Source organism: Megasphaera sp. An286 (assembly GCF_002163455.1).
In the GTDB taxonomy this organism is placed as follows: domain Bacteria; phylum Bacillota; class Negativicutes; order Veillonellales; family Megasphaeraceae; genus Megasphaera; species Megasphaera stantonii.
This window is the reverse complement of record NZ_NFIY01000021.1, coordinates 1-42871: the sequence shown is the minus strand read 5'-3', so window position 1 is coordinate 42871 and position 42871 is coordinate 1. Positions and strand designations below refer to the sequence as shown.

Annotated in this window: 39 protein-coding genes; 7 read left to right on the top strand and 32 right to left on the bottom strand. The window is 55.7% G+C overall.

What is annotated here, in order from left to right; translation table 11 throughout:
- Nucleotides 1–73 precede the first annotated feature (73 nt).
- The 5 genes from B5F80_RS09505 to B5F80_RS09485 all read right to left on the bottom strand — a co-directional run bounded on the left by B5F80_RS09505 (nucleotide 74) and on the right by B5F80_RS09485 (nucleotide 6438).
- Nucleotides 74–2419, bottom strand: a complete 2346-nt coding sequence (locus B5F80_RS09505; RefSeq protein ID WP_143747177.1) for a DNA methyltransferase — start codon at nucleotides 2417–2419, stop codon at nucleotides 74–76.
- Between the two features lie 146 nt (nucleotides 2420–2565).
- Nucleotides 2566–3501 (bottom strand): peptidoglycan-binding protein, encoded by a 936-nt coding sequence (locus B5F80_RS09500; RefSeq protein ID WP_239386348.1) that lies wholly within the window; start codon nucleotides 3499–3501, stop codon nucleotides 2566–2568.
- Between the two features lie 285 nt (nucleotides 3502–3786).
- On the bottom strand, nucleotides 3787–4797 hold the full coding sequence (locus tag B5F80_RS09495) for a GGGtGRT protein (protein WP_087478588.1): 1011 nt from the start codon (nucleotides 4795–4797) through the stop codon (nucleotides 3787–3789).
- 12 nt (nucleotides 4798–4809) lie between these two features.
- Nucleotides 4810–5502: a hypothetical protein gene (locus B5F80_RS09490; protein ID WP_087478587.1), complete on the bottom strand. Its 693-nt coding sequence runs from the start codon at nucleotides 5500–5502 to the stop codon at nucleotides 4810–4812.
- Between the two features lie 60 nt (nucleotides 5503–5562).
- On the bottom strand, nucleotides 5563–6438 hold the full coding sequence (locus tag B5F80_RS09485; protein WP_087478586.1) for a LysR family transcriptional regulator: 876 nt from the start codon (nucleotides 6436–6438) through the stop codon (nucleotides 5563–5565).
- A gap of 344 nt (nucleotides 6439–6782) precedes the next feature.
- Between B5F80_RS09485 and B5F80_RS09480 the strand changes: the two genes are divergently transcribed.
- The 4 genes from B5F80_RS09480 (at nucleotide 6783) to B5F80_RS09465 (ending at nucleotide 10727) form a co-directional block, all read left to right on the top strand.
- Complete coding sequence (locus tag B5F80_RS09480; protein WP_087478585.1) at nucleotides 6783–7262, top strand: hypothetical protein; 480 nt, start codon at nucleotides 6783–6785, stop codon at nucleotides 7260–7262.
- A 140-nt stretch (nucleotides 7263–7402) separates the two neighbouring features.
- A complete protein-coding gene (locus tag B5F80_RS09475; RefSeq protein WP_087478584.1) occupies nucleotides 7403–8200 on the top strand; it encodes a hypothetical protein in 798 nt (265 codons plus the stop codon).
- Between the two features lie 9 nt (nucleotides 8201–8209).
- Nucleotides 8210–9316, top strand: coding sequence for an ATP-binding protein (locus tag B5F80_RS09470; protein ID WP_087478583.1), 1107 nt, complete (start codon nucleotides 8210–8212; stop codon nucleotides 9314–9316).
- A 4-nt stretch (nucleotides 9317–9320) separates the two neighbouring features.
- Nucleotides 9321–10727 carry a VWA-like domain-containing protein gene (locus B5F80_RS09465; RefSeq protein WP_087478582.1) on the top strand — a complete coding sequence of 469 codons (1407 nt, stop codon included), beginning with the start codon at nucleotides 9321–9323 and terminating at the stop codon, nucleotides 10725–10727.
- Nucleotides 10728–10800: 73 nt separating this feature from the next.
- Here B5F80_RS09465 and pdxA read toward each other — a convergent pair whose 3' ends face one another.
- The 5 genes from pdxA to B5F80_RS09440 all read right to left on the bottom strand — a co-directional run bounded on the left by pdxA (nucleotide 10801) and on the right by B5F80_RS09440 (nucleotide 16799).
- The gene (pdxA, locus tag B5F80_RS09460; RefSeq protein ID WP_087478581.1) at nucleotides 10801–11784 is read right to left on the bottom strand and encodes a 4-hydroxythreonine-4-phosphate dehydrogenase PdxA; all 984 of its coding nucleotides are present in this window, start codon (nucleotides 11782–11784) and stop codon (nucleotides 10801–10803) included.
- Nucleotides 11785–12123: 339 nt separating this feature from the next.
- Nucleotides 12124–13332, bottom strand: a complete 1209-nt coding sequence (locus B5F80_RS09455; RefSeq protein WP_087478580.1) for a four-carbon acid sugar kinase family protein — start codon at nucleotides 13330–13332, stop codon at nucleotides 12124–12126.
- Between the two features lie 12 nt (nucleotides 13333–13344).
- The gene (locus B5F80_RS09450; protein WP_087478579.1) at nucleotides 13345–14112 is read right to left on the bottom strand and encodes a DeoR/GlpR family DNA-binding transcription regulator; all 768 of its coding nucleotides are present in this window, start codon (nucleotides 14110–14112) and stop codon (nucleotides 13345–13347) included.
- A 170-nt stretch (nucleotides 14113–14282) separates the two neighbouring features.
- Nucleotides 14283–15689, bottom strand: coding sequence for a Na+/H+ antiporter NhaC family protein (locus B5F80_RS09445; RefSeq protein WP_087478593.1), 1407 nt, complete (start codon nucleotides 15687–15689; stop codon nucleotides 14283–14285).
- 177 nt (nucleotides 15690–15866) lie between these two features.
- On the bottom strand, nucleotides 15867–16799 hold the full coding sequence (locus tag B5F80_RS09440; RefSeq protein WP_087478578.1) for a LysR family transcriptional regulator: 933 nt from the start codon (nucleotides 16797–16799) through the stop codon (nucleotides 15867–15869).
- Nucleotides 16800–16972: 173 nt separating this feature from the next.
- Between B5F80_RS09440 and megL the strand changes: the two genes are divergently transcribed.
- Nucleotides 16973–18175, top strand: coding sequence for a methionine gamma-lyase (megL, locus tag B5F80_RS09435; RefSeq protein WP_087478577.1), 1203 nt, complete (start codon nucleotides 16973–16975; stop codon nucleotides 18173–18175).
- A 62-nt stretch (nucleotides 18176–18237) separates the two neighbouring features.
- Here megL and B5F80_RS09430 read toward each other — a convergent pair whose 3' ends face one another.
- The 11 genes from B5F80_RS09430 to B5F80_RS09380 form a co-directional block, all read right to left on the bottom strand.
- A complete protein-coding gene (locus B5F80_RS09430; RefSeq protein ID WP_087478576.1) occupies nucleotides 18238–19221 on the bottom strand; it encodes an MBL fold metallo-hydrolase in 984 nt (327 codons plus the stop codon).
- 85 nt (nucleotides 19222–19306) lie between these two features.
- Nucleotides 19307–19570, bottom strand: a complete 264-nt coding sequence (locus B5F80_RS09425) for a TIGR04076 family protein (RefSeq protein ID WP_087478575.1) — start codon at nucleotides 19568–19570, stop codon at nucleotides 19307–19309.
- Nucleotides 19567–20346 carry a TatD family hydrolase gene (locus B5F80_RS09420; RefSeq protein WP_087478574.1) on the bottom strand — a complete coding sequence of 260 codons (780 nt, stop codon included), beginning with the start codon at nucleotides 20344–20346 and terminating at the stop codon, nucleotides 19567–19569. The genes B5F80_RS09425 and B5F80_RS09420 overlap by 4 nt, the downstream gene beginning before the upstream one ends.
- The gene (gene metG, locus B5F80_RS09415; protein WP_087478573.1) at nucleotides 20346–22283 is read right to left on the bottom strand and encodes a methionine--tRNA ligase; all 1938 of its coding nucleotides are present in this window, start codon (nucleotides 22281–22283) and stop codon (nucleotides 20346–20348) included. The genes B5F80_RS09420 and metG overlap by 1 nt, the downstream gene beginning before the upstream one ends.
- 36 nt (nucleotides 22284–22319) lie before the next feature.
- Entirely contained in the window at nucleotides 22320–23165 is an 846-nt protein-coding gene (rsmI, locus tag B5F80_RS09410) for a 16S rRNA (cytidine(1402)-2'-O)-methyltransferase (RefSeq protein WP_087478572.1), read from the bottom strand.
- A gap of 15 nt (nucleotides 23166–23180) precedes the next feature.
- Nucleotides 23181–23915 (bottom strand): methyltransferase domain-containing protein, encoded by a 735-nt coding sequence (locus tag B5F80_RS09405; RefSeq protein WP_087478571.1) that lies wholly within the window; start codon nucleotides 23913–23915, stop codon nucleotides 23181–23183.
- Nucleotides 23908–24747: a stage 0 sporulation family protein gene (locus B5F80_RS09400; RefSeq protein ID WP_087478570.1), complete on the bottom strand. Its 840-nt coding sequence runs from the start codon at nucleotides 24745–24747 to the stop codon at nucleotides 23908–23910. Before B5F80_RS09400 ends, B5F80_RS09405 begins: the two co-directional genes overlap by 8 nt.
- Nucleotides 24748–25737: an AAA family ATPase gene (locus tag B5F80_RS09395; protein ID WP_087478569.1), complete on the bottom strand. Its 990-nt coding sequence runs from the start codon at nucleotides 25735–25737 to the stop codon at nucleotides 24748–24750. It lies immediately after the preceding gene.
- 103 nt (nucleotides 25738–25840) lie between these two features.
- Nucleotides 25841–26515, bottom strand: a complete 675-nt coding sequence (locus B5F80_RS09390) for a thymidylate kinase (protein WP_087478568.1) — start codon at nucleotides 26513–26515, stop codon at nucleotides 25841–25843.
- A 5-nt stretch (nucleotides 26516–26520) separates the two neighbouring features.
- Nucleotides 26521–27987, bottom strand: a complete 1467-nt coding sequence (locus B5F80_RS09385; RefSeq protein WP_087478567.1) for an aminotransferase class I/II-fold pyridoxal phosphate-dependent enzyme — start codon at nucleotides 27985–27987, stop codon at nucleotides 26521–26523.
- Between the two features lie 10 nt (nucleotides 27988–27997).
- The gene (locus B5F80_RS09380) at nucleotides 27998–28453 is read right to left on the bottom strand and encodes an NUDIX hydrolase (RefSeq protein ID WP_087478566.1); all 456 of its coding nucleotides are present in this window, start codon (nucleotides 28451–28453) and stop codon (nucleotides 27998–28000) included.
- A gap of 171 nt (nucleotides 28454–28624) precedes the next feature.
- Between B5F80_RS09380 and B5F80_RS09375 the strand changes: the two genes are divergently transcribed.
- Nucleotides 28625–29455 (top strand): pyridoxamine kinase, encoded by an 831-nt coding sequence (locus tag B5F80_RS09375; protein ID WP_087478565.1) that lies wholly within the window; start codon nucleotides 28625–28627, stop codon nucleotides 29453–29455.
- 577 nt (nucleotides 29456–30032) lie between these two features.
- On the opposite strand, the gene B5F80_RS11290 is transcribed toward B5F80_RS09375, so the two are convergent.
- The 5 genes from B5F80_RS11290 to B5F80_RS09355 form a co-directional block, all read right to left on the bottom strand.
- A complete protein-coding gene (locus B5F80_RS11290; protein WP_158099977.1) occupies nucleotides 30033–30203 on the bottom strand; it encodes a hypothetical protein in 171 nt (56 codons plus the stop codon).
- Nucleotides 30204–30661: 458 nt separating this feature from the next.
- On the bottom strand, nucleotides 30662–31969 hold the full coding sequence (locus B5F80_RS09370; protein WP_087478564.1) for an L-serine ammonia-lyase, iron-sulfur-dependent, subunit alpha: 1308 nt from the start codon (nucleotides 31967–31969) through the stop codon (nucleotides 30662–30664).
- Nucleotides 31970–31987: 18 nt separating this feature from the next.
- Nucleotides 31988–33286, bottom strand: coding sequence for an amino acid permease (locus B5F80_RS09365; RefSeq protein ID WP_239386347.1), 1299 nt, complete (start codon nucleotides 33284–33286; stop codon nucleotides 31988–31990).
- A gap of 111 nt (nucleotides 33287–33397) precedes the next feature.
- On the bottom strand, nucleotides 33398–34072 hold the full coding sequence (locus B5F80_RS09360; RefSeq protein WP_087478563.1) for a helix-turn-helix transcriptional regulator: 675 nt from the start codon (nucleotides 34070–34072) through the stop codon (nucleotides 33398–33400).
- Between the two features lie 317 nt (nucleotides 34073–34389).
- Nucleotides 34390–36003, bottom strand: coding sequence for a gamma-glutamyltransferase family protein (locus B5F80_RS09355; RefSeq protein WP_204246385.1), 1614 nt, complete (start codon nucleotides 36001–36003; stop codon nucleotides 34390–34392).
- Between the two features lie 240 nt (nucleotides 36004–36243).
- Between B5F80_RS09355 and B5F80_RS09350 the strand changes: the two genes are divergently transcribed.
- Nucleotides 36244–37188, top strand: a complete 945-nt coding sequence (locus tag B5F80_RS09350; RefSeq protein WP_239386346.1) for a diacylglycerol kinase family protein — start codon at nucleotides 36244–36246, stop codon at nucleotides 37186–37188.
- Between the two features lie 459 nt (nucleotides 37189–37647).
- On the opposite strand, the gene B5F80_RS09345 is transcribed toward B5F80_RS09350, so the two are convergent.
- The 6 genes from B5F80_RS09345 to B5F80_RS11435 all read right to left on the bottom strand — a co-directional run.
- Nucleotides 37648–37983 carry a hypothetical protein gene (locus B5F80_RS09345; RefSeq protein WP_087478561.1) on the bottom strand — a complete coding sequence of 112 codons (336 nt, stop codon included), beginning with the start codon at nucleotides 37981–37983 and terminating at the stop codon, nucleotides 37648–37650.
- Nucleotides 37984–38062: 79 nt separating this feature from the next.
- Nucleotides 38063–38872, bottom strand: a complete 810-nt coding sequence (locus B5F80_RS09340) for an Rpn family recombination-promoting nuclease/putative transposase (protein WP_204246384.1) — start codon at nucleotides 38870–38872, stop codon at nucleotides 38063–38065.
- 182 nt (nucleotides 38873–39054) lie between these two features.
- Nucleotides 39055–39651, bottom strand: coding sequence for a sigma-70 family RNA polymerase sigma factor (locus B5F80_RS09335; RefSeq protein ID WP_095629050.1), 597 nt, complete (start codon nucleotides 39649–39651; stop codon nucleotides 39055–39057).
- A gap of 87 nt (nucleotides 39652–39738) precedes the next feature.
- The gene (locus B5F80_RS09330; protein WP_087478558.1) at nucleotides 39739–39966 is read right to left on the bottom strand and encodes a DUF2922 domain-containing protein; all 228 of its coding nucleotides are present in this window, start codon (nucleotides 39964–39966) and stop codon (nucleotides 39739–39741) included.
- A 35-nt stretch (nucleotides 39967–40001) separates the two neighbouring features.
- The gene (locus tag B5F80_RS09325) at nucleotides 40002–40217 is read right to left on the bottom strand and encodes a DUF1659 domain-containing protein (protein WP_087478557.1); all 216 of its coding nucleotides are present in this window, start codon (nucleotides 40215–40217) and stop codon (nucleotides 40002–40004) included.
- Between the two features lie 360 nt (nucleotides 40218–40577).
- Nucleotides 40578–42871, bottom strand: a 2294-nt coding sequence (locus B5F80_RS11435; RefSeq protein WP_343224287.1) for a YadA-like family protein, incomplete at its 5' end; no start/stop codon positions are given.

Sequence of the window (42871 nt, the reverse complement as noted above, 5' to 3'; positions counted from 1 at the left end):
GGGCTACCATACGCCGTCAGAGCTATTTGATGCATTCCTCGATGAAGTTTATGCTAGTGAGTGTGTTTCCTGATTATGGTTGTTCAAATTCAACTTGCAATTTACCCCTCCTATTTTGAGAAGAATGCCGCGGTATAAGTAAATAGGTTGTGTTAGGCTGTCTTATTTCTCCAAATAAAAAAGGGGTATCTGCTAATTTTTGAGTACTAATGCGGGAACTCTTAGACCTGATTTCTCTTACTTTATGAAGAATTTCCATGACGTAAGGCATTTTTCGTAACTCTGATGGATTCACATTCTCAAGCCATAAGCAATATCTCTTCTTGTTATTTATAAACTCATGTGCACCTAAAAATGGCCTGATGTATTGTTGAGCGAGTGGTTCTTTAGAGATAAAGTTTTTATATTCATTTTCATCAAAGAAAAAATTACCTCCATCATTTGCCATACTACCAAATACCATAGTTGGAACATTAGACAAAGGCTTTTTACGAGAATAAATAAAAACAGACGGAGCATCGACAAGATATCCATTAATATTATCTACAACTCGTAATTGAGCGCCTTCATAAATAATTCTTTCTTTTATATTAGGAGCTCGACTAAAGCCAATGATAATGCAATGAACATGTGCCTTTTGATTTGATTCGCTATCCCAAATAAAAGTACGATGTGCAAAATCAATATGAATACCTTCCGAAAATAAAGGTGCCCATAATGTAGCCACAGCGTCTCCTTGGGAAACAGAATTTGTAGAAACTAAAGCAGCACGAATTGCTGTATGCTTCATCATATCTGCCGCCTTTTTATACCAACAAGCAACGTAATCTAAATTTCCTATATTCTTCCACTCCTCAAATATCATAAACACATCAGATTTCTGAGCATTATTCATAATACGCGCTCCTACAAAAGGCGGATTCCCCATAATATAATTCAGTTTTTCTGGCGCAATGACATCTCCCCAATTCATACGCAGGGCGTTGCCTTCGACGATGTAGGCGTTCGTCGTTAAGGGCAGGAAGTCCAGCTCCATATGGACGATTAATTCCGTTTCCTTCATCATCTGGCTTTCGGCAATCCATAATGCCGTTTTGGCGACGGTCACAGCAAAGTCGTTGATTTCAATGCCGTAAAACTGGCTAATCTGTACCTTGATAGGGTTATCCAACCCTCCTAAGACCTGGCTGCCGTCGTTGAGTAAGCTAATAACTTCGTTTTCCAGCTTTCGCAAGGACATGTACGTCTCCGTCAGGAAGTTCCCTGAACCGCAAGCCGGGTCTAAAAAATTCAGCGACGCCAATTTATCCTGAAATTGCCGCAACTTTTTATTCCGTTCTTTTTTACGCTTCTCCCCAGCAATTTTCTGGAATTCATCTCGCAGCTCGTCTAAAAATAACGGATCGATGACCTTATGGATATTTTCGATACTCGTATAGTGCATACCGCCGCTGCGCCGCGTGTCTGGATTCAGCGTGCTTTCAAAGACCGCCCCGAAAATCGTCGGGCTAATATGGCTCCAATCAAACTGCTCGCTGCAATCTCGCAAGATAATGTCTATAATTTCGTCATCAAATTTCGGAATCGTCACGTCTTCTTTGGCAAATAAGCCGCCGTTGACATACGGAAACGCCGCCAACTCGTCGTCCATATAGGGGTCGCGGTCTTCGGGCTTCGTATCGAGGACACAGAACAAATCCAACAATGCTCGGCGGCAATTCTGCCTGTTGCGCGCCAAATAATCGTGAAACATACCGTGCGCGCCAAAGATACCCGCGTCTTCGGCGTACAAGCAAAAGACTATGCGGACGCAAAGAATATTTAAGTCTTTCAGCGTTTCTTCATCGTTTGGGTCGATATATTTTTGCAGCAGTACATCGTATAATTTGCCGACGAGATTGCCAGCCTGTACGGAAATCTCGACTTCTTTTTGTATGTACTTGTCGTCTTCTTTTACCAAGAAGCCCAGGCGATAGTACTCGTCAGGCAAGTTTTCCAGCAAAATTTCTGCCGGTTCGCCTTGAGGATTTTCCATGTCGTATACTAAAAAGGAAGAAAAGTTGCACGTCACGATATAGCGAGGCCGCTGCGAATACGGTAGCTCCGCCGCATAGCGCTTCGCCTGTTGTAACGGCGATAAAATGGAGCCGTCGGACTGCCGAATGCCTTTACGCAGATCCTTTCCTAAACTTTTCTGTTCAATCATCACATGAGTCGTCGGAATATATGCGTCGATAAAGCTTGTATGGTCTAATTTTACTTGTTCTTCAAAAGAAATATATTTTTCCGGCTCAGCAATACCAAAAATATCTCTCAGCAACGCCAACCAAAACGTCTGGCTCTCGCCTTTTTCATATCCTCTTCCAGTCCAATCTTTCACAAACTGTTTCGCCCCTGCTCTTTGTTCTGCATCTGTCATTATGTACACCACCTGTGCCATTGGATATTTAGATATATTTATTGTATCATACGGTGTCAGCCCTTTCGAATACATGTATCAACACAAAAAACTCCTGCCTGCATCAGATCGTATTCTGATACAAGCAGGAGTTTTTATGAGGTGATTTATCCGTTGATGACCCGTTTGGCTCCTACGTAGCGGGACGCCCAGTAGCGGCTGTTGAGGTCGGCTACGCTGACGCCGTCGTTGGAGGCGTTGATAAACTGGCTGTCGCCGATGTAGATGCCTACGTGGGAAATGCCCGGTTCATACGTCGAGAAGAATACCAGGTCGCCGGGCTGGAGGTTGGACATAGATACGTCGCTGCCGACGCTGTACTGTTCGTCGGCGCAGCGGGGCAGGCTGATGCCTACGGCCGAATAGACGTAGCGCGTAAAGCCTGAGCAGTCGAAGCCCGACGGCGTAGAACCGCCGAAGACGTAGGGCACGCCCTTATACTGGTTGGCGATACCCAGGAGCTGCTTGGCGAGGCGGGAGTTGGCCGTGCCCGTCGCGCTGCCGTAGCCGCCGTTTCCGAAGCGGCGCAGGGGGCCGCCGGGCAGCGCTTCCCCTGTCAGGGCGTAGAATGTCGCCTTGCCGACGACGCCGTCTACGTCGAGGCCGTTGTCAGCCTGGAATTTGCGGACGGCCTGTTCCGTGCCAACGCCGAAGACGCCGTCTACGTCGAGGTTATAGCCCTTATTGGCCAAGGCCTGCTGGACGACGCTGATGGCGTTGTCCGCCGTGACTAAGGGGAACATGACGTTCTTCTTGCCCTGGCTGCTGATGGCCTTTTTTTCGATAAAATGGCTGCTCACGTTTTCCGGCATAGCCGCTCCCATGAGCGCTTCGTAGGTCTGAGCGCCGACGATGCCGTCTACGTCCAGGCCGTGCCGTTCCTGAAAGGCCTTGACGGCTTCCTTCGTCCCCGTGCCGTAATCGCCGTCGACGGCGATGTCGCTGCCGTTGCGGACTAAGGCGTTTTGAATCGCCACGATCTGATCGCCCCGGTCACCGGGATGAAACGTCGCGCCGACAACCGATACAGAAGTCATCATCATGAAACATATCATAGCTGCAATTTTTTTTCTCGTCTTCATCGAATACCCCATTTCACTACTACGTCATTACCGTTTACATCTTGTCTTATTAGCAGGTTATATATGATTTCACAAGAAACAAGCTATCCGCAACAGACCGAAACGCATCTTGCCGGATAGCCTTTTGTCGCTTTATATATTTTTGTCGGGATATATTATATCACAATACTACAGGAGCGTCAAAAAACGCAGCTTCCCGATTGGGAAACTGCGTTTTGCACTTTGCGAATATGAGGCAATGCCGAATTAGAATTTGCCTTCCTTGGCTGCGCCTTCTACGGCTACGGCGACAGCGACGGACGCGCCGACCATGGGGTTGTTGCCCATGCCGAGGAAGCCCATCATTTCTACGTGAGCCGGTACGGAAGACGAGCCGGCAAACTGGGCGTCGGAGTGCATGCGGCCCATCGTGTCGGTCATGCCGTACGAAGCCGGGCCGGCAGCCATGTTGTCCGGATGGAGCGTGCGGCCCGTGCCGCCGCCGGAAGCGACGGAGAAGTACTTCTTGCCCATTTCGACGCATTCCTTTTTATACGTGCCGGCAACGGGATGCTGGAAGCGGGTCGGGTTCGTCGAGTTGCCCGTAATGGATACGTCGACGCCTTCGTGATGCATGATGGCAACGCCTTCGCGGACGTCGTCGGCGCCGAAGCAGCGGACGTTGGCCCGTTCGCCCTTGGAGTAGGGGATTTCGCGGACGATGTGGAGTTCGCCTGTTCCGTAGTCAAACTGGGTCTGTACGTACGTAAAGCCGTTGATGCGGGAAATGATCTGGGCAGCGTCCTTGCCGAGGCCGTTCAGGATAACCCGCAGGGGCACCTTGCGGGCCTTGTTGGCGTTGCGGACGATGCCGATAGCGCCTTCAGCGGCGGCGAAGGATTCGTGGCCGGCGAGGAAGCAGAAGCACTGCGTTTCGTCCTGGAGCAGCATAGCCGCCAGGTTGCCGTGGCCGAGGCCTACCTTGCGGTCGTCGGCGACGGAGCCGGGAATGCAGAAGGCCTGCAGGCCTTCGCCGATGGCTTTCGCCGCTTCTACGGCCGTGCGGGCGTTCTTCTTGATAGCGATGGCCGCGCCTACCGTATAGGCCCAGCCGGCGTTTTCAAAGGCGATGGGCTGAACGGTCTTTACGATCTGGTACGGGTCGATGCCTGCGGCGGCGCAGATGTCGCGGCATTCTTCTACGCTGCCGATGCCGTATTCTTTCAGCACGCCGAGGATTTTATCTATTCTTCTGTCGTAGCTTTCAAACAATTCCATGATGAGCCCTCCTTATTCTTTTCTCGGATCGATGTACGAAGCTGCTTCGTCAAAGCGGCCGTAATGGCCTTTGGCGTCTTCCATGGCCTTTGCCGGTTCTACGCCTTTTTTGATAGCGTCCATCATCTTGCCGAGGTGGATGAATTCATAGCCGATGACCTGGTTTTCTTCATCGAGAGCCATGCGGGTGACATAGCCTTCGGTCATTTCCAGATAGCGCGTGCCCTTGGCTTTCGTGCCGAGCATCGTGCCGACCTGGCTGCGCAGGCCCTTGCCCAGGTCTTCCAGGCTGGCGCCGATGGGAAGGCCGCCTTCGGAGAAGGCCGTCTGCGTGCGGCCGTATACGATCTGCAGGAAGAGCTGGCGCATGGCTACGTTGATGGCGTCGCATACCAAGTCCGTATTCAGCGCTTCGAGGAGCGTTTTGCCCGGCAGGATTTCCGAAGCCATCGCTGCCGAATGGGTCATGCCGGAGCAGCCGAGGGTTTCTACGAGGGCTTCTTCGATGATGCCGTCCTTTACGTTCAGCGTCAGCTTGCAGGCGCCCTGCTGGGGAGCGCACCAGCCTACGCCGTGAGTCAGACCGCTGATATCCTTAATTTCTTTGACCTGCACCCATTTGCCTTCTTCAGGAATCGGTGCCGGGCCGTGATACGCGCCCTTTTTTACGGGACACATATTCTTTACTTCTGTCGAATATAACATGATATTTCACCCTTTCAGAAAACATAGAAACTACTACATCATGAATCAGCGACGCGTCCCTCAGCCTTTGAGCTGATTGTACATCTGGCGGAACATCGCGCTGTACATACTGCCTTTACGCCACAAAAACGTCACGGCGTGGGTAACGGAAAAATCGCGGATGGCGATTTCTTTGAGCCGTCCGTCGTTTACTTCCTGCCGCACGGACTTTTCATATAAAAAGGCGACGCCGCAGTTGCGGCACGTCAGTCCCTTGACGGCCTGGGGGCTCCCTACTTCATGACGAAGGGGGAAATCGGAAATCGTCAGGCTGTGCTCGGCCAGGCTCCGTTCCAGGAGCTCCCGGGTGCCGGCGCTTTTTTCCCTGACGATGAGCCGATAGCGCATCAAGTCGGCCAAAGACATTTCCGACGGCGCGTCGTAATCGGGCCCGCATACGGCGATGAGCGGCTCGTTGGAAAACAGCAGCGTTTCGTACTGGTCCTGGTCGAAGAACCCTTCGACGATGGCAAAATCAATAATCCCCTCGTCGACGGCTTTCAGCAGCTTGTCCGTATCGGCAATCTTCATCCGGATGTTCACGTCGGCGTGCTCGTGGAGAAAATCGGCCAGGCGGTCGATAATCTCGAATTCGCCGATCGTGTGGGTCGCCCCAAAGGCGACGGATTTATTGTTTTGCTGCAGGTCCTGCAGGCGCTGCTTGAGCATGACGTTGTCATGGCTGATCGTCGTCGCCGCGTTGAGCAGAATTTGACCGGCCTGGGTCAGTTCCAGCCGCTTGCCCGTGTAGTCGAACAATTTAGTCTGGTACTCTTTTTCCAAATGCCGGATATGCTGCGATACGGCAGGCTGCGTAATCTGCAGTTCGGCGGCAGCCTTCGTATAATTCATGTGGCGGCAAACGCATAAAAATGTATGGATACGAAAATCTAACATATGAACCAATCCTTTCCCGTATACTACAATATGGTCATCAAGAACTCCATTCAACATTACGGATTTACGTTTTCCATAGGAGTATTTTATGATATTTTCCTTGATTCCGCAAGTGGAATACGGCTGAAAACGCCTTAGTTATCGGGACTGATGCGTTCCCACGCAGACGTTTACAATACCTTGCCATTATATCTATTCTTTATATATTTTTCAATATATTTCTTCCATTTTCCCGCCGGGCGCTGCCATGCCCCGACCGTTTCCGACGTTGCGTTTCTTCTGGAGTATGGTACAATATGTACAATTCTCTTATACTATACGCTCTGAAGAAAGGATGAAGCCCTATGAAAAAACTTCTCTCCCTCTTATCCCTGTCGTTCCTGCTCCTAGCTGGTTCCGCTGCGTCCCAGGCTATGGATTCGGACACGCTGCTCCAGTCGCCCGACCGCTACCGCGTCGTCAGCGCCCAGAATGACAGCGTCGTCTACGTCGATATCAACACCATTCAGGCCATTCAGACTATGGATTACCCTAACAGCCTCGAAAACCTGTCCTGCACCCTCTACGTCGAAACGTATGCCGACCCCTTAGACGCCGAAGCCTATCAATCGGGCCGGCTGATTCGCCAGATCAACGAATACAAGGCGTCGTTCCACGCCAATAAGCGGGAGCAGTCCTATTCCTTCGACAGCACCCTGACCGGCGTATACGCGCCGGACGGCCAATCTTTTTACGTCAATACATCGGCCGATCCCCTCCGCCTCCGCGACGTCATGGGAACGTTCATCAACATCCATCGCGCAGCGGCGCTGATACGGAAATAAGCCGCCCTTGACAACAGGCCCAACGCATTTTTCAAAATGTAGTTGCAGGCCTGTTTTTTTTTGTTTAATATAATCATGTATGGGCCTTACCATACGCCTATTGTATTGTTTTATAGTATATGAAGAAAAGGAAGCGTTCTATGGAAACTGAAAAATACATGAAGATGATACGGAACAACCCCTACGTCATCGCTCGCATAGAAAACCCGACCGACGCTATGAAGCTCCTCGCCGTCCAGACCAACGGCCTGGCCCTCCAGTACATCGACAATCCGACGAGGGAGATGGAAGAAGCGGCCATCGCCAATACGGCGCGGGCTATCCAGTTCATCGACAATCCGCCGGAAGACCTGCTGCTCCATGCCGTGCAGAGCGGCTGGAACAACCTGGCCTACGTGAACAACCCGTCGCCGGCCCTCATTCAGGCGGCTCTCTCCCAGTCGGGCTGGGCCATCCGCTACATCCCCAACCCCAGCGAAGAGCTGCAGCTGCAGGCTGTGCGCAAGAATTACGACGCCGTAAAATACATCAAGAACCCCAGCGCGGCCGTACAGGAAGCGGCCGTCGCCGAAAACTATGAGGCCCTGCGCTATATCGAGTCCCCGGCCCCGTCGGCAGTCTTCGCCGCCGTCCAGAAGGCCGAGCAGGCCGTCCTGCTCCTTTCCCATCCGACGAAGGAGCAAATGCTGTCCTTCTTCGCCCTCAACCCGATGGTCATGAAATACGTGCCCAAGGACTGCATCATCAGCCGGGACGAGCTCAAGGAGGTGCTGCGGCGCGTCCTGTCTCAGGACGACGTATCAGAGCCGTACGTCCGCGCCTTTATCAACTGCAGCGCCCTGGACATGAGCCCCGTCGACAAGGTCCTGTTCGTCGACCAATGGGGCAGCGCCAAGGCAAAAAAAATCACCGTAGATGAAAAATTAACCATAAAATAGGAGACTATCATGAATTTTATCGACACCTTACGAAGCGTAGAATTAGTCCTGGCCGCCGGCGAAGTACCCCTTCTCGTCGGCGAGACCGGCATCGGCAAGACCTCCCTGGCTCACCAGCTGGCGGAAAAACACGGCTGGACCCTCATCAATATCGACGGCAACCTCCTGAAGGAGGGGGAAATCGGCGGCCTGCCGACGATTGAAACCTACACGCGACGCGACGACGCGGGACAGACCGTCGAAGAAAAGACGACGGTCTACGCCGTCCATCATAAGCTGCGGGCCATTGACGAGGTCATCGCCGGCGGCGGCACCGTACTGCTGTTTATCGACGAAATCAACCGCTGCGAGCACGCCGTGCAGCAGGAATTGATGAACCTCATCCTCAACAGGGAAATCAACGGCTACGTCCTGTCGAAGGACGTGCGCATCGTCGCCGCCATGAACCCGGCAGACTCATACGACTACGAAGCCGTCGCCATGGATGCCGCCCAGGAAAACCGCTTCGTCTGGCTGTATATGGAAGCGGACTACCTGCAGTGGCTGGACTGGGCCGCCGACGCCGGCATCGACCCGAAGGTCATGGAATTTATTTCCACCTTCCCGGAATACCTGGATAAGCACAACGACGGCGACATCAACGCCACGCCGCGCAGCTACGAGCGCATTTCCGACCTGTACAAGCTCTACACGCAGCAGGGCGACGTGCCGAAGGCCGTATTCTTCAACGTCATCCGCGGCAACGTAGGCAAGCTCATTGCCGAAGAATTCGTAAACTTCATCGAATCGGACGCCCAGCCCCTCATCAGCTACGACGACGTGTTCTCCGGCCCGGCCCTGAACCCATCCCTGGCAGAGCGCGTCGCCGGCGAAAGCCACACGCGCCTGTACCTGGCGGCCAAGAATATCCTCCGCCGCCTGGACGATGTCATAGACGACGGCCGGGCCGACGAAGCCGTCGACCGCCTCATGGAATATCTGTCCCTCTATCCCGTCGATCTCCTCATCGGCATCATGAAGGACATCAAGGCGACGAACGAGCGGGTCTACGCCTACGCTATCGAAAACGCCAATTTTGTAGACGCCTACTTCAAGGCGTACCGCCCTATCAGGTGATCCTATGGAACACAATCTGACCGTCGAAGCCATCCTGCTATACCAAAAGGCCTCCCTCGTCGCCGACGACCTGCGGAAGCAGCAAAACCAGGGAAACAGGCCTCCCGTCCCAACAGCCTTCGCCAGGGAATTTTTCACCTTCATCGACAGGCTGAACCTGCGCCTCATGGAGGACAAGGACAATTTCTTCGGCTACTTCCTGTTTCAAATGGGCAAGGAAATCCGCTTCAGCATCGCCGACGCCACCAGCGTCACCTTTAAAGGCACGCGGTATATCCTCTATTTTAACCCCCTCATCTTCCTCGCCCTGTCGCCGGAGCAGATGGAAACGTCCATCAAGCACCAGATCCTGCACGTCGTCTCCATGCACCTCGTCCGGGCCAAAGAGCTGAAGGGCAGCTACAGCAAGCAGGCCATCAACCTGGCCATGGACGTCGTCGTCAATACCTACCTGGACCATTTGCCGCCCTTTGCCACGACTATCGACTGGGTCAACATCAACTTCGACCTCTTGCTGACGCCGTTCGAGTCCTTCGAATACTACGTGGAAAAAATACAGACGGCCCTGGACCTGCGGACGGATAAAAAGGACGCCCCCGAAGAAGGGAGCCGCCGCGACGAAACCATCGCAGTGTCCTACAGCCCCGACCAAACCCACGACACCTGGGACGAATCGGACGACATAGACGAACAAACCCTGCGGAAGTTTACGGCCAAATACATCGACTCCGCCCACAAGGGCCAGCTCTCCAACTACTTGGAAAGCATGATTTCCGCCCTGAAAGCCGAAGACGAAGACCTGCCCTGGCACTGGTACCTGAAAAAGCTGGTCGGCTCCATCGCCAGCGGCAAGAAAAAAACGACGGCCCGGCGAAACCGCCGCCAGCCGGAGCGGCTGGACCTGCCCGGCCACCTGCGGGCCCACGTGGCCAGGCTCATCGTCGCCGTCGACATCAGCGGCAGCATCAGCGACAGCGAGTTCAAGCAGGCCATGCAGGAAGTCTTCCACATCGTCCGCAACTATAAGCACGACATCACCCTCATCGAATGCGACGACGAAATCCGCCGCGTCTATCAGGTCCGCGAGCTGGCGGACATCAAAAACCGCCTCGACGTCCGCGGCGGCACGTCCTACTCGCCGGTCTTCCAGTACGCCAACGAGGCCAAGGACACCGACCTCCTCATCTACTTCACCGACGGCAAAGGCGAAGCCAAGCTCGCCGAACCGCCGCGAGGCTATAAAGTCCTGTGGGTCCTCTCCGGCCGCGGCGAAACCCTGTCCGTACAGAAACCTTACGGCCTCGTAAAAAAACTAAAAGCCATCAAAGCAGAATACGACCCGGCCCTGGACTTCGACAACGTAGAACGGGGCGGCTTCTCCATGAACAATCAGGAGAGCATGCATTTGTAACAAAAAAACAGGCAGCTTTTTATATTACTAATTAGCTGCCTGTTTTTTATTATCATGGAATACTAAAAAATAATTAGGTATTGGCAAAGTTTTTTCCTAAATCCAAGGCGTACAGCATGCTTTCTTCGTTGGCGATTCCCTTTCCGGCAATATCGAAGGCCGTGCCGTGGTCGACGGACGTGCGGATGATCGGCAGGCCCAGGGTGACGTTGACGCCCGAATCAAAGGCCATCATCTTCATGGGGATATGTCCCTGGTCATGGTACATGGCCACGACGATGTCGTACACGCCCTTATGGGCCTTCAAGAATACCGTGTCCGGCGATACGGGGCCGTCTACGCAAAGGCCTTCCTGCTTCGCCGCTTCAATGGCCGGCGTGATTTCTTCAATTTCTTCCCGGCCGAAGATACCTGCTTCCCCGCTGTGCGGATTGAGCCCGGCGACGGCAATTCGCGGCGACGGTTTTCCCAGCCGCTTCATGGCGTCGTCGGCTAAATGGATGCATTCGAGGACGCGGGCCTTCGTCGCCCTGTCGCAGGCTTCCCGCAGGGAACAGTGCGTCGAAACGTGGACGACGGACATCGTTTCGCACCAGAGCATCATCGTATACGTCTGAGTGCCGGTCAGCGTCGCGAATATTTCCGTGTGGCCGTCGAAGTTATGGCCGCCCTTGTGAAGGGCTTCCTTATTGAGCGGCGCCGTCGTGACGACGCTGATATCGCCTTTCATGGCGTCGTCGATAGCCCGGGCGATATACTGATACGCGCCGTCGCCGGCGGCGGCGGAAACCTGGCCGATTTCAAAATCCTTTCCCACTTCCAGCTCTGCGACGGAAATGACGTTGATGCAGCCCGGTTTAAAATCTCCCACATTGTCGATGCGCGCCAAGGGCGTCTTCATCTTCAGCGCGTCATGATAGTATTTCAACACGCCGTAGCTGCCGTAAATCACCGTAGATTGCTGATATTCATGATGATATTCCAGAGCTTTTAACGATATTTCAGGGCCGATACCGGCAGGATCGCCCATCGTAATGCCGACAAATCTTGCTGCCAAGACAGCTCCTCCTTCCACAAAGCAACAGATATGTAAGTTTTATGTTGTTTTGTTTTGTTTATTTTTGTTGCTTTTATTATAAATTTCAACGCCCTATAAGTCAATACAAAAGTCATATCGACAACATGCTTTTTTATCATGTGCCGCAACGGCCGATACGCCGCAACATTTCAGCCTGTGCGGCTATTTTAGTTCATGATTCTGAACTGCTGAATACGTCTGCATTATGATATTTTAACATGACCAAAACACAAACAAACATATTCAAACAAAAAGGCTGCGAAATGAAGATTCTTTCTCCATTCCGCAGCTTTTTCGTTCATTTAGGCTTTATGTTCTTTACAGCATTCGCAAGCGCTGCATGCAGGCCCATATGTCCGCCTTGCTGCCGAAGGCCCCGGCTTTCGTGACGACAGCCATGCCGTCCCATGGGCCGCCGCAAAGGCGTCCCTGCACAAATCCCGGCAGGATTTCCTGCTGAATCTGTGAGCCTGCGCACTGCAGGGCCTGAATGACAGCGATCGCCGTATCTCCGCCGGTCAGGAACAGTCCCGCCGCATCGGCCTCCTGCAATAGCTGCGGGACGGCCTCGCTCAGGGTGCGCTTCGTACATTCAGCCAAGGCATCTGTCGACAAGCCGATCCGCTTTCCATAAGCGACGAAGTCTTCATAGTCCTGCCGGCAGGCCGCCGCCGTAACGACGACATCCGTACCGCTCTTCAGGAGCGCCGCCGCCTGAGCAAGCTCTTCCCGTATGCTGCCGGTCTGATGGGCCTTCGCCATGTCGATGCGAACGACAGGCATGCCCTGGGCCCGGCAATAGGCGATTTGCTCCATCGTCTTGCCGCTGATGCTGCCGACGACGGCGACGGCCGGTTTCGGCGGATACAGGACGTTCAGCAGGGCTTCCGCCAAGCCGGCGGAACCAATCCACAGAATCCGGCGTCCTGAATCTACGGCCTGCCGGGCGATATACGTCAAATGGTCCGGCGACACGGCGTCAAACGTATAGGCTCCTGCGCCAATGCCCACGGCCTGTTGCTCTAAATCGGACACGGCATAATGACGAACCGGTCCCGTACAGGGCTCCAGCAGCTCGGCAATATTATCGCACTGCAGCGGATTGCGCGGGTCCTTTGCGATTTCCGTATCCAGCAGCGCCGTTCCCTGCACATACAGCCGCTGTCCCTGTACCCATCGTCCCTGGGCCGGATAGGACGGCGCGAAAAGAATCGTTTCCGGCGCATAGGCGTCTATAGCCGCCCGGATTTCTTCCCGTATATGGCCGCGCAAGGTAGAATCCACCTTTTTGTACAAATAGCGGCAGCCGCCGGAGGCCATGACGGCCTTTACGGCGCTAAAGACCTTGTCGTACGCTTCCTGGGGCGATACGACACGGCTCTCCGTATCGACGACGATGCTGTCTTCGCTGCCGGCAACCTGCGCCGCATCCAATACCACCTGCACGGGAATCCCCTTCTTGCAGATCTGGACGCCCGTGTCGTTCGCGCCGGTAAAATCGTCGGCAATTACAACAAATTCATGCATGCTATCCCTCCGTTACACGTGTATAAACGTCACGTTATGCTCTTGAAACAGCTTTTCTTCCTCCGGCTCCAGGACGTAATCGCTGATGACCACATCCATGGCCCAGATGTCAAAAATATAATGCAGCTTGTGCTTTTTGAACTTGGAATGATCCGCCGCCAGCACGGTCTTGTCGGCGGCTTCCACGCAGGCCCGCTTCAAATCAATTTTCTGGGCGTTGGCCGTCATAACCCGCCAATCAGGCGTCACAGCCTGGGTCCCCAGGAAGTTCAAGTCGAAATGCATCTGCCGGACCATGTTCGTAGCCAAGGCGCCGCAGGTCGACCCCGATTCTTCATCGACGTAGCCGCCCAGCATAATCACGTCCAGCCCCGCCGCCGGCATCAATACCTGGGCGATGGCCAAGTCGTTCGTGACGACGGTCAGCCCGTCCCAGCGCTTCTTGGCGATCAATTCGGCCAGTTCGTAATTCGTCGTCCCGGCGTCCAAGTAAATGCTCATGGACGACTCGATGAGCGGCAGGGCCGCTTCTGCAATCTGCCGCTTTTCTTGTATCCGCACCAGCTTGCGGTTGTGATACGTCGCTTCCTTGACCAGCGATTCCGTCAGCACGGCTCCGCCGTGGCTCTTTTCCACCAATCCGTTATCTTCCAGCAGCTGCAAGTCCCTTCGTATGGTCATCGTCGTGACGCCGAGCTGCTGCGCCAGCTCGTTTACTGCCACGGCCTTGTTCTTATACAGTTCGTCCAAAATGAACTGCCGTCGTTCTACAGGCAGCATAGGTACTCCTCCTTTAAGGCATATATCATAGATTTCTAAATTTTATGTTTTTATTTGTTCTTTTATGTTACTCATTATAGCAAAGTATTCTTTTTTCGGTCAACTAGTTCACACAGAAAAAACCTGCCCCCGGCAATACGAGGGCAGGTCTGCACGAACGTCCTATGAAATTACAGAGCCGACTTGCTCTGCGGCTTCCCCGTTTCAAAGTTCCATGGGTCTTTCTTGATAAAGCCGTCAGAAAAGGGAATGAAAACCGAAACGATAGCTGAAATGGCTAAGAGGTAAATGAACCAGGCGTAGGGAATGACTTCCAGCGGCGAAACTCGGCCGGCGGCGAAGCTGGTCACGATGAGCATCTGGGCGCCGTAGGGAATGAGGCCCTGGAAGATGGAGGAAAAGGTGCTGAGCAACGCGGCGCTGCGGCGCGGGTCGACGCGGAAGGTATAGCAGATTCCCTTGGCGACTTCGCCGTTGATGATGATGGCCACGGTATTGTTGGCCAGGGCGATGTCCGTAATGGACACGAGGGCCGAAATCCCCAGCTCGGCCGAATTCTTCCCGTGGATAAAGCGCTGCACCCGGTCCAGCAGGAAGGCGATGCCGCCGGCACGGCTGACCATTTCCGCCAGGCCTCCGGTGAATAAGGACAGGAGAAAAATGTCGCTCATGCTGAGGAAGCCCTTATAAATGGCCTGGGCAAAGGACAAGGGGGCCAGCGCGCCGTACCACAGGCCGATGGCCCCGGCCAGGAAAATACCGCCTACGAGGACAACGAACACGTTCACGCCCATAACGGCCGTCACCAATACGGCAATATACGGCAAGACCTTGATCCAGTCGAATTCGTAAGGCCCCGACGTCGCACCGGCTCCCGATTCGCCAAAGGCGATGAGCAAGATGACCGTAATGACTGCCGGCGCCAAGGTCAGCCAGAAATTCAGCTTGAATTTGTCCTTCATTTCGCAGCCCTGGGTCCGCGTCGACGCGATGGTCGTGTCGGAAATGATAGATAAGTTGTCGCCCAGCATGATGCCGCCGATGACGCAGCCCATGATAAAGGGCAGGGAAATGCCCGCCTTGTCGGCGACGGCAATGGCGATGGGCCCGACGGCGGCGGCGCTGCCGCAGGACGTGCCCGTAGCCGTGGCGATGAAGCCGGAAATGAGGAAAATCCCTGCAGCCAGGTATTCTGCCGGAATATAGGTCAACCCCAGGTTGACCGTCGAGTCCAGACAGCCGCTGGCATTGCACACGGCGGCAAAGCCCCCGGCCAGCAGGTAGATAATGCACATGATGAGGATGTTCGAATCGCCGCAGCCCCGGACGAAGGTCTCAAACTTCTCGTCAAAGCTCCCCGTCAGCAAGACGAAGGCGGCCATGACGCCGATAATCGCCGCCAGCGGCGCCGGGAACTGATAAAAGGCCATGTCCGCCCCTTGATACTCCAAGATGACGCCGCATCCTAAATACACGATGACAAAAATAGCAAATGGAATCAGGGCCTTTCTGCTCGGCTCGACGGCGGACTGGCGAAGCAGCTTTTTCCCCGTTTTGATTTCTTCCTTAATATCCATGTATTCGCTCCTTCCTGTATAAAAATAATCAAACTCTTCACGCAAGATATACATACGTCCGCGGCATATGTATTTTTCCTTCATGATACCATGAACGGCGGCAAACAAAAAATATATATCCGTAACAGTATTCCATAGATATTTTATATGGATAGGAAATTCATCCCAGGATATATCCTATGTCCTGACATGGGCTACCTGGCACAGCGATTCCCGCAGGAGGCGGATGTATTCTTCCATTTCCGCGCTGAGAGACATGTTCTTGAGCTGTATCCAGCCGATCGTCATGCCGCCGAATTCCCCTTTGAGGGGAATAGCCGTAATGTCGTCGCTGGCAACGGAAGGAATCAGGCAGCCCGTGCCCAGATTGTAGGCGTCCGTATGGGACAAGATGCTGAACATCGTCGAGCGGTCCGTCACGTAGACGACCTTTTGGGAGCAGATTTCCGGTATGACGAATTCTTCGGAAAACTGATAGGGATCGCCTCCCTGCTCATACCGCACATAGGGATAGCGGGCCAGCTTCTGCACGGTCAGCGATTTCTGCCCCGCCAGGGGATGACGCTTGCTGAGATAGACGTAGGGCGGGAATTTATAAAAGGGGATAAACTCCAAGTTGTTTTTCTCAAACAGCCGGTGCATATACGAGGCGATGAGGTCGGACACATATAAAATCCCGATCTGGCTGTCCTGCACGAGGACGTCCTGTACGACCTGCAGCGTCTTGACCTCCCGAATGCGCGCGACGTAGCCCGCCGCGCCGGCCTTCCGCTGCATGAACCGTATCAGCGCGTCGACGGGGAACATGTAGTGCTGCGACGATACGGACAGATAGATATCCTTTTCCTTAGGCTGGCCCTGAGAGAAATACTCGTAGATGTCGTCGGACGCGTCCAGAACCCGATGGGCAAACTGGAGAAATTTCATGCCGTCTTCCGTAAACGACGCGCCGTGACGGCCGCGCTTTAAAATCGTAATGTGAAATTCGTCCTCTACGTCCTTAATGGCCTTGCTCAGGCTCGGCTGGGCAATAAACAGCCGATGTGCCGCCTCCGTAATGGACCCGCACTTATACACCTCTACGATGTACCTAAGCTGCTGCAGCGTCATATTTTGTCGCCTCCTCGTTGTTCCATAGTTTTTATCTATGGTTTATTGGCATTACCCGATATTATTCAAGTCAAAGTATAGCTGATATACTTTGAGATAGCAAGAGGGCCCGATAAGCCCTCGCCATTCGGATTTATATACATGCCGATAGTATGACAAGGAGGCTGGTACTTATGAAACGAGAGGAATTGATGAATTTAGGATTTGCCACGCGGGCCATTCACGGCGGAGCCGCGCCCAATACGTTCGGAGCCTTATCCGCCCCGATCTATCAGACGTCGACCTTCGTGTTCGACTCGGCCGCCCAGGGCGGCAGCCGCTTCGCCCTGCAGGAGGACGGCTACATTTACAGCCGCCTGGGAAATCCGACCTGCGCCGTCGCCGAAGAAAAAATCGCCCTGCTGGAAGGCACGGAGGCCTGCGTGTCTGCCGGTTCGGGCATGGGCGCTATTTCCTCGGCCCTGTGGACCCTTCTGGAGCAGGGCGGCCACCTCGTAGCCAGCGAAACGCTGTACGGCTGCACCTTCGCCCTCATGAACCACGGCCTGACCCGCTACGGCGTCGACGTGACCTTCGTCGACATGACCGATCTGGACGCCGTGCAGAAGGCCCTGCGCCCTGACACGAAGGCCGTCTACCTGGAAACGCCGGCCAATCCGACGCTGAAGATCATGGACATTGAAAGCATCAGCGCCATGGCCCACCAGATCGAGGGCTGCCAGGTCGTCGTCGACAACACCTTCTGCACGCCCTACATCCAGCGGCCCGTCGAATTGGGCGCCGATATCGTCGTCCACTCGGCGACGAAGTACCTGAACGGCCACGGCGACGTCATCGCCGGCTTCGTCTGCGGCCGCAAGGACTACATCGACCAGGTCCGCCTCTTCGGCATCAAGGACATGACGGGCTCCGTCCTGAGCCCCTTCGACGCCTTCCTCATCGCCCGCGGCCTGAAAACGCTGGAAATCCGCATGGAACGGCACTGCGCCAACGCCATGAAGGTAGCCGCATTCCTGGAAGGCCACCCGGCCGTAGCCTCAGTCAGCTATCCCGGCCTCAAGAGCTTCCCCCAGTACGACCTGGCTAAGAAGCAGATGGCCCTGCCCGGCGGCATGATTTCCTTCGAGCTCAAGGGCGGCAAGGCCGAAGGAGCCGTCGTCATGGACAACGTGAAGCTCTGCAAGCTGGCCGTATCCTTAGGCGACGCCGAAACCCTCATCGAGCACGCCGCATCCATGACTCATTCGACCTACACGCCGGACGAATTAAAAATGGCCGGCATCAGCGAAGGGCTGGTCCGCCTGTCCGTAGGGCTAGAAAACGCAGAAGACATCATCGCCGACCTGGAACAAGCTTTGAACTTGATTGCAAAATAAGTGTCCCCTCTTCATAAAAAGACTCGTACGCTTCCGTGCAGTACGAGTCTTTTTGCATTCCCTTATACGGGATAATAGCGGAACAATCCGCCCTGCTCTTCCCGGCGCAGCTGACCGTGATGGAGCAGGTATTCGATGTGGGCCAGGGTCTCGCCCATGGCGAACCATTTCTGCGTCGGCGGGAATTCATGCCACTTCTTGCCGCGCATGGACCAGGTCATATGGGGAGCGATGTCGTAGGCCGTCGAGCCCGGCTGGGCGGCGGCGATGGACAGGACTTCGTTCAGGCGGCGGCGGTGATGTTCCTTGATTTCGTCGATGCGCCCGACGATGGACGTATTCCCCTTGCGGTGTCCCGGCAGGGCCAGCTTGACCGGCAGGCTCCGCACCTTTTCCAGGCTTTCCAGATAATGATCCAGGGAATCGCTCATGTTGGGCCACACCTGGATGTTCGGCGTAATGTCGAAGAGGATGTGGTCGCTGGTGAAGAAGATTTCCTGCTCCGGCAGGTAGAGGCAGCAGATGCCCTTCGTGTGTCCCGGCGTGTGAATGATGTGAAAGTCGATGTCGGCCAGGCGCACGACGTCGCCGTCGGCTACGGCATGGATGGGAAAATCGATGCGCGGCGAGTAGCGGCGGGCCTGATTAGTGAACTGGCTCTTGATGTCCTCCGGCGGCATGCCTTCCTTCATGTACGTGTCTTCGATGAACTGCCAGGCTTGTCCGGCGTGTTCGTCGCACAAATAGGTATAGTCTATTTCATTCATGTATACGGGGCAGCCGGCGGCGGTAAACAAGCCGACGAGGCCGCTGTGGTCGCCGTGGAGGTGGGTCAGAAACAAGTCCGTCCGGCTCAGGTCGACGTCCAGCTCGCGCAGGCCGCCGCACAAGGCCGCCTGGCATTCGGGCCGGTTGAACCCCGTGTCGATGACCAGGTGGCGCGTCGGCCCCTTGACGACGTACGAGTTGAGGTATTTCAGGGGGTTGTCCGGCAAATCTACGTGAATCTGGTAGATGTCGGGGTTGTGGTACAGCTGTTGGATCATGCCGATTCGCTCCTTTGCAGCAAATAATATCACAGGATATAGCAAGCAGCAGGCTGCCCCGCGGGACCGGCCTGCTGCTTCGTTGTTATTCCGTTACGATTTCCGCTTTGAATACGTTGATGACGTCGGCGTCGGGGCAGCAGAAGACAGCCGTGCCCTCGGGCTGTCCCGGAATGGCGCCGCCATAGCGCAGGATATCGACGTAGGGAAAGGCGACGTGCATCGCCATGGGGCAGAGCTTGCCCCGCTCCGTGTCGTAATCAAAGGTATCGCCGATGCGGTGGCCCCGATGGCATCCGCAGGGGCCCTTCTTATCGATGAGCGTCAGCTTGATCTTCGGCCGCGTCATCCTTCGTCACCGGTGATGCCGAAGATGCGCTTGCCGTTTTCCAGGGTAATCTGCCGCACTTCTTCCGTCGTCATGCCCCGCAGGCGGGCGATTTCGTCGGCTACGTACTGGACGTAGGCCGGTTCGTTCCGCTTGCCCCGGTACGGCGGCGGCGTAAGGTACGGGCAGTCCGTTTCGATGAGGATGCGGTCGATGGGCAGTTCGGCGGCGATGCGCTTGAGCTTCGTCGACTTCGGGAAGACCATAGTACCTGTAAAGCCGATGTAATAGCCCATCTTGATGAGCTCCTCGGCCATTTCGAGGCTCCCCGAATAGCAGTGGAAGACGCCTCGCGTCCCCTTGCCGTATTTGCGCAGGAGGTCCATCGTGTCGCCGTGGGCTTCCCGGTCATGAATATCCAGGGGCATGTCGAATTCGAGGGCCATCTTGATCTGCTCGATGAATACTTCCTGCTGGATTTCATGGGACGGCTCGGGCCAGTAATAATCGAGGCCGACTTCGCCGATGGCTACGACTTTCGGCTCCGTCCGGAGCCACTGGCGAATCTGCTCGAAGCCTTCGGGCGTCGCCGACGCCGCGTCTTCGGGATGAATGCCGACGGCGGCGTAGACCTCCTTGTACTGATGGCTCAGGGCGACGGCCGCTGCAGACGACGGCACGTCCGTACCGGGACACATCATGTATTTCATGCCGGCGTCCAGGGCCCGCTGAATCATGTCTTCCCGGTCTTTGTTATACGAGCCCGACGTAATGTGGCAGTGCGTATCGAACAGCATCAGCGCACCCGGCTTCCCGGCGCCATGCCGTCGGCAAAGACGACCTGCAGGTTGCCGTTGCCGTCGGAGGCTGCCAAAATCATGCCCTTCGATTCGACGCCGCACAGCTTCACGGGCTTCAAGTTCGTCACGACGACGACGCTCTTGCCGACGAGGTCCTGCGGTTCGTAGTATTGGGAAATGCCGCTGACGACTTGGCGCGTTTCCGTGCCGAGGTCGATCTGCAGCTTCAGGAGTTTTTTCGCCTTGGGAATCTTGTCGCAGGCGACGACCTTGCCGACGCGCAGATCCACAGCGCCGAAATCGTCGATGGAGATTTCCGGCTTCGTCGGTTCCTGCGCTGCCGGGCAGGCCTGGGCCGCTTTCTTGGCCGCTTCGTCTTCGGCGATTTCTTCCTTCAAGTCGTACCGCGGGAAGAGGGCATTGCCCTTGCAGACCTTCGTACCGGCCGGATAGCCGCCCCAGGTCTGGCCGTCGGAAAGGAGAGCCTTGTCGAAATCGGACAAGCCGAGCTGTTTCCACATGTCGGCGGCGCTGACGGGGATGAAGGGGCTGACGAGGAGGGCGATGACCCGCAGCGATTCGAGGAGGTTGTACAAGACGGTCTGGAGGCGTTCGGCCTTGGCTTCGTCTTTGGCCAGGACCCACGGCGTCGTTTCGTCGATGTATTTATTGCTGCGGCGGATGAGGCCCCAGACGTCGTTGATGGCGTCGTTGATCTTCATGTCGTCCATGAGGGCTTCAAACTGCTTGGCCGTTTCGACGGCGCAGGCTGCCAGTTCGTCGTCGACAGGTTCCTTCACCGTCGGGCCGGCGGCGACGCCGCCTTCGTATTTTTCGACCATGGCCAGGGTGCGCTGCAGGAGGTTGCCCAGGTCGTTGGCCAGGTCGGAGTTGATGCGGTTGATGAACGACGGCAGGGAGAAGTTGCCGTCCTGACCGAGGCGCACTTCCTTGAGCAGGTAGTAGCGCAGGGCGTCGGCTCCGTACCGTTCGATGAGGGGGATGGGGTCGACGACGTTGCCCAGGGACTTGCTCATCTTCGTGCCGTCGACGATGAGCCAGCCGTGGCCGAAGACCTTCTTCGGCAGGGGCAGGCCGCAGCTCATGAGCATGATCGGCCAGATGATCGTATGGAAGCGGACGATTTCCTTGCCGACGAGGTGCAGGTTGGCCGGCCAGAATTTTTCAAATTTTTCCGGGTCGTCGATGTAGCCCGCCGCCGTCAGGTAGTTTGCCAGGGCGTCGAACCAGACGTATACGACGTGCTTCGGGTCCCAGGGCACCTTGATGCCCCAGTCGAAGGACGTGCGGGATACGCACAGGTCTTCGAGGCCGCTCTTGACGAAGGCGATCATTTCGTTGCGCCGCGATTCGGGCTGGATGAAATCGGGATTTTCTTCGATGAATTTCAGCCAGCGGTCGGCGTATTTATTCATTTTCAGGAAGTAGGCTTCTTCCTTGACCAATTCGAGGGGACGGCCGCAGTCCGGGCAGATGTGCTGTCCTTCAGGCAGCTTGTTTTCCGGCCAGAAGGATTCGCAGGGCGTGCAGTACCAGCCGGCGTATTCACCCTTGTAGATGTCGCCGTTGTCGTAGGAAATCTGCATGAGCTTCTGTACGACCTTTTCGTGCCGTTCTTCCGTCGTGCGGATGAAGTCGTCGTTGGAAATGTTGAGCTTTTTCCAGAGCTGCTGGAAGAGGGCGACGATTTCGTCGACGTATTCGATAGGTTTGACGCCTTTGGCTTCGGCGGCACGCTGGATTTTCTGGCCGTGTTCGTCCGAGCCGGTCAGGAAAAAGACGTCGTCGCCGCGGAGGCGGTGGAAACGGGCCAGCGAGTCGGCGATGGTCGTGCAGTACGTATGCCCGATGTGCAGCTTGGCGCTGGGGTAGTAGATGGGAGTCGTAATGTAATAGGTCTTCTTTTCAGCCATGAGTTCTTTTCCTCCTATGCCGGCAAATGAGCCGGCTTATGATAACGTGAGCGCAGCCTGATAGACGCTGCGTTTCGGCGCGCCGCAGCGCTTGGCTACGATGCGGACAGCTTCTTTTTTATCGACGCCCTGATCCATGAGCTTCCGGACCTGGGCGGCGTAATCGCCGTCGCCGGCAGGCGTATCTTCCGAATCGGTCGCCCCGGCGACGAGAATGACAAATTCTCCGCGCGCCCCCTGTTCGGCCAGCTCCTGCGTCACCTGGCTCAGGGGGCCGCGCATATATTGTTCGTACCGTTTAGTCAGTTCCCGGCAGATGACGGCCTGCCGGTCTCCCAGGACGTCGATGAGCTCCCGGAGCACCGTCTGGATGCGATGGGGCGCTTCGTAAAAGATGAGCGTCCCGCCGTAGCTCTTCACGCGCTCCAGCACGGGCCGGCGATGCTTCTGCGTCTTGGGCAGAAAGCCGATAAAGGTAAACTGCGTCGTGTCCATGCCCGACGCGATGAGGCCCGTCAGGCCGGCGTTGGCCCCGGGCAAGGGCACGATGGGGATATCGGCCTCGATAGCCAGCCGCACGAGGTCGCTGCCGGGGTCGCAGATGGCCGGCATGCCGGCGTCGCTGACCAGGGCCACCATCTGCCCCTGGCGGAGCAGGTCGATGAGCTGGGGCCCTTTTTCGGCCTTGTTATGCTCATGATAGCTCGTCAGGGGCGTATCGATACCGTAGGCCGCCAGAAGCTGCTTCGTATGGCGCGTGTCTTCGGCGGCGACGACGTCGGCCTCGCGCAGGCAGCGGACGACGCGGTACGTAATATCTTCCAAATTTCCTATGGGCGTCGCGCACAAATAGAGCGTTCCCTTTTGAAAAACTTCAGCCATCGTATCTCCTTTCCCCTATTCCTTTCCGTACATATCCAATACGGCCCGGCTGTACGAGCCGTCTGCTTCGTGGACGATGAGGGGCGGCCATATTTCTAAGCCGGCGCTGCCGCCGCGGACGCCTTCGACGAGAAAGAGCTTGGCCTTTTTATCGGGCCGTCCGTGAATCATCTGCAGCGTCTTGGGCTCTACGCCGTGGCGGCGCATGGATTCCAGTATGTCCGTCAGCCGTTCCGTAATGTGGACCATGCGGAACCGCCCCCGGTATTTCAAGGCGTATTTGACGGCTTCCATCACGTCGTCCAAGGTAGCCGTCTCTTCGTGGCGGGCCCGGCGTATGCCGTCGGTCTCGCTGTAGGCGCCGCGGCTCTTTTCCCGGTACGGCGGGTTGGCGTAGACGACGCTGTAATGGCCGCTGGGCGACCATTCCTTAATGCGGCGGTAGTCGCCTTCGACGATGCGTATCCTGTCGTCCCGCCCGTTGAGGGCCGCGTTGCGGCGGGCGATGTCGGCCATGACCGGATTGAGCTCTACGCCCGTCACGTCCGTCGCCCCGCGGGCCGTCAGGATGAGGGGAATGGCCGCCGTCCCCGTCCCCAGGTCGAGAGCCGGGCCGCGCAGGACCGGGCCGAAATGGGCCAGGAGCACCGTATCGATGGAAAAGCAGAATTGGTCATCCCGCTGGATGAGCTTCATGCCGTCCAATACGAGGTCGTCGAGGCGCTCGTGGGGCCGCAGGATATCAGTCATGTTCCACTTCCGCCACGTCGGACCAGGACACGTTGATGGTATGGCCGTTTTCCAGCTGTACCTTGACGGTGTGGTCCTTCATGTGGACCCGCAGGACCGTGCCCGTCCCTTCGTCGGTAATGACCTTGCGGCCTACGGCCGGCGGCTTCTGCTGCTCCGCCTTCTGCTGGCAGCTTGCGCATTTCAGCTCGCCCGACGTGTACAGGGAGTTTTCATAGCGCAGGCAGCACATGAGGCGGCCGCAGATACCGGAAATCTTCGTCGGGTTCAGGCTCATGCCCTGGCTCTTGGCCATGCGGATCGACACGGGCTTGAAATCGCCCAGGAAGGTGGCGCAGCACAGGGGCCGGCCGCAGCAGCCGATGCCGCCGACCATCTTCGCTTCGTCGCGCAGGCCTATCTGGCGCAGCTCGATACGGGTGCGGAACACGGCGGCCAAATCGCGGACCAGCTCGCGGAAATCGATGCGCCCGTCGGCCGTAAAAAAGAATATGATCTTGCCCATGTCGAAGGTGTAGTCCACGTCGATGAGCTTCATGGGCAGCTTATGCTTGGCAATTTTTTCCTGGCAGATGCCGAAGGCTTTCTTTTCCCGCTCTTTGTTGCGTTCTACCTGGCGCAGGTCCTTGGCCGTGGCCTTCCGGATGATCGGCTTCAAGGGCTGCACCACCTCGGCCGAGTCGACGCTGCGCGGGGCGATGACGACGGAGCCGTATTCCATGCCCCGGGCCGTCTCGACGATAACGCCGTCTTCCAAATCCAGGGGGATGCCCGTCGGATCGAAATAATATATCTTACCAGCAGGTTTAAATCGTATACCTACTACTATCAACTAAATACCTCCTTTGGCCTGTATGCACTGTATACAGACGTAATCCCATACAAGGCGCGTATTGACGTGGCGGCCTGCCGCTTCCATGCCTTCGTCGAAGGCCCGGAGCATGGCGAATATGGCCTCGTCTGTCCAATAAGTCATGAGCTTCATCATGTCGCCGGTGTGCCGTTTCAGCCGCAGCAATGACGGCTCGGCGCCGCTGCGCAGCACGGCCATATCCCGCAGGAACATGCCGGCCCAACGCAGCGTTTCTATCGTTTCCGTTTCGGTCATATCGGCGCAGACGGACAGCCACTTGGCGTAGGGGCAGCGGTGCGTCGCCGCGATGCGGAGAAATTCCAGGGCCCGCGCCGCCTCCTGGCCCCCGCCGCCGTCCAGATGGGCCAGGACGGACTGGACGATGCCGCCGCCCCAGGCCACGGCCTGCTCGTAATCGGCAGGCCGGCCGCCGCGCAGGCGAAGGAGCCCCTCCGTCAGCTCCGCGTCGCCGACGGGCTCGAAGGCGATCTCAGCGCAGCGGGACACGATCGTCGGCAGCAGCAGAGACGGCTGGTCCGTCACGAGGATGAAGCAGACGCCCTGCGGCGGTTCTTCCAATATTTTCAGCATGCGGTTGGCAAACTCGGCATTCATCGTCTCTACGTGGTCGATGATGCAGACCCGCATGCGGCCGGCCCGTCCCTGCAGTATCAGCCGGCTCTGGAGCTGGCGGAACTGGTCCACCTTCAGCATCGCCCCCTGCGGCGCTACGTAATAGGCCTCGTCTCCGTCGGCCGCGAAGGGCCCGTCGCCTTTCATGTCCTGACCGGCAAAGACGCGGCGGCCGGCCAGGGCCGACGCGACGGCAAAGGCCATCATCGTCTTGCCGACGCCGGACGGTCCGGCAAAAATCATGGCGTGAGGCAGGCGTTCCTTTTCCATCAGGCGGATCAGCCGCTCCTTGATGGCGCCGTGGCCGATAATATCCCGAAAATACTGCTCGTACATGGCCTGCCTCCTGTCGCCGGAAAAATCATCTTAACTAATTTATTATAAAAAAAAATGGCGGTAAAGTCTAGGTTCACCGCCAAATTCAGCCGTTTCCGGCCCCCTATTTCCACAAGGCCCGGACGGCCTCGTACACGTCGTCGCAAATCGCCTCAGGCGTGCGCATCGCCAGGCCGTCGGCGCAGGCAATGCGCTGCCAGCCGTACCGCTTCGCCAGCACGTCGTAGGCGTCGTGGCACTTCCGCAGGAAGCCTTCGTTTTTCTCGTGGATGTCGCCCGTGCGTCCGCCGGTCTTTCCCGTCCGGCCGGCCATGAGCCGCTCCGTCACCGCCAGGGGCACGTCCAGGAGAACGACCATGTCCGGCTCGGGCAGGCCCAGCTTGCCGAACTCGAAATCCCACAGCCAGTCCAGGTAGGCCTCCTGCGCCGCCGCGTCGTCTATTTTAATCATCTGATACAGCATGTTGCTCGTCGTATACCGGTCGGCGACGACGATGCCGCCGTCCTGCAGAAACGATTTCCACTGCGTCTGGTACGACGCGAAGCGGTCGACGGCGTAAAAGGCCGACGCCGCGTAGGGGTTGACCCCGTCGGCGTCGCCGCCGAAGTCGCCGCGCAGGTACATCTTGACCAGCGCGCTGGAATCACTGTCGTAATCGGGAAAGCTGACGGACCGCACCGGCCGGCCTTCCGCCGCCAGCCGCTCGACGAGCATAGCCGTCTGCGTCGCCTTGCCGCTGCCGTCGCCGCCTTCGATGATAATCAATTTTCCTCTCATATCTATTATCCTTCTTTGATCACGCGAATCGTGCCGAGGATCCCGTCGGCCGGGCCGTTGGGACTATAGCCTCGCGCTAATTTTTCCTTTATATATATCATGACGTCGGCCGTAATCTCTTCTCCCAGCCCGACGGCGGGAATGCCCGGCGGATAGAAGGTCACCGTCTCGGCGGCGACGCGTCCCAAAGACTCGGCAAAGGGCACGGCCTCCGTCTCGGCATTCCAGGCCTCCTGGGGCGGCACGACGACGCGGGGGACCGGCAGGGGCAGCTCCGCCATCCGATGACTGGTTCCTGCCGTCCGTCCCGCTTGTCCTTCGGCGACGCGGCGGCACGCCCGGCACAGCGTCCGGGCCGACTCTTCGTCGTCGCCCATCGTGATAAGGGCCAGCACGTGATTCCCTGCCGTCAGCTCCGCCTCGACGCCCTCCTGCCGCAACAGTTTTTCAGCCTGCCTGCCGTCCATCCCCAGGCCGGAGAAATCGATAGTCACCTTCGTCTCGTCGAAGGCCCCGACGGCGTCGTAGGCCGTGATTTCCGTCCCAAAGGAATACAGGCCGTCTATGCCGTTGAGTTCCGAGCGCACCTGGCGGGCCAGCCCGACGGCCTGCCCGACGAGTTCCGTCCCATGAAAGGCCAGCTGCCGGCGGGCGCTGTCCAGGGAGGCCAAAAACCAGTAATGGGGGCTCGTGGACTGGACGAGGGCCATGGCCGCAGCGACCTTATCCGTCAGGGGAAAACCGCGGCGGCAGTGGAGCATCGACGTCTGCGTCAGAGACCCTGTCAGCTTATGGGTACTCTGGGCCGTGCAGTCGGCGCCGCAGGACAGGGCATCCTTCGGCAAGTCGCCGCAAAAGGGCAGGTGAGCCCCGTGGGCCTCGTCGACGAGGACGACCATCCCCTGCTCATGGGCATAGCGGGCCATGTCCTCCAAATTTCCGGCGATGCCGTCGTACGTCGGGTAGGTGAACAAGACGGCCTTGGCCTGCGGGCAGGCGGCAATGGCGGCCTGTAAGCTTTCCAGGTCAGGCCCCAGAGAAATCTGCTCTTTTTCGGCAAAGCGGCTTTCCATGTACACCGGTATGGCGCCGCTCAGGATGAGGCCGCCCATGACCGACCGGTGGGCCTCCCGCGGAATGATGATATAATCGCCGCGTCGGCAGACAGCCAGTATCATGGCTTCGATGCAGGCCGTCGTGCCGTTGACGGAAAAGAAGGTCCGTCCCGCGCCGTATAGGTCCGCCGCCAGCTCCATGGCCTCCTTCAGCGGCCCTTCGGGCTGGAACAAATCGTCCAGCGCGTACATCAGCCCCAAATCGCGGCGCAGGGCGTCGCCGAACAGGCCGCGCTGATACGCTGAGCTGCTCCGCCCGCCCTTGTGCCCCGGCGTGTGAAAGGGCGTCATGCCCAGCCGGCAGTAGGCTTCCAGCGCCTCGACAAAGGGAGCCCGTTCCTGTCTCTTTCTATCCATTTGCATCTCCTCAATCAATCGCTAAAAAATCGCGCAGCAGCTCGTAGCTCCGCTCGTAAGCAAAGCCCTTCATCTGCCGCAGGGACCGCCGCAGGGAGCCGTGAATCCGGTAGGTGTGAAACTCTTCCGGCGACACCCAGCGATAGGCCAGATGCTCGTCCGACAAGACGACATCGCCGCTGTCTGCCAGGGCCGAAAAGATGACGCCGTTTAAAAACTGGCCGTCTCGCTTCTGGTAGCTCCAAATGCCGACAGGCGCTTCGAGATCCACAGTCAGTCCCGTTTCCTCCTGCACCTCCCGGCGCAGGCCGGCTTCGAAATCCTCCGTAAAATGCAGGCCGCCGCCGGGAAATTCCCAGTGGTGGAGCCCTTCGGCGTCGTTTTTCTGCAGCAGCAGCAACCGCCCTTCAAAAAATACCATGGCTTTTACGCTCAGTCCCATAATTACCCGTTCCTCTTGGGCCATCCTAATTCCTCCATCTCCATGCCAACAGATTTTCTGTTATTATACCATAGGACAGACGCCGCGAGTAGATTGGCCGCGAAGAATACAGAATCGCCGCCATCTGTCTCATTTACTCCTGCCATATAATGCGGTAAAATGGGTATACAGTTTACGCGAGGAGGCGCGATATTTATGGCAACCAAACGAGTACTTGCAATTCACGACATGTGTTCCTTCGGCCGCTGTTCCCTGACTGCCGCCATTCCCGTCATTTCCGCCATGGGAATCCAGGTATGTCCCTTTCCGACGGCCATGTTCAGCAATAACCTTACCTACGGAAACTACACCTTTTCCGATTTTACGCCCCATATGAACGGCTTTATGGATAAATGGCAGGAGCTGGGCCTTTCCTACGACGCCATCTACAGCGGCTTTCTGGCCGACGCCGGCCAAATCGCCATCGTAACCGACGCCATCCGCCGCTTCGCCAGCGAAGATACGCTGATCGTCGTCGACCCGGCCATGGCCGACAACGGCGTCCTGTACCCCGTCTTTACGCCGGATATCATCACGGAAATGAAAAAGCTCGTCAGCCGCGCGACCATCGTCACGCCGAACTACACGGAAGCCTGCCTGCTGCTGGGCACGCCCTTTGACAAAACGGTTCCCAATACCCAGCGCATCCGGGAAGTATGCAGCGGACTGGCCGAGCTGGGCCCGCAGAAAATCGTCGTCACCAGCGTGCCCGCTCCGAACGAAGAAATCAAAGTCGCCAGCTACGACGCGGCTACGGCCACCTTCGACGAAAGCACAACGCCCCGCATCCCCTTCAGCACCTGCGGCACCGGCGACCTCTTCGCCAGCGTCCTGACCGGCGCGACGATGAACGGCGCGTCGCTCCACGAAGCCGTGCTGCAGGCCATGGATTTCGTCAGCTGCGCCATCGAGTACACCTACCGCTCCGGCTCGGACTACCGCGAAGGCGTCCAGTTCGAACCCTGCCTGTCCCGCCTGATACGATAAGGTCGTCCCTGTTTAAGACCGTTATCAGGATATGCATAGCCGGGCGGCGAAATTCCTTGACGAGGATTTCCATAGCCGATATAATAAAGATGAAATAAAAATGAGGCATTACACCGACAAACGGTTATAGCCCCTAATAGTAACAGTAGAAATATACCGCCAACGTTTAGCGACTACGGGCGGTTATTTCTTTTGTAAGAGAACCAACAAGTGAATAGCAACAATAGATAAGCTCCTTCTCCGCTTTGCAGCATGGCGGGGAGGGAGCTTATCTGGTTTATGCCGCAGGTATGCCGATTTTATATACGCATAGGGGGTATTTTGCAAATATGCAGGGGGTATATGGAAAACGCCGCCATTTCATGTTGAAGGGCAACTACCAACGCAGAAAAGGGGCGTCGGCCCTGCGAAGGAAAGGAGGAGGCACGATGACGAAGTTCGCCCCTGTATAGCAGCGGCAATACACAAAACGAGCAGCGAATTGCACAAAAGCACCGGGCTCAGATACATATACATACCTGAACCCGATGCTTTTGCGTTGTTAGTATCCTAAGAGATGGTTCCCTGTCACACGGAGTTAGTTCTTATCGTTCGTGCCTTCCGTATCTTTATTCTTCAACTGTTCGAGTTCTGCCTTCAGCATTTCGATTTCCTGCTTCATCGCATCCATCTGCTGCTTCGTTTCGGTATCCTTAACAGCCGGGGCTTCCGAGACGCCTTCACCGACGCGGAAGGTGAGGCCGACCACCGTTGAAAGTCAAGTCGCCAGTCACGTTCAAATCGCCTGTTACCGTCGTTCCGTCTGCTCCGACAGATACGCTGTTATCTCCATGGCTAAGCGACGCCGCCGTATCATCGACGTTCAGGCCGCTGTTTCCGCCCCTCCCTTACCACAGCATAGGATTCCATAATTCAGATGAATCCACACACGGCTATTGCCCAGCCCCGCCTTTTTCCCTTTCCCTAATTTTGCACTTCAAGTTCTACGCCCAAAATAGAACCGACCTTTCGCTGTACTTGCTCTTATCATGTCATATATATACACGCTGAAGTTACGGTAAACCGCCTCGCGGCAGGTTTTAGGTACGATAGTCCCATTTCGCAGCCGAAAGTTGCACAACAAAAAAACACGAGCGGGAAATATCCCGAGCTCGTGTTTTTTGTTATGTATTATGAAGGGTGTAAGGTATCAGGTATTCTGCAAGATTAGCAGCCTTTGTTTTTGTGGAGCATGATGTTGAGGATTTCGTCGTCCGTTACTTTCATGCCGTGGCAGGCCAGGCAGCCTACGTTGCGGACGCATTCGTCTACATCGTGCGCTACGAGGCCGTCGTCGCCGCCGACGCGGATGTTGTCGAGAGCCAGCATGACAGAACGGTATGCCGACGATACGGCCGTGACGACCTTCATGGAGCAGCTGTTGGCCGCGCCGTCGCAGACCATGCCGATGGCGTCGCCGGTCATGCTGCAGATGGCGTTGCTGATGGTCTGTTCAGCGTGTTCTCTGTCGAGGAGCCAGGCCATACCCGACGCCGAGCCCATCGATGCCGTCAGGGTCGCGCACAGGGCGGACAGCTTCGGCAGGAAGGAATGGGTGTAAATGGCCATCATGTGGGACAAGACCATAGCGCGGAGGCGGTCTTCGTCGTTGGCTTTCACGTAGTCCGCTACGACGACGACAGGTTCCGTCGCCGAAATGCCCTGGTTGCCCGAGCCGGAGTTGGTCATGGCCGGCAGGGGAGCGCCGCCCATGCGGGCGTCCGATGCAGCGACCGTGCGGATGACGACTTCGTTCATCAGGTCTTTGCCGACGAGGCCTTTTTCCTGCTTGCGCTGGAGGGCGCAGCCGATTGCCAGGCCGTATTTGCCCGTCAGGCCTTCTTTAGAGAGGGCGTCGTTCAAGGCTTCGGCTTGCTTCATGAAATCGACCTGTTCCAGGGGAACGTTTTCGGCGAATTCGATGATTTCTTTCACGGACAAGCCGTTGAGGAAGGCGTTCTTTTCTTCCAGGCTGTTGTCTTCTTCTTGTTCTACGTTGAAAATGACTTCGCCGTCTTTTTCAATGCGGATGACGTTGGTGTGGGAATCGGCAATGCAGGCTTTGACGCTGTGTTCCTTGCCTTTTACCAGGGCTTCAGAGTAGAGGACGTTGGGAACTTCACGGGCGATGCCGACCGTGACGAGGCCCGTGTCTACCATCTGCTTGCCGGCTTCGATGATGTCGGCAGGAATGCCGTTGAGAACCTGCAGGTCCTTAGAGGGGTCGCCGCCCAAGGCGCCGACAGCTGCGGCAATATACAAGCCGGGACGGCCTGTACCGGGCACCATGACGCCCATACCGTTTTTCATAAGGTTCGCCGATACGCGGGCTTCGATGGACTGAACCGGTTCGCCCAGTTCACGGGCAGCCGTAGCCGCAGCGAAGGCCAGCGATACAGGTTCCGTACATCCCGTTGCCGGAACGACGTCCGTCTTCATGATTTCAATCATTCTCTCCCATTTTGCGTTTGTCATACTATCATACGCTCCTTTTTACGAAAATGCCAAGAACGGAGAAATAACTAACAAGATGCCGGTGAAGATGATGATCTTCAGACTGAGATCCTTAAACTGATGCAGCATCGGCACTTTGTAAACTAAGTAAGCCGGAATCAGGCAGCCGACGAGGCCGAAGATGGGGCTGCAGATAGACGTAAAGCTGAGGACCGGCGCGTTGAGCACGATAGCGCCCCAGGATACGAGAACGGCGAAGATGAGGATGCCGAATTTCAGAGCGCCCTTATTGATGCGTTCTTCCGGCATCATGCGGCGCAGGCAGTTGAGGGCGATGCCGTGGCAGGCTTCGCGGAAGCCGAGGAATACGCTGAAGTATGCCGTCATAACGGCGAAGATGTTCAGAACCAGGCTCATGATGCGGACGGAGTTGCCTTCAAAGCCCTGTGCGGCCATAGCCAGGGAGGAAATATTCTTGGAGTACGCTTCAACGGCCTGGTCGTGACCCATGGCGAGGTTGAAGGAAATGGCATAAAAGAATACGACGACGAAGAGGATGCCGAAGGCGATGTTCATCGCGCGGATCGCCTTGTAGCGGGCGACTTCGATGGACTTGTTGTGGGCCCGGTAGGAAATAACCATGGGGCTCAGACTCTGGATGAACAGGATAGACGTAAGCGTAAAGGGCAGCATGATGATCGTCTGCTTGATGAGGTATTCAAAGTCGGGGAAGGAGCCGAAGTTGGCCAAATCCCAGTGCTGTACCATGATGACGCCCAGGATGGCGATAACGCCGATTTTCGTCAGAACCATGCCCGTAGACAGCTTGAAGAGCAGCTTTTCACCGCGGGAAGCCAAGGCTACGAGGATGCAGATAATGGCTAAGCCATAGAAGGGGTTATCTGAAAGGACCGTGTCCGTCACGCCGAAGGTATGGAGGAAGGACGCGCTGTCGTTGGTAATGGCCGTAGAATATACGAATACCCAGATAACCAGCATGATGAAATACAATACGCCGAGGAAGAAGCCCCAGTTCTTGCCGAGGTAGCCGGCGATGATGCTGGGATAGTCTTCCGCTTTTTCCGCGGCAGCCAAGGTATTAATAAATAATTTCTGGAACAAATACATAGCCGGATAGCCGATGACCGAAGATAACAAATAAATCCAAATCCCGGCGATACCTACCTGTACGGGGAGAAATACGATACCGGCGCCGATAGCCATGCCGATACTCATAATGACCCAGCCCCAGTCGGTGCCGTCAAACTTAATCGCTTCTTTCCATTCCGCTTCCGTCATGCCAGCTTTCTGGGCGTGAGTCAACTTTGTGGTTGCCATGTTAAAAATCCATCTCCTTTACAAAATATATGACAAAAATATAATGAATACCGGCTTCGTCCCCTATTCCAAATCCGATACATTACCCAATCTTCAAATCAGCTCGTCCGCTTATTCTTCCCTGCGGATGCGCTGCAAATACCGATATACGGTCGGCTCCGATACTTCCAGCCTCTCGGCCAGGGCCGAAATCCCGCCCTTGAGCAGGAACAGGCCGTCCTCATTCAAATCATGGCTGACCTGAATGCGTTCTTTCATAGACAGGCGCTTCGGCTCTACGGGATATTCCGCCAGCCGCTTGTCGATCATGCTCTCGATGGCATCGCCGGCGTTTTTATACAAATTCTCGACGGCGTCGGCAGGCACGGCGTCTTCGTGGCTTGCCGGAAGGAATTCTTCCAGCTTCAGGCCCTTGAGGATTTCCTTATCGATGATCTCCCGGGCCGTGATGTAAGGCTGCACGTCGTAGTTGAGGCACAGCACGCCGATGATCGAGCCTTCGTCGCCTCGGATAAAATAAGAAGACGAGCGAAACAGATGACCCGTACTCCCTTTGCCGTGGTAATTGACGACATACTGCGTCTGTTCCTTATTGCCTTGACGAAGGAGCTTCAGCACCATGTCGGTCAGCGAGCCGCCGATACTGCGTCCGCTTAGATGTCCATTCGCAATAGCCACGATAGAATGTTCCGGATCGCTTACATCATGTAATACTACTTCACAATGTTCCCCTAAGGCTTTTCCCAAAAATTCTACTAATGGTATATAGGTCTCTAATTTTCTCATGTCGTCCCCTCCTTTCTTATTTCGATAAGATTTTATCATCGCAATAAAATTTTTGCAATGTCTTTTGCAAAAAATATTCGCCATATACTAAAATCGCAATTACAGGCCATAAGTAATGCATTTCTAGTATATTTTGTCCTTTCAGGACATGACAAAAAGACTGACAGCGTACGCAGGCGCCGCACGCTGTCAGTCTTGTCAAAGGGATAATAGGCCTAATTTTTTATTGTCATGCAAAAAATTTATTTGTGAAAAACAGTACAATCATTCTCTGGTACTCGTCGGAAATGCCGGGACAGGCTCGCTGGCTCCGTCCCTTACCAGGCGGCGACGACGCCGTCAGCCCGGGGTTCTGTCGCTCCCATGAGGACGCCTTCGTCATTTCTCCAGATGATCTGGCCCCGTCCGTACGAAATGATGTTGGGATTGACGACGACGTCGTGTCCCCTGGCCCGCAGGCCTTCTACGATTTCAGACGGAACGGCCGGCTCTACTTCGATGCGCTTGCCGCCGACCCACTGCCAGCGCGGCGCGTCGAGGGCCGCCTGGGGGTTGAGGTGGTAATCGATGGTGTTCATGAGGACCTGCATCTGTCCCTGCGGCTGCATGAAGCCGCCCATGACGCCAAAGGGGCCTACGGGCTGCCCGTCCTTGGTCAGGAAGCCGGGGATAATCGTATGGTACGATTTCTTGCGCGGGCCGACGCAGTTGTCGCTGCTGCGGTCCATGCTGAAATTGCTGCCCCGGTCGCTCAGGGCGATGCCCCGTCCCGGAATGACGATGCCCGAGCCGAAGCCGTCGAAGTTGCTCTGGATATACGAGACCATATTGCCTTCCGCGTCGGCGGCGCACAGGTAGACCGTGCCGCCGTTATTGGCGTCTGTCGGCGTCGGCAGCACCGCTTCTTCGCCGATGAGGCTGCGGCGCATGTCGGCGTATTCGTCAGACAGCCAGTAGGACACGTCGGTCTTCATGAACCGTGGGTCGGCAATGTACTGGCGGCCGTCCGTAAAGGCCAGCTTCATGGCTTCAATCTGCCGGTGGAAGGACTCGACTGTATCCCGCTCGACGAAATCGAAGCCCTTGGCGATGTTCATGGCCATCAGCACGACTAGGCCGTGGCCGTTAGGCGGAATCTCCCACACGTCGTAGCCCCGGTAGTTCGTATGGATGGGCTCGACCCACTGGGGCTTGTATTCCGCCAGATCGTCCCTGCGGATATAGCCGCCGGTCCTGCGCGACCAGGCGTCGATAGCCTCAGCCAGCTCGCCGTCGTACAGGGCCCGGCAGCGTGTGTCGCGGAGCAGGCGCAGCGACGCGGCGTGGTCGGGAAGATGCAGGATTTCCCCGGCCCGGGCCGGCCGTCCCTCTGGGAAAAAGGTAGAAAACAGGCCGGAAAAGGCCTCTTCCTCCCGATAGGGCGCAAAGCTTTCCCAGCTTTCAGCCAGCATGGCGGCCAAATTCGGCATGACGGCATAGCCGTGTTCAGCGTAATAGATTGCCGGCTCAAAGAGAGCTTCAAAGGGCAGCTTGCCGAACTGCTCGTGGATTTCCGCCCAGGCCGCCGGCGCGCCCGGCACCATGACCGGCGCCCAGCCCCGGTGCGGCACGGCGTCTAAGCCTTTATCATGCAGGCTGTCCCACGTCAGCCCCTGGGGCGACCAGCCGCTGCCGTTCAGGCCGTGGAGCCTGCCCTTCGTCCAGATGAGGGCGAAGGCGTCGCTGCCCAGGCCGTTGCTCGTCGGCTCTAGGACGACTAAGCTGATAGCCGTCGCCAAGGCGGCGTCCACGGCGTTGCCGCCCTGCTTGAGCATATCGAGGCCCGCCTGGGCGGCCAGGGTCTGGGACGTGCACACCATGCCGCGGCGGCCGTATACGACCTCCCGGCGCGACGCATAGGGATATTGAGACGCGTCAAATTGCATGTTCATAGTCATTCCTCCCCTGCTATGTTTGTTTATTTTGCTATATTTTATTTTACTATATTATGTATTATGTTCGACAACAGCAGGTCAACTCCTTTTCCGTCGCCGTGATGAGTCTGCTGTAAAAATTTTTTTACAAATCCCCCCTTCCCGTCTTCACTTGCGAATCGTTTCTGGCTATAATAATAGTACATTATTACAGCCTACAGCTACGGCGTATTTTAACAGCATGGAGGGATATGTACTTTGGAACGGTGTATGCTGATTATCAACCCGACAGCCGGCCGGGAACGGGCCAAATATCATAAGGACGCACTGAAAGCGCAGCTGGAGACTATGTTTGATTTCGTAGAGCTGAGACAGACGGAAAAAGCCGGCGATGCCACGGCCTGGGCGAAGGAAGCGTCCCTGGCCGGATTTCACGCCGTATTTTCCATGGGCGGCGACGGCACGCTGAATGAAACCATCAACGGCCTGGCACAGGCCAACCGCCCGATCAATTTCGGATTTATCCCCCTGGGGACAGTCAACGATTTGGCCAGGGCCCTGCGCATTCCCCTGCACCCTGAAGCAGCCATTGCCATGCTGAAGCACTGCCGGACGACGAAGGTCGACATCGCCCGGGCCAACGACTGCTACTTCGTCAACACCATTGCCGCCGGCATCATGCCCGAAGCCGTAGGACACGTCTCTATTGAACAGAAGACCCGTCTCGGGCCGCTGGCCTATTTCCTCACGGGCATCAAGGCCCTGCAGAACCACCAGACGTCGCTGTTTAAAATCGAAACGGACGATGGCAAAATGATTTACCGCTCGCCCCTGCTCGTCGCCATGCTGACCAGCTCCGTCGGCAGTTTCCGCAACATCGCCCCCCAGGCCCGCGTAGACGACGGCAAAATCTGGCTGGCCGTATTCAAGGATTTTACCTATTTGGACCTGCTCAAGCTCGTGCCGGAATTTCTCGCCGGCGCGCCCCTGAGCAGCGAATACATGACCCTCATGACGACGACCCGGGCCAAGATCTCCATCGTAGACGACCATCCCCTGTCGACCAATATGGACGGCGACGAAGGGCCGGCCTTCCCCCTCGATTTGGAAGTGCTGCCGTCGTTTTTGACGGTCTACGTACCGGACACGCCGGACGCAGCCCGTCCTCACGCATTTCCCCTCAACATACCGGGCATCCCATAAGACTTATACAAAACCAATGAAAGTAAAAAAACAGACCGAAAGACGACCCATGTTCCTCGTCCTTCGGTCTGTTTCGTATGTTCTGCGCCGGGGCATGGCGTATGCTCTGAGAAAAGAATCACGCAGCCCTTCGCCGTCACCTTCCCACGGATGCCAGCCGCACGTGTCCTCAGCATCCGGCACAATAGTCCCGATGAAATATCGCCCCATTCCCGAGCCATTGAGACGGCTCTCAATTGCTGCGTCGCCTCGCCGTCTACGTACCGCAAAACACCTGCATAGCCTTCGCGCTGTCGCTTTTACAAAAGGCCTGCACAAACGCCCCTTCCGCCGCTTTTCCATCGACGTACCGCAGGAACGCCTGCACGTCTGGGATCCAGCATCTCCTGTCGTCTTTGCAAAAAGCGAGATCCCATCTCATGAAATAAGGCACCCGCTTCCGCAAATGCCTTACTCAGATTACAACAAATGATTCTTTTTTCCTAATTCCATGATATATTCTACCGAGGTTTGCACACATTCTGCAATACTCTCTACGGAAAATCCCTTCCGCAGCATCGCTAGTATCATTTTTAACCGTTCTTCTTGCCGCCCTTCTTCTCGCCCCTCTTCTCGGCCTTCTTCTCGGCCGAATTGTCTTTGTCTCTTTAACTCCATCGCCAAGGTCATATATTCTCGCCTCGTTTCTTTATGCTGCTTGATAGCTTTCACTTCCGTATCCAAGGCCTGCACAAAGGCCCCTTCGGCCGCTTTTCCATCAACGTACCACAGGAACGCCCGTATATCCGGGTCCAAGGCCTCGCTGTCTCCCTTGCAAAAACGAGGCCCTGCCTCACAACATAAGGCGTCCACTCCCGCAGATGCCTTATTCAGATTACAATAAGTGATTCTTTTTTCCTAGCTCTGTAACATATTCCACAGAAACACGTACATATTTTGCTATGATTTCTTTAGCAACACCGTCTTTCAGCATGTTCAAAATAATCGACGACCGCTCTTCTTCTCGGCCTTCTTTAAACTTCGCCAGCTCGCGCCGTTTAATTTCCATTGCGTACGTCATATATTCTCGCCTCGTTTCCTTGTGTTCCTTTACCCTCATGACTTCGTCTTCTACGGCTTTCATAAACTTCCCCTCCGCCGCCTTTCCGTCTACGTATCTCAAAAACGCCCGCACATCCGGGTCCAGCGTCTCGCTGTCTCCCTTGCTGTTCAGGAATATCTTCGTCGCCTCGTCGTTCAGCTCCAAGCCGTCTTCTTCTACGCAGCGGTTCCGAAAGGTATACATGGGCCGGCCTTTGGCAAAGGCGTCGAAGGTACAAATGAATATAATATAGGATGGCTTTAAGTTATCATATACGTCGCCTTTATTCAAGAGCTCCATGTCGATTATTCCCTGATAATACCGCGTCCGCTTGGCCAGGCCGTTGTTCGCTTCGTTTTCGCACTGCATTTCGATGTCGTAGACCCGCCCCGTTTCGTCTTTGACGTACACGTCGAGGCGCACGCTCTTGCTGTCCCAGCGGACGTCGATGCTCTTTTCCGTATCGGGATAGGTGATCTCGACGATCTTGATTTGCAGTATTTTCTCAATTAAATGCTGGCACAGACGCTTATTCTGCATGACCTTTAAAAACAGGAAATTATCCTGTATGGTCAGCTCCTCCCAGTCCTTGATTCGCTTCACGGCCTCGCCTCCTTCTACCTGAATTATACCAAACATGTGTACGCCTTGGCAACAACGCAGCTATGCCAAAATCGGCACCATCTCCCTGTTTCGGGCACAAAAAAAAGAGCCTCTCAGCTCCCCGTCTTCGCCACGTTCGCACTGATGCCGGACGCACGAGTCCGCATCATCCGGCACAGCTGTCATGGCGAAATATCCTTGTATTCCTGGGCCGTCATGGCCGATTTTAATTTATGTTCCGCCGCCTTGATGACCTTGCAGACCTGCGAAGCCGACAAGCCGTGCAGGGCGGCGATGGCGGCCAGCGTCATATCGGCGGCGTAGCGCAGATGCAAAAACCGCCGTTCCCGTTCGCTGAGGCGGCTCAGGTGCAGCTCCAGGGCGTCCCGCAGGCCGACGAAATCCATGTAGTGATGCGGGTCCGGTGCCAGCTCGTCGATAATGGGCGGCAAATCCGTGGCCTCGTCCTCACCGACGATGTTCTTCTCCACCCTCGCCCAGTACACCTGGTTCTGGCGGCTTTCCCGGCGAAACCGGCTCTGAATCGTGCGGTTGAAGGCCCGCGGCGCATCCTCGTCGCTGTTCAGGTCAAAGGCGTGGATGCAGTCGATAATCGCCAAATGAGCCGTCGAACGAGCCTCGTCCATCGAGTCGTAGTGATGGCGGTTCTTCCGCGAATGCTTGCAGATGAGGGGATGAAACTGCTCTAAAATAAATTCGACAGCTTCGGTGCTGCCGTTTTGGGCCTCGCGAATCCAAGGCCGCAGCGCTTCGGTCATTTCGAACTCCTCCAATCTATTCACATAATATGCGCCGGCAGGCGGCCTCAGGCATTGGGCCCGAGACATGCCGCCCGGCGCGTTTTTTTACTCGTCGATGGTCTCGACGCTGCGGGTCACGATCTGGCCCTGCTTCAGCGACGCCAGGTCGCCGTCAGCCGTCGCGAAGACCTTCTTCTCGACAATCGTCCGGGCCGCCGCTTCGACCGTCGCCTTATCCAGACCCTCTTTCGGGTCCTTCAGGGAGTAGACGACGCTGTTGCCGCCCCCGTCGAGAAATTCGAGCTGGAGCGTTCTCGTTTTCGTCACAGCCATAGCCGGTACCTCCTTTCTCTAGTATGGTCGGGCCCTTAGGCCGAAATCTCGTGTTCCACCACTTCGCGGATCGCCGTAAACGGGTCGTCCTGCAGCGTGCCGAGAGCCGTCACGACGTCGACGATATTGGCCGGCTCTGCGCCGGACTTCAAATGAGCCAACGTGACCTGACGGGTCTTCTGCGCGCCGCTGCCGTCCTGATACGACACGGTCAGCTTCAGCTTGCTGGAAACAGGCGTACGTTCTGCCATCGGTCCTTCCTCCTTTCCCTTCACTTAGGATACGTATACTTCCGGTGAGGCGCGCCGTCTTCCCTGCTCGCCCCTCTACTGTATATGGGACATCAAGAAATATATTTATTTCCTTAAAAATCTGAATTTCTGCAAAAATCCGAAAAGAAATCGAAAGAAATAGGAGGAAATCCTTAGCATATATACGAAACAAAGGCCAGGATATCAAAAAGATTAAACACTACGCAGGTATATTCCTTATATTTTATGAACTTTTTATATTTTGGAAATTATTTTTGCCCAGAAAAAACGGGCCGGAGGACATCCCCCGACCCGTATTCTCTTGCCTTTGGTCAGCCTGTCGCGGCTGTCCAAAAAGTCTTACTGCTGCGGCTGTGCCGCCTGGGCGTCGCCGTCCTTCGGCTGCGCCTGGCCGTTCTGTTCCATGAGGAGCTCGACCATCGCCGTCAGCTTGTCGATCTGTTCGCGCTGCTGCGCCAGCTGGGCGTCCTGGGAAGCCACGACTTCCTGCATGGACTTGAGCGACTTGGCCATAGCCGTCCGCGACGTCGTCGCGCTGCCCGAGCCTGCGCCGACCTTGAAGGATACGCCGGCGTTCACCATGTCTTCGCCGCCGCCGAATGCGCCGCCGACGCTGAACATGACGTTTTCGCTGGGCCGATAGAAAGCGCCTACAGCGACTGCGCTCGCGCCGCGGTAGTTACCAAAGCCCGCCGCGAAGTCCAGCTTGTTGTCCGGATCGAAATCCAGCGGATGCAAGGCCGCCAACGCCGCTGCCCCTGCGCCGACCCGTTCAATGCGGTCGCCCAGCTTGTTGACTGCGCTGCCTAAGATGCCGATGTTCTGCGAGTTTGCATCGACTTGATTTTGTACGGCTTGCAACTGACCGTAGTTTACGCCGTCAGTTGCTTCTGTACCAGCCGCTACATTGGTAATCTTATTCCCCTTCATATCTGCCCCTTTTTCAAACGTAGCAGATCCATTAAAGGTAGAATTGCCTTCTACGGTGAAGTCTTTTTCAACAATAGTTGTATCTCCATCCGTATGGATGTTGCTCATATCTCCGCCAGTCGGATTTCCTACCGGGGCAGGATCACCGTTCGCTGGTGCCGGCGCGTTTAAAGCCATCGTCATGGGCTGCGCACTGCTCAGCATGGAATTCGCTGCTGCCGGAGCCTTCGCTATGGCAGATTCCATAGTCGCAGCCGTCGGAGTTTCAGTCGCTGTCGTTTCTGTCGGAGCCGATTCAGCAGCTGCTTCTGCCGTAGTACCTTCCGAAATCGCGCTGTTTGTATTCGAAGCTGACTGGGTACCGGACTGCTTTTCAAGGTCACCAACACGAGTTTCTAATCGAGTAATCGCAGTGTCTAAATTCTTCATGCCATCAATGATTGAAGACCCGCTTAAATGAGCAGATGTTCCCCAATCAATAGAACCGGTAACAGACAAACCTAATTGAGTATTAATGTTATAAATTTGATTGTCAAGAATACTCATGCCGTCAACGACGGTTCCATTGGAAATGTAATAAAAGTGATTTTTTCCGCCCCAATCAATTTCTGTAGAAGGAATTTTATTCCCGTATTCATCTGTAGTAGTAAATACCCCAATCGCACTTAATGCACTATTAAGATTACGATCCAGAATTTCTACAGCTCCAGATAGGTTACCTTGATTTTTCAAGAAGCTGGTAGGACCAAATTTCATTGGTCCAATAGCATCATTTAACACATCCAAAGCGGCTGTTACCGTTAAATGTGAGCCATTTAACTTATTATCATTAAACGTAAGGTTTCCAATCGTAGTATCTAATGTTCTGACCGCACTAGTCAAATCACTCACATTGTTAACCAACCAATTAGTACCTCCAAATTGACCAGTACCTATCTTATTATCTAAAATCGATGCAGCTTCAGTTAAGTCTTCTACACCCTTTAAATTATGTGTTGTAGACCATTTTAAATTGCCAACCTTATGATCTACATCCCATACTTGCCCCACTGTAGCAGCAAAATTAGAATTTTGCATCAGTTGGTCTGTTGCCTTTAATCCTTCAATCGTCGTATCCTTTAATGTAATAGACGACTTACTTGCATCGTCATACTGCACGGCTAATCCAGCGTCAGTATCAATATATTTATTCAAATACCCTACGCTAACAGCATCGCCATCATTTTTGATAGAATCTGTCACTAAACCAGAGATTTTACCGTTACCGATCTGAATAGAATTTGTATCTCCTACTGTTACTGAAGTGCTGAACGTGCCTTCCGATGTCGTCAACCCCGTACTGGTCAGGCTCGTATTTTCACCAATCTTCAAGCCAGCAGTCGTCAGGCTCGGCCCGCCATCTACATAAAAGCCATTCGTTGCTGTTACTTTTTCCAGACTGATGACATCTTTTAAATCTAATGCGCCGTCTGTCATGGTCAGATTCGTATCATCATACTTAACAGCTACCTTGTTGCTGCTGTCTACCGTCAGGCCGTCGCCCGTATTGACCATCAGCTTGTTGCCGTCCTGTTCATCAAATCCTAAGCCTTTGCCGGCATTGACTGCGATGCTTCCTTTCTGATCGTCCGTCTTCTGCGTGACCGTTATCCCTTTGCCGCTTTCATATGCCGCGTCGCTGATAGCTGTTTTCATCTGTTCCA

Coding starts and splice junctions, on each gene's coding strand:
- B5F80_RS09505 (WP_143747177.1), bottom strand. CDS start 2,419: ATGACAGATGCAGAACAAAGAGCAGGGGCGAAACAGTTTGTGAAAGAT.
- B5F80_RS09500 (WP_239386348.1), bottom strand. CDS start 3,501: ATGATGATGACTTCTGTATCGGTTGTCGGCGCGACGTTTCATCCCGGT.
- B5F80_RS09495 (WP_087478588.1), bottom strand. CDS start 4,797: ATGGAATTGTTTGAAAGCTACGACAGAAGAATAGATAAAATCCTCGGC.
- B5F80_RS09490 (WP_087478587.1), bottom strand. CDS start 5,502: ATGTTATATTCGACAGAAGTAAAGAATATGTGTCCCGTAAAAAAGGGC.
- B5F80_RS09485 (WP_087478586.1), bottom strand. CDS start 6,438: ATGTTAGATTTTCGTATCCATACATTTTTATGCGTTTGCCGCCACATG.
- B5F80_RS09480 (WP_087478585.1), top strand. CDS start 6,783: ATGAAAAAACTTCTCTCCCTCTTATCCCTGTCGTTCCTGCTCCTAGCT.
- B5F80_RS09475 (WP_087478584.1), top strand. CDS start 7,403: ATGGAAACTGAAAAATACATGAAGATGATACGGAACAACCCCTACGTC.
- B5F80_RS09470 (WP_087478583.1), top strand. CDS start 8,210: ATGAATTTTATCGACACCTTACGAAGCGTAGAATTAGTCCTGGCCGCC.
- B5F80_RS09465 (WP_087478582.1), top strand. CDS start 9,321: ATGGAACACAATCTGACCGTCGAAGCCATCCTGCTATACCAAAAGGCC.
- B5F80_RS09455 (WP_087478580.1), bottom strand. CDS start 13,332: ATGCATGAATTTGTTGTAATTGCCGACGATTTTACCGGCGCGAACGAC.
- B5F80_RS09450 (WP_087478579.1), bottom strand. CDS start 14,112: ATGCTGCCTGTAGAACGACGGCAGTTCATTTTGGACGAACTGTATAAG.
- B5F80_RS09445 (WP_087478593.1), bottom strand. CDS start 15,689: ATGGATATTAAGGAAGAAATCAAAACGGGGAAAAAGCTGCTTCGCCAG.
- B5F80_RS09440 (WP_087478578.1), bottom strand. CDS start 16,799: ATGACGCTGCAGCAGCTTAGGTACATCGTAGAGGTGTATAAGTGCGGG.
- megL (WP_087478577.1), top strand. CDS start 16,973: ATGAAACGAGAGGAATTGATGAATTTAGGATTTGCCACGCGGGCCATT.
- B5F80_RS09430 (WP_087478576.1), bottom strand. CDS start 19,221: ATGATCCAACAGCTGTACCACAACCCCGACATCTACCAGATTCACGTA.
- B5F80_RS09425 (WP_087478575.1), bottom strand. CDS start 19,570: ATGACGCGGCCGAAGATCAAGCTGACGCTCATCGATAAGAAGGGCCCC.
- B5F80_RS09420 (WP_087478574.1), bottom strand. CDS start 20,346: ATGCTGTTCGATACGCACTGCCACATTACGTCGGGCTCGTATAACAAA.
- metG (WP_087478573.1), bottom strand. CDS start 22,283: ATGGCTGAAAAGAAGACCTATTACATTACGACTCCCATCTACTACCCC.
- rsmI (WP_087478572.1), bottom strand. CDS start 23,165: ATGGCTGAAGTTTTTCAAAAGGGAACGCTCTATTTGTGCGCGACGCCC.
- B5F80_RS09405 (WP_087478571.1), bottom strand. CDS start 23,915: ATGACTGATATCCTGCGGCCCCACGAGCGCCTCGACGACCTCGTATTG.
- B5F80_RS09395 (WP_087478569.1), bottom strand. CDS start 25,737: ATGTACGAGCAGTATTTTCGGGATATTATCGGCCACGGCGCCATCAAG.
- B5F80_RS09390 (WP_087478568.1), bottom strand. CDS start 26,515: ATGAGAGGAAAATTGATTATCATCGAAGGCGGCGACGGCAGCGGCAAG.
- B5F80_RS09385 (WP_087478567.1), bottom strand. CDS start 27,987: ATGGATAGAAAGAGACAGGAACGGGCTCCCTTTGTCGAGGCGCTGGAA.
- B5F80_RS09380 (WP_087478566.1), bottom strand. CDS start 28,453: ATGGCCCAAGAGGAACGGGTAATTATGGGACTGAGCGTAAAAGCCATG.
- B5F80_RS09375 (WP_087478565.1), top strand. CDS start 28,625: ATGGCAACCAAACGAGTACTTGCAATTCACGACATGTGTTCCTTCGGC.
- B5F80_RS09370 (WP_087478564.1), bottom strand. CDS start 31,969: ATGACAAACGCAAAATGGGAGAGAATGATTGAAATCATGAAGACGGAC.
- B5F80_RS09365 (WP_239386347.1), bottom strand. CDS start 33,286: ATGGCAACCACAAAGTTGACTCACGCCCAGAAAGCTGGCATGACGGAA.
- B5F80_RS09360 (WP_087478563.1), bottom strand. CDS start 34,072: ATGAGAAAATTAGAGACCTATATACCATTAGTAGAATTTTTGGGAAAA.
- B5F80_RS09355 (WP_204246385.1), bottom strand. CDS start 36,003: ATGAACATGCAATTTGACGCGTCTCAATATCCCTATGCGTCGCGCCGG.
- B5F80_RS09335 (WP_095629050.1), bottom strand. CDS start 39,651: ATGACCGAAGCGCTGCGGCCTTGGATTCGCGAGGCCCAAAACGGCAGC.
- B5F80_RS09330 (WP_087478558.1), bottom strand. CDS start 39,966: ATGGCTGTGACGAAAACGAGAACGCTCCAGCTCGAATTTCTCGACGGG.
- B5F80_RS09325 (WP_087478557.1), bottom strand. CDS start 40,217: ATGGCAGAACGTACGCCTGTTTCCAGCAAGCTGAAGCTGACCGTGTCG.